This is a genomic window from Streptomyces sp. 71268 (genome assembly GCF_029392895.1).
GTDB lineage: Bacteria > Actinomycetota > Actinomycetes > Streptomycetales > Streptomycetaceae > Streptomyces.
In genome coordinates this window covers 5577040-5632509 of record NZ_CP114200.1, presented here as the reverse complement: position 1 = coordinate 5632509, position 55470 = coordinate 5577040, and the positions used below count along the sequence as shown (strand labels likewise).

Below are 55470 nucleotides of genomic sequence, written 5' to 3'. Positions count from 1 at the left end.
AGAGTGGGCGGGGAGATCGTGACCCCGTGGCTACCCAACGATCAGGCACTCGGGTTGCTCTGGCTCCGTAAGGGCGCGGCGGGGGGCGCGCGCGGGTGGTTCCACGGCGGGGAGACATTCATGGCGCTGCGGGGCCAGCGCCGGCCCCGTCCCGACGTCGCCGCGCTGTGGTCGGCCACGCGCGACCGGGCCGAGGAGACCGCCGGAGAGCAGCCGGACCTGTCGGCCCTGGCGTCGGTGCACGCGAGATTCGCCCTGGCCGTGGCGCTGCCGGGGGTCTCCTGCATTCGACAGGGCGCGGCCGGAGAGTGGTTCTTCCTCTCCGCGGACCACACTTCGTGGGCGTGGGCTCGACAAGGTGCCGCCCAACGTTTCGGGGCGCGTGACCTGCTGCGTGAGGTTGGGGACGCCCTTCGCTGGTGGTCGAGTGTCGGCCGACCGCCGCTCACCGACTTCGGCATGACGGTGGCGCCCGACGGTGGCCATACTCTCTGGCTCGGCTCCCCATCGGGCCCGTCCTGGGCTCTGCCCCACGGTTAATCGCCGTGTCGCCCCACCCGCATCCGCTCCGCCCCCGCGTTGGCCCGTTCGCGTGGGCGAACGGACCGACGCGGGGATCACGGCGCGGCCCTGCCCTGGGGGGTGTCAGACCCGGTCGACCAGGTCCGCGATGGAGTCCACGACCCATGAGGGGCGGAAGGGGTGGCGGTCGACCTCCTCGGGGCGGGTGAGGCCGGTCAGCACCAGAAACGTTTCCATGCCCGCTTCCAGGCCCGCGAGGACGTCCGTGTCCATCCGGTCCCCGATCATGGCGGAGGTCTCGGAGTGGGCACCGATCGCGTTCAGGCCGGCCCGCATCATCAGGGGGTTGGGCTTACCGACGAAGTACGGCTCCTGACCGGTGGCCTTGGTGATGAGGGCGGCGACCGAACCGGTCGCGGGCAGCGCGCCCTCGGCCGAGGGGCCGGTCTCGTCCGGGTTGGTGGCGATGAACCGGGAGCCCGCGTTGATGAGGCGGATCGCCTTGGTCAGGGCCTCGAAGCTATAAGTGCGCGTTTCGCCCAGAACCACATAATCGGGCTCCGCGTCGCTCAGCACGTAACCGATGTCGTGCAGCGCGGTGGTCAGGCCGGCCTCGCCGATGACGTACGCGCTGCCGCCCGGGCGCTGGTCGTCCAGGAACTGCGCGGTGGCCAGGGCCGAGGTCCAGATGTTCTCCACCGGCACCTCAAGCCCCATCCGCGACAGGCGGGCGTGCAGGTCGCGCGGGGTGTAGATGGAGTTGTTGGTCAGTACGAGGAAGGGCTTGCCGGAGTCGCGCAGGCGCTTGAGGAAGGCGTCCGCCCCCCGGATCGGGGTGCCCTCGTGGATCAGCACCCCGTCCATGTCGGTCAGCCATGACTCGATCGGCTTGCGCTCTGCCATTACCGGACTCCTGCCGTACGACGTGTGCGGGACGCCGGCCGAACCGCGCTGTCCGGCGGGCGTCCTCACAGCCTAATCAGCTTCAAGTGATCTTGACCCGCGCGGGAGCGGGCCACTCACCCCCAGGTCAGCGCAGCGGTGCCCCGTCAAGGTGCCACCTGGGGTCGACGGGGATGCCGAGGTGGGTCAGCAGGGTGGGGGCGACGTCGAAGCCCGATGAGCAGGGCCTTGGGGGTGCGGGCGGCCGGCCGCGCGGCGGCGTGGGCGGTACCGGCCACGGTGGCGATGCCGGTCACGGCCGCGGCGGCGGTCGCGGCGGCGCCGGCGAGCAGGGTGCGCCGGGTGGGGCGGGCGGGCGTGTGCGACATGGGGTCCTCCGCTGGGGGTGGGGCGTGGTGGACGGTGTCGAACGAGCGGTGCGCCGGGCGGCACACCGGGCCCGGGCCAGGCGTCGGCGCGGTGCGGCGGCGCTTGGCCCAGACCCGTTACCTTCGCAGGGCACGTGCGGCCGGGACGGGAACGGCCGGGCGTGGCGCGTCAGTTGCCGGTGGCGGACTTCCAGGCGTCGATGTACTCGGTGTAGTGCTCGTCGATGTCCTTCCAGTCCGGCTTGAAGACCTCGACGCCCTTCATGAGTTCGGCGAGCGCGGTGGCGTTGGGGTCGGTGGCGTCGATGTCGGTACGGGCGGCGAAGCCGCCACCGACCGCGCTGACCTGGCGCTGGGCTTCCTCGCTGAGCAGGTAGTCGAGGAACTTCTGGGCGTTGGCGCTGTGCGGGGCCTTGTTGACCAGGCCGGCCGCGTACGGCAGCGCGAAGGTGGTGCGCGGGCCGCCGTCCTTGGCCGGGAACCAGATGCCGAGGTTGGGCATGGACTTGGACTGGGCGTAGTTCATCTGCACGTCGCCGTTGGACACGAGCAGTTCGCCCTTGTCGACCTTGGGGGCGAGCTTGCTGGTCGAGGAGGACGGGCCGACGTTGTTGGACTGGAGGTCGCCGAGGTACTTCATGGCGGCGTCCTTGCCGCCGAAGTCGTGCATCGCCTTGATGACGACGGCCGTGCCGTCGCCGGCGACACCCGGCGTGGAGTACTGGATCTTGTTCTTGTACTTGCCCTCCAGCAGCTCCTCCCAGGTCTTCGGCGGCTGCTTGAGTTCCTTCTTGTTGTAGGCGAAGGAGAAGTAGTTGTTGACGACCGAGGTCCACTTGCCGTCGGCGTCCTTGTCGCTGGGCGCCACGGCCTCGGATCCCTTGGGCGTGTACGCCTTCAGCAGGCCCTTCTTGTCGGCCTGCTGGATGAAGGGCGGCAGCGTGATCAGCACGTCGGCCTGGGTGTTGGACTTCTCCCGGACGGCGCGCTGGACCATCTCGCCGGAGCCGCCCTCGACGTACTTGACCTCGATGCCGGTCTTCTTCTCGAACTCCTTGAAGACGGTGTCGTACCAGCCCTTGCCGTCCTCGCCCTTCAGGCCGTCGGCGCTGTAGACCGTGACGACCTTGGCGTTCTTGTCGGCGGTCTCGCTACAGGCGGACAGCGTCCCGGCGAGGAGGAGGGCACCGCCGAGGGCGGCGGTGGGCTTGAGGTACCTGCGGTAGCGGGCGGGGGTGCGCATGGCTGAGGTGTCTCCGTTACGGGTGAGGGTGGCGGGTGCGCGTGGGGGGACGTCGGTCGCGGGAAGGGGAGGTCTGTGGGGCGGCTGTGTGGGGGTGGGGCCGCGGCGGGCCGGCGGGGGGCCGGCCCGGGGCGGGTGGGTCAGCGGTAGCTGGCGCGGGTGCGGACGCGGGAGACGGCCAGCAGGACCAGGAGGGTGGTGCCCATCAGCACCACGGCGACGGCGGAGCCGGTGAACAGGGCGCCCCGGTCGGTCGCGGTGAAGACGCGTACCGGCAGCGGCATCCAGTCCGGCGGGTAGAGCATCATCGTGGCGCTCAGCTCGCCCATGGACAGCGCGAAGCACAGCCCGGCCGCGGCGTTGAGCGAGGGCAGCAGCAGGGGCAGCTTGACCCGCCACAGCACCAGCCAGGGTCGGGCCCCGAGGCTGGCGGCGGCCTGTTCGTACACCGGGTCGAGGCGGGCGAGCGCGGCCGAGACCGACTGGTAGGCGAAGGCGGTGACCAGCACGCCGTGCGCCAGGATGACGATCCAGCGGGTGCCGTTGAGCAGCATCGGCGGCTGGCTGAAGGCCACCAGCACGGCGAGCCCGACGACCACCGACGGCACCGCCACCGGCAGCATGAACAGCGCGTCGAGCACCCGCTTGGCGCGCCGGCCGAGTGCCGAGGCGGCGAGCGCCGCCCAGGTGCCGACGGCCAGGGCGAGGACGCTGGCGGTCAGCGCGGTGACCAGGCTGGTGGTGAGGGCCTCCAGGGACTCGCCGCGCATGGCGGCGCCGTAGTGCTCGGTGGTCGGCCCGGAGGGGAAGGCGCCGCTCCAGTGGGTGGCGAAGGAGGCGGCCACGATGACCAGGAGCGGCAGCGCGAACAGGGGCAGGAAGAGCGCGAAGAAGACGATCCAGGCCGTCCAGCGGCCGCCTCGGCTATGCACCAGCACGGCGGGCCCCCTTGAGCAGCGCGCCCTTGCCGCCGCGCCCGGTGCGCGCGACCAGGGTCCGGTAGAGCCCGAACAGGCCCACCGAGATGGCGATGTTGACGACGGCGACGACGCAGGCGGCCGGGTAGTCGGACTCCAGGATCGCCTCGCTGTAGACCAGCATCGGCAGTGTGGTGACGCCCTTGGCGCCGGTGAACAGCACGATGCCGAACTCGTTGAGGCACATCACCAGGACCAGGCTGCCACCGGCGGCCAGCGCCGGCAGCGCCTCCGGCACGACCACCTGGCGCACGATGCGCGCGGGGCGCGCGCCGAGCGATGAGGCCACTTCGAGCTGGGCCGTCTCGATGCCGGAGAAGGCGGCGAGCAGTGGGCGCATGACGAACGGCGTGAAGTAGGTGATCTCCGCGAGGAGGACGCCCCAGGGGGTGTTGAGGAAGTCGAAGGGGCCGCTGGCCGCGCCCGTGACGTCCGTGTACACGCCGTTGGCCATGCCGACCGTGCCGTAGATGAACAGCAGCGCCAGCGTGATCAGGAAGGACGGGAAGGAGAGGAAGACGTCGATGAACTTGGCGACGGCCTTGCCGCCGGGGAACGGCACGAACGCGATGATCAGCGCGAGGACGAAGCCGAGTACCAGGCAGCCGATGGTGGCGCAGACCGCGATCCACACCGTCGTCCAGAGCGCCTCGCGGAACGCTTCGGAGGCGAACACCTCGCGGTAGGGGGCGAGCGAGGTGCCGCCCTCGTCGGGGCTGAAGGACTGCTCGACGACCAGGTAGAGCGGGTAGAGGAAGACCAGGCCGAGGACGGCGACGGGCGGCAGCGCCCACAGCCACCGGGTCAGCCCGGCCGCCCGCCCGCCGCGCCCCGGGCCGCGCGGGGCGGAGGGGGCTGCGGGGGCGGTGGCGCTGGGCTCGGTGCGGGCCGGTTCGGCGGGGGCGGCCGGGCGGGCCGAGGCGCTGGCGCTAGCCATCGGTGGCACCTCCCGCGCCGCGCGCCGCGTCCTTGGCCACGCCGGCGGCGGCGAGGCCCGGGGCCGGGGTCTGGGGCTGGGTCTGGGTCTGGGTAGCGGTGGGGCTGGTGGTCTGGGGCGCGGTGCCGGCCGGGAGCAGTACGGCGTCGTGCGCGGCGAAGTGCAGCGTCACCGGCTGTCCGAGCGGCGGCGTCTCGCGCAGCTCGCGCACGTCGGCCTTGACGCGGTGGCCCGCGACGTCGACGAACAGCCGGTGCGTGGAGCCGCGCCACTGCACCTCGGCGACGGTGCCCCGCAGGGTGTTCTCACCCTCGCCGAGGCCGACCAGGTGGGGTCGGACGCACAGCGTGGCGTCGGCGCCGGGCGCCGGGCCGTGCCCGGGCTCGTCCGCGCCGGCCACGTTCGCGCCGGCCACGGTGAGTTCGGTGTCGGCGAAGCGTACGGAGCCGGGCGTTGTGCCGCCGACGGTGACCGGCAGCAGGTTGGCGTTGCCGACGAAGGAGGCGGTGAACTCGGTGCGCGGGCGCCGGTAGAGGTCCTGCGGGGTGCCGCAGTCCTGGAGCCGGGCCCGGTCCATGACCGCGATCCGGTCGGCCAGCGTGAGCGCCTCGACCTGGTCGTGGGTGACGTACAGGATGGACACGTCGGGCAGCTCGCGATGCAGGCGGGCGAGTTCGGCGAGCATGCCGGAGCGCAACTGCGCGTCGAGCGCGGACAGCGGCTCGTCCAGGAGCAGTACGCCGGGCCGGATGGCCAGCGCGCGGGCGATGGCCACGCGCTGTTGTTGCCCGCCGGACAGCTCGCGCGGGTAGCGCCTGGCGTAGTCGGCCATGCCGACCATCTCCAGCGCCTCGGTGACCCGCGCGGCGATCTCGCCGCGCGGTACCCGCTGCGCCTTGAGGCCGAAGGCCACGTTCTGCTCGACCCGCAGGTGCGGGAAGAGCGCGTACTGCTGGACGACCATGCCGATGCCGCGCCGGTGCGGCGGCAGGGCGGTGACGTCGCGGTCCCCGATGAACACCCGGCCCGAGGCGGGCCGCACGAAGCCGGCGACCGCCCGCAGCGCGGTGGTCTTGCCGGACCCGGAGGGGCCGAGCAGCGCCATCACCTCGCCCGGTTCGACGGTCAGGTCGAGCCCGTCCAGGGCGACGGACTCGCCGCGCTTGCCGTACGCGACGGTGACGCGCTCGAAGCGGATGCCGCTGGCGGGCGTCGCGGGTGCGGAGTGCGCGCTCACGGTGCCGCTCCCGAGGTCCCGGCGTCGGTGCCGGCACCGGGGTCGGCCTCGTACGCGGTGATGAGCGCGGGCAGCGCGGCCACCGAGTCGAGGACGTGGGTGGCGCCGGCCGCGCGCAGTTGCCGCGTCTCGTGCGCCCCGGTGAGCACGCCGGCGACCAGGCTCGCGCCGGAGCGGCGGCCCGAGCGCATGTCGTACGCGGTGTCGCCGGCGACCGCGATCTGCTGGACGCCGTCGGCGGCGTGGGTGCGCAGCAGCGCGCCGAGCACCATGTCCGGGTACGGGCGGCCCCGGCCGCCGACGTCGGAGGGGCACAGGGCGAGCGCGACCAGGTCGCGCCAGCCGAGCGCGGCGATGATGGCGTCCTGGGTGGCGCGGGCGAAGCCGGTGCTGAGCACGACGGTGCGGCCCTGCGCGGTCAGCTCCTCGATGGCCTCCCGGGCGCCGGGCAGCGGCGCGCAGTGGCCGGCGTCCACGAGCGCGCCGTAGGCGGCCTCGAACGCCTGGTTGGCGCGCTGGGCCCGGTCCTCGGTGCCGTACAGGTGGCGGAAGACGGAGATCTTCGACTCGCCCATGGTGGCGCGTACGTAGCCGAGTTGCTCCGCGTGCTCGGGGCTGCCGGGTTCGACGCCGAGTTCGCGGGCGGCGGCCGAGAACGCCTGCTCGACCAGGCCGTCGTCGGCGACGGTGGTGCCCGCCATGTCGAGGACGACGAGCTTGATGGCCCGCTCGTCGGCGGCGGTCTGCTGCGGGGTGTGCTGCTGTGTCACGTCGTTCACCAGCCCAGTTCGTTCGCGGTGGTCTCGGCGATCGCCGGCGAGCAGGTCATGCCGCGGCCACCGGGCCCGGTCACCAGCCACACGCCGTCGGCGACGCGCTCGCGGTGCACGACCCGGCCGGGGTCGAGGCACTGCGCGTACACGCCGGCCCAGCGGTGGCGGATCGGCGGCAGCGGGCGGCCGAGGAGGCCCTCGACCACGCGGCCGAGGTGTTCGTAGGGGTCCTCGACGACGTCGAAGTTGAAGGGTTCGGCGTACTCGTGGGTGTCGCCGACGGTCAGCCCGCCGTCCGCGCGCTGCACCATGAGCAACTGCATCTTGTGCTCGGCGGCGACCGGGGTCTGCTGTTGGGCGGCGGCCAGGGCGGTGAGCGCCTCGCCGCGGTAGGCCGGGTAGTAGCGGAAGCTGTCGGCGTCGGCGACGGAGGTGGTCAGGGCCTCGCCGAGCGGCGCGGTCTGCATCATCTGGAGCCGCACCCGGCGCACCGGCAGCTCCGGGGCCAGTTCGCGGACCAGGCCGCCGAGCCAGGCGCCGGTGCACAGCACCACGGCGTCGCCGGTGTGGGTGGTGCCGTGGTCGTCGCGGACCGCGCCGGGCCCGGTGACCTCGCGGACCTCGCGTCCGCCGACGAAGGTGTAGCGGCCGGAGGCCAGCAGCGCGTCCTTCAGCGCGCGCTGGGCGACCCGCGGCTCGACCGCGCCGTCGCGCTCGCACCACAGGGCGCCGACGAACTCGCCGCGCAGCGCCGGGTTCAGGGCGCGCGTCTCGGCGGCGTCGAGCAGCTTGTAGCCGCGCTCGGCGGCGTCCGGCAGCTCGGTGGCGGCCCGGGCCACGGCCAGCTCGGCCTCGTTGGTGACCAGGGTGAGCGAGCCGTTCGGCCGGAAGCCGAGCCCGGGCACCCGGGCGCCGATGCCCTCCCACAGTTCGCGGGCGCGCAGCGCGGTCTCCAACTCCGCGCCCCCGGCCCGTCCGCCGACCCAGACCAGGCCGAAGTTGCGCACCGAGGCGCCGCGGGCCTCGGCCTCGCGCTCGATGTGTACGACCTCGTGGCCGCGTTCCACTGCCTGCCAAGCGTGCATGGTGCCCACCACGCCGGCTCCGACGACTATCACTCGCATGCCCCGAACGGTCGCGGCGCGGAGTGACCCAAACGGGTCCGGGCGGCGACGGCAAGGTGAACACGGGCGCAAACCTGGCCTAGACCCGTTATCTTTCCGTGATCTCATGAGGCGTCAATCCGTCCCGCTTGGTCCACTGGTGGGCGATCTGTCGAGCGGTGGTGAGGCCGCTGCCGGCGCGTTCGGCCACCCACGCGGCGGCGGGCCGGGGCCGGGGCGCGGACGGGTGTGGCGGGCTCGGGTCAGGTGCGGACGGGCACGTTCGGGCGCGCTCGGCTCAGGTCGGCGACGGGCCCAGGCGGGTGGTGAAGCTGAACCGGTCCCCCCGGTACAGCGAGCGCACCCGCTCCAGCGGGCGCCCCCGCTGGTCCCGCGAGATCCGGTGGATGAGCAGCATCGGCAGCGCGGGCGGGGTGCCGATCAGCAGCGCCTCGCGCGGGGTGGCCAACACCGTCTCCAGGCGCTCGTCCGCGTCGCCGAACCCGATGCCGAGCCGCTCGTGCAGGTAGCCGTAGAAGGACGAGTCGGGCTCGAAGTCGGTGGCCAACTCCGGGACCCGGGCCACCTCCACGTACGTGCTCTCCAGGCCCATCCGCTCGTCGTCCGCGAGCAGCACCCGCTCCAGGTGCCAGACCGGCACGCCCCGCTCCAACTCCAACTCGGCGGCCAGACCGGGCGGGCAGGGGAACTGGTCGAGGGTGATGAGCGTACGACCCGGCCGGCGGCCCTGCCGCCGCACGCCCTCGGTGTAACTCGCCAGCGACAGCGGCTGCTCCAGCTTGGGCCCGGCCACCACGGTGCCGCGTCCCATCCGCCGCAGCCGTCCCTCAAGGAGCAGTTCGCGCAGCGCCTGCCGCAGCGTCTCGCGCGAGACCTCGAACCGCACCGCCAGGTCACGCTCGGTCGGCAGCAGCTCGCCCTCCCCCAACTCCTCTATCAGCGCCGCGACTCGCGTCTTGACGGCGTAGTACTTGGGGACGCGCCCGTGCTCGGGGACGCCCGCCCTGATCGGTGCGCCAGGTGCCTGGTCGTTCGGGTATTCCACGCGGTGATCCTCGCACCACCCGGCGAGAGGACGCCCCGCGCCCGGCCACCATCCGGCCGCCACCCGAACCGGGGTCCGCCTCGGTTCGGGTCAGCGGCGGACCCTCCGGGCGCGGGCCACCAGCGGCACGCCGGCGCCCACCAGCCCGAGCGCCAGGGCCAGCAGGCCCCACCACGGCGGGCCCGAACCCGTCGCGGCGAGCTGCGGCGGCGCGTCGGCCGGCGGCTCGCCCGGCTCGACGCCCGCCCCGCCCCCGGCCGGACCGCCGCCGGGGGACGCCTCACCGGCCCCGGAGCCCGCGCCGGTTCCCGTTCCCGGTCCCGTCGCACGGTGGCCGCCGGACCCGTTCCCGGTGCCGGGGCCCGTGCCGGTCTCGGCGCCGTGCGTCGCGGTGCCCGCGCCGGTACCCGGTCCGGTGTCGGGCCTTTCCGTGTCGTTGGGCTGACGCGCGTGCGCCTCGCCGTCCGTCCCGTCCGTCCCGCCCGTGGTCCCGTCCACGTCGCCGTACTTGCCCGTCCGGGCGGCGGCGCCGGGTGCCTCGATGGTGAACCGGTAGGTGCCCGACTGGCCGACCCAGTCCCCGTCCTGGTGTTGGCGCTGCATGGCGGTCACGGCGGCGGAGGCGGGCCCGGTCGGCGCGTCGGCGGCGAACCTGACCCGCACGCGTACGGTCAGCGTCTTCCGCGCCGGCACCGTGAACCCCTTGAAGCGGGGCACCTCCCGGCTGCTTCCCCCGGCGGCGACACGGCGGCTGCCGCCGTCGAAGACGCCGACGTTCTCGTCCTGGTCGGTCACCTCGAAGCGCACCGGCCGCCAGCGCCGCTCGTACGGGTCGTGGAACTCGACCCGCAGGTGGCCGGGGCGCAGCGCGCGTCCCTGGTCGGCGAAGAGGGCGACGGGGTGGATGGCGGCGCAGGCCACCCGCGTGGTGTTGCGCAGGTCGAGCCGCCAGGGCCGCCAGTGGTCGCCGGCGCGGTAGGTGCCGGGGCCGGCGTGCAGCGTGGTCCCGATCGGGAAGTCGGCGTCGGAGGCGTCCCCGCACTCGGGGGCGAGCGCGGCCACCCGGGCCGCCGGGGCCGCGGCGGCGGGAGCGGCGACGGGGGCCGCGCCCAGCAGGGCCGCCGCCAGGGCGACGACGACCGCCGGGGCGGCGACCGGTGGAGCGGCGACCGGTGGGGCGGTGGCGGACGGGGCGGCGGCCAGCGGGGCGGTGACGGGCGGGGCAGTCGGGGTGGCGGTGACGGTCGGGGCGGCGGGCTCCGGTGACAGGGCGCTGGGCGGACGCATGGGTGACCTCTGCTCGGGGGCTAGGGAATGCTCCCTCGTCTCAGCAACATCCCCCGCGCCACCGCGCGCCCCACACCCCGTCGTCGGTCCGGCCCACCGCCCGGCCGCGATCCCGCCCGATTGGCCTATGCGGGCCCCGCCGTTCGAGGGGGCCACCCGCCCGCCGCGCCCCACCACCCGGGACGCCCCACCGCTCGGGGCGATCCGACCACGCCGTGCCGGCCGGAACGCGCTGGCCACGGCACGCCGGCCGGCGATCAGTCGTCCAGCGAGATCGCGTTCTTGGCGTGCGTCATGGACGACTCGGCGGCGGGCTGGCCGGGGTTCTCCGTGGCCAGGGCCTGGTTGAGGCTGACGTAGGAGCGCAGCCGCCGCTCGTAGTGCGCGTACGCCGCCGCGTGGTCGCCCCCCGCCCGGGCCAGGCAGTCGGCCAGCACGTAACCACCCACCAGGGCCAGGCTGGTGCCCTGCCCGGAGAGCGGCGACGGGCAGTAGCCGGCGTCCCCGACCAGGGCCACCCGGCCCCGCGTCCACTGGTCCATCCGGACCTGCGACATGGCGTCGCAGTAGAAGTCGGGCGCGTCCGTGGCGGCCTTGGCCAGCCGGTCGCCCTCCCAGCGCAGGGCGGCCAGCTTGTCGATGACCAGCCGCCGCAGCGAGGCCGGGTCGCTCAGCTCCGGCGCGAGCGGGGCGGACTCGAAGCCGAAGGCGATCCGGAGTTCGGTGTTCTCGCGCGCGGACATGATGGCGTAGCCCACCTCGCCGTCCCGCGACCAGAGCTGCCAGTCGTCGAGGCCGAGGAAGTTGTCCGCGCTGAAGACGGACAGATAGCTGCCCAGGTGGTGGGTGTAGCGCTCGGCGGGCCCGAAGGCCAGCCGCCGCACGGTCGAGCGCAGCCCGTCCGCCCCGAAGACCAGGTCGAAGGTGCCGGGCTGCCGGTGCGCGAACTCGACCCGCACGGCGGCCGGGCCGTCGGTCAGGGCCGTGACGCTGTCGCCGAAGAGGTACGTGACGTCCGCCCGCGTGTGCTCGTACGCCATCCGCACCAGGTCCTCGCGCAGCAGCTCGATGTCGGGGCTGTCGAGCCGGCCGCTGCTGAGCGCCACCTCGGTTGAGCGCTCGATCTCCCGGCCCTCGGGGTCGAGCACCGACATGCCGCGCATCCGGGTGCGCGCGAAGCGCGCCCGCTCCAGCAGGCCCATCCTCTCGACCACGTCGAGCGCGACGCCGCGGATGTCCACGGCCTGCCCACCGAGGCGCGGAGCGGCGGCGCGCTCCACGACGGTGACCTCGTAGCCGTGGCGGTGCATCCAGTAGGCGAGGGCGGTTCCGGCGATGCCGCCACCGGAGATGAGAACGGTCTGCATAACGGGCCTCCAGTTCGCTGCGTACGCACTGAACGTACGGCGTACGCACACCGCCCTCAACTGCCCGAACGCCCGCGCTGCACTAGGACAGTTACGTGGTGCACGGCGTACGCGCTGCTAGCCTCTGTGCTAGTACAGACCAGAAAGGCGGCCCGCTGTGACCAAGCCCACAGGCGCCTCCGACCAGCCGCCCTACCTGCGCATCGCCGGCGCGTTGCGGCAGCGCATCGCCGAGGGCGAACTCGCCCCCGGCGACCGGGTCCCCTCGACCCGACAGCTCGCCAGGGAGTGGGGCGTCGCGCTGGCCACCGCCACCAGGGCCCTGACCACACTGCGCCTCGAAGGACTCGTGGTGGCCCGCCCCCGGGCCGGCACCGTCGTCGCCGCCCCCGCCACCCCCCGCCGCGTCCGCCACGCCCAGCCGCCGCCGCGCCGCCCCCGGCCCGGCCGCCGACCAGGAGCTGAGCCTGGAGCGGATCGTGCGCACCGCGATCGAGATCGCCGACGCCGAGGGGCTGGCGGCCCTGTCGATGCGCGGCGTCGCGGCCCGGCTCGGGGTCGCCGTCATGTCGCCGTACCGATACGTGCCCAGCAAGGACGACCTGATCCAGCTCATGGCGGACGCCGCGTACGGGGAGCAGGACTACCCGGCCGACCCGCCCGCCGGCTGGCGCCCGCGCGTCGAGCTGGGCGCCCACGCCCTGTGGGGCCTGTACCGCAGGCATCCGTGGCTGGCCCAACTCGGCTCCCTGACCCGCCCGTTGCTCGTACCCAACCTGCTGGGTTACGGCGAGTGGATGCTGCGCGCCCTCGACGGCCACGGCCTCGACTCCATCACCCTGTTCGACATCCACCTGCTGATCTACAGCCACGTCCAGGGCCTGGCCGTGCACCTGGAGTGGGAGGCACACGCGGAGGCGGCCACGGGTCAGACGGAGGACCAGTGGATGGACAGCCTGTCGCCGGCCCTGGAGGAGTTGGTCAGCTCCGGCCGCTTCCCGACCTTCACCAAGGTGGTCCGTGGCTTCGACGACGGCTACGACCTGCGACTCGACACCCTCTTCACGGCCGGCCTCAACGCGCTCCTGGACGGCCTGACGCCCCTCATCGAGGGCCGGGCGGCGGGCTCCACCGCCCCGTAGCCCCGGGCCCGCCCAGGCCGCGCGGGAGTCACGGCACGCCCCGGCCGCCGAGCGCGCGGCTTGCGCTCGGCGGGCGGCGTTGCGAGAGTCCTGGGCATGGATGGCACCCACGGCACGGCCGGCAAGGCCCAGGTCAGCAGCGGAAACGGCCCGGACGGCGGGGCCGGCGACGGCACCGGCCCAGGCAACGGGCGGGTGACCGAGGGCGTCGCCCCGCGGCCGCCGCTGACCCGCGACGGGCCGCTGCGCGTCGGGCTCGTCGGCTACGGGCTCGCCGGCTCGGTCTTCCACGCCCCACTGGTCGCGGCCACCGAGGGGCTGCGCCTGCACACGGTGGTCACCTCGCGTCCCGAGCGGCGGCGCGAGGCCCAGGACGCCTACCCGGACCTGCGGGCCGTGGCCGGCACGGACGAGCTGTTCGCCGCCGCGGACGAGCTGGACCTCGTCGTCATCGCCTCGCCCAACCGCACCCACGTGCCGCTGGCCCGCGCCGCCCTGGAGGCCGGCCTCTCGGTCGTGGTCGACAAGCCGCTGGCCGCGACGGCCGCCGAAGCGCGCGAGGTCAGCGCGCTCGCCGACGAGCGTGGGCTGCTGCTGAGCGCCTTCCAGAACCGCCGCTGGGACAACGACTTCCGCACCGTCGCCCGGCTCGTCCGCGAGGGCGCGCTCGGCGAGGTGCAGCGCTTCGAGTCCCGGTTCGAGCGCTGGCGGCCCCGGCCCAAGGGTGGCTGGCGGGAGTCCGGCGACCCGGCCGAGATCGGCGGCCTCCTCTACGACCTGGGCAGCCACCTGGTCGACCAGGCCCTGACCCTGTTCGGCCCGGTGACCTCGGTGTACGCCGAGTGCGACGTACGCCGCCCGGGCGCCGAGGCCGACGACGACACCTTCCTGGCGCTCACCCACGCGAGCGGCGTCCGCTCCCATCTGTGGGCCAGCGCCACCACGGCCCAACTCGGCCCGCGCTTCAGGGTGTTGGGCAGCACGGCGGGCTACGTCAAGTACGGGCTCGACCCGCAGGAGGCCGCGCTGCGCGCGGGGCGGCGCCCCGGGGACGGGCCCGGTTGGGGCGTGGAGCCGGAGTCCGCCTGGGGCCGGATCGGCGCCGGCGCCTCGCCGCTGGACGACCCCGGCGAGGTGGTGCCGACGGAGCCCGGCGACTACCCCGCGTACTACGCCGCCATCGAACGCGCCCTGCGCTCCGGCGGCCCGCCGCCGGTCACCGGCGCGCAGGCCGCAGCGGCCCTCGCCGTCCTGGAGGCGGCCCGCCGCTCAGCCACCGAGTCCCGCGCGGTGGCCCCCGAGCACCCCTGACCGCGCGCATCCGGCCGAGCGCATCCCGCCGGGGCGCGGCGCCGCCTGCCCCCGGTCGGCGTGCCGCCTACCCGCCCTCGGCGGCCGCAGCCTGGCCCGCCGGGGGCGGCCCGGCCGGCCCGACTGGCCCGGCCGGCGCGCCGGCGGGTGGTTCCCAGTCGGCCAGCACCTCGCCGTCAGGCCGCTCGTCGGTGTCGCGCGGGCCGAGCAGGCTGACGGCGAGGGCGACGGCCAGGTTGACGGCGAGCGCGAGCAGCCCCGCGTTGACGCCCCACAGCGGATCGCGGTCGGTGAAGACCAGCACCGAGACCAGCGTGGCGCCCACCACGAGCCCGCTCAGCGCCCCGTACAGCGTCATCCGCCGCCACGCGAGGCCGACCAGCAGCATCGGCACGAGCTGCGCCATTCCCTCGTACGAGATCAGTGACAGCCGCACCAGCGTGTTCGGCGCGGTGTACGTCAGGAGCAGCGCCAGCGCGCCCGCCACCACGACCACCACCTGCGAACCGAGCTTCTGCCGGCTCGCCAGGCGCGGTACGAGACCCAGCACGCTGCGGCCCCACATGGTGCCGATGACCAGCATGAACACGGCCATCGGCACGATCGAGGACAGCGCGGCGGCCACCCCGATCACCCCGACCGCCCAGGCGGGCAGCGAGTCCACGACCAGCTTGAACAGCGCCAGGTTCGACTCGGCGCCCACCAGGCCCGGCACCACGAACAGCGCCGCCATGCCGAGCAGCATCGGCACCAGGAGCAGCACGTTGTAGATCGGCAGCGCCACCGCGTTGCGCCGCAGCGTGTCGGCGCTGCGCGCGCCGAGGTAACCGGCGACGGTGGTCGGGAAGATCACCACGGTCAGCGAGTTGAGGAAGCTGGTCGAGACGAACCACCCCTGGTCCAACCCGCCCGACGCGTGCCCGGGGAAGGTCAGCCACTGCGCCTTCTCGTCCACCAACCGGCCGAGGAAGTCCCCGTACCCGCCGAAGTAGTGCACCGGCACGTAGCACGCCAGGAAGCCGAGGGTGCCGATGACCAGCACGTCCTTGAGCACCGACACCCACGCGCTGCCGCGCAGCCCGCTGACCACGACGAAGCCGGTGGTGATCGCGAAGGCCAGGAAGTAGGCCCAGTTCAGGCTGATCGCCCCGTACGAGATGGTGGAGACCACCACGCCCATGCCGGTGATCTGCAACTGGATGTAGGGCAACAGGCACACCGTCGCGCCGACCGCCACCAGGGCGCCGAGCCAGGGCCGCCCGTACCGGTGCGCGACCATGTCGGTGATGCCCACCAGGCCGTGCCGCCGCGCGTACCCCCACAGCATCGGCCCGACCAGGTAGCCGACGGCGTAGCCGCACGACATGTACGCGATGACGTACAGCACCGGCGCGCCGACGTTGTAGCCCCAGCCGGCCGCGCCCAGGTAGCTGAAGCTGGTGTAGCCCTCGCCGGCCATCAGCACCCAGATGAACACGCTCCCGAGGCTGCGCCCGCCCACCGACCAGTCCGCGAGCCCGCCGCCCCGCTCGCCGCCGCCCTTCCGCGTCCCCCGGCCGACGCGTACCGACAGCAGCCCGAGCACGACGGTGAACACCATGAACGCGGCGAAGATCGAGGTGGCCACGGCGGCGTCGGCGCTCATGCCCGCCCCCGCCGACGGTCGCCCCGCCAGGCCAGCCACACCGCCACCGGCGTCAGCACGGTGGCCACCACCATCCAGAACAGCAGGAAGGGCAGCCCGAACACGGTCGGGTGGACCCGGTTGACCAGCGGCAGCGCGCCCAGGTACAGCACGTAGGGCGCGAGCAGCCACAGCAGGGAAGATCGTCGCAGCACGGCGCCCGACCCTAGCCGCCGCACCCCGTCGGGGGCGCGGCGCCCCGCCTGTGGGGTGCGTGGTCGGGGTGGGGCGGAGCGGGGCCGCGTGCGCACGCCGGCGGGTTCCGGTCCCGGCGCGCCGCGCGCCGACCGGGAACCACATCGGGCGTCGCGCCCTTCGCATGACCGGTGGCCGGCCGTTACCGCATGCGATAGGCGCCACGAGGGGTGCCACGAGCAACGAGTTCGAAAAGCCAAACGAAAAGCGGCGACGAAATCGTATTTTGTGCCTTTCCTGCCGAAGGGTTGTTATTGCGGGGGGGCGGGGATATTCGGCACGAGAAACGGGAGCGAGTAACGAGCGCCTTCTTCACGACGCTCGACTCACCATCCGGTACGGCGAATTCACCGTCCCACTCCTGTCGCCGCCGCCCTTCACGACGCACCCGGAAGTCGTTCTCGCGCCCGATGGCGCGGCTTCCGGGAGAAGAGGGCCGGCTGGCGCCGATCATCCCCTTGCATCCGGCAAGAATTCCCAGGAGGCGCGCTATGGCCACACCGTCCGAGACACCGACCATAACCGTCACCACCCAGGAGGACGCCCCCTCTCGCGACGGTCGCGTTCCTCCCACCGACCCGCCCTGCGGTCCGCCGGCCGACCCGCCCTGCGCGTGCCAGCCGAGGCAGTGCTGCTGTTGCTGCTGCTCGCCGCAACCGCCCGAGGGCTGCCCGCCACGCCCGCCGGGCGGTCCCCCAGGGCCGCCCGGCCCCCCGGGACCGCCGGGGAAACAGGGCCCGCCGGGGAAGCAGGGCCCGCCCGGCCTCCCGGGGTGCCCGGGCCCCACGGGTCCGGCCGGACCGGAGGGGCCAGCGGGGCCGCCAGGACCGCCGGGCCCGCGCGGACTGGAGGGACCGACGGGACCCGAGGGCCCACCCGGGCTGCCCGGGCCCGAGGGCTGCCCGGGCCCGATGGGGCCGCCGGGGCCACCGGGCAGGGACGGCAAGGACGGTAAGCCCGGTCCTGCCGGGCTGGACGGCGTCGACGGCCGCGACGGCCCCGTCGGGCCGCGCGGGCCCGAGGGAGTTCCGGGCCCGTGCGGCCCCACCGGACCCGCCGGCCCCCGAGGCTGCCGGGGCCCCAAGGGCGACCCGGGCGACCCTCCCAGCCGGGACTGCCTGCGCCAACTCATCAGGGAGTGCCTCACCGAGTTCGGCTTCTGCCCGCCCTGCTGACCGCCCGTACGCCAGGTGGGAATGCCGCGACCCGGCGCCCGCCGAGGCGCGCACAGCGCCGGCACCCCGTCCGCGACGACCGCCCCGGCCCGCCACAGGGTCGGGGCGGTCGTGCGTGCGCCACCCGCCCGCGTCCGGCTACTACCGGCGACAGCACTCCGAGGGCGAAGCCATGAGCCAGATCTTGTCCCCGAGACCGCCAGAAACCAGACCACCCTCCCCCTATTGGCCTTGGTACGGCCGCGATTGGCATGGCTACGGTCCGGGGCATGCGCATTCACGTGGTGACCGCCTTCACCGACCGACCGTTCACCGGAAACCCTGCGGGCGTGTGCCTGCTGCCCGCCGGGCCGTGGCCCCAGGACGCCTGGATGCAGCGGGTGGCCGCCGAGATGAACCACTCGGAGACCGCGTTCGCCCTGCCGCTGCCCGCGACGGACGAGGCCGACTGGGCCATTCGCTGGTTCGCCCCGCTCGTCGAGACCAACCTGTGCGGCCATGCCACATTGGCCACGGCGCACGTGCTGCGGACCGAACACGGCGTCCTCGGCGCCGTACGGTTCGCCAGCCGCCACAGCGGCACCCTCGTCACGCACGCCGACGCGAGCGGCGACATCACCCTGGACTTCCCGGCCGCGCCCGGCACCGAGGTGCCCGTACCGGACGGGCTGGTCAGCGTGCTCGGGACCGAACCCGAGGCGACGTACCGCACGGGCGCGCTCGGGGACCTGCTGACCGTCCTGCCCGACGAGACCACCGTCCGGGCCGTCACCCCCGACCTGGCCGCCATGGCCGAACTGACCCGCCGGGAGCGACTGCGGGGCGTCATCATCACGTCCCCACCGACCGTCGCCGACGTGCAACAGGGCCACGGTTCTCCGTACGACTTCGTCTCCCGCTTCTTCTCGCCGGCCGAGGGCATCCTTGAGGACCCCGCCACCGGCAGCGCCCACACGGCCCTCGCCCCGTACTGGTCGGCGCGGCTCGGCCGGGATCGGCTCACCGGGTTCCAGGTCTCCGCGCGCACCGGCGTGATCCACACCGCGCTGCACGGCGACCGCGTTCACCTCACGGGGAACGCCGTCACCGTCCTGGACGGCACCCTGCACGTCTGAACCCGCCGCCGCGCGGTGTCACGGGACCGGGCCCGCCCGGACCTGGCCCCGCGCGGGTTGACGGGCGTACGTACCGACGGGCGTGCGGGCTGAGGGGAGTGTGTGCCGGCGGGCATACGGGCTGGTGGGCGTGCGGACCCGCTCCTCCCGGTACGCGCGGGAAGAACGCCGGGGAAATGCTGGCCGATCGCGCTCAACTGCCTTATGCCTCCGCGCATATGACGCCATACGCATTTGGACTTAGACGCGGTGGTCCGGGGGTCATAGCGTCAAGAGCGTTCGCACCGGGAGACCAAGCGAGGAGAGCTCATCATGGTCGCCAGTCATGTGGAATCCACTGTCGCGTCCCCGAAGAAGCGGGGAAATCCGTTGAAGGGGGGAATCAAGCGGGCGACGCTCGCGAAGTGCGTCGCTGTTTCCCTGGCCGCCGCCACGGTCGGCTTCTGCACACTGGGCACCGCGGGCGCCCAGACCCCGGAGCAGGCCCCGGACAGGAAACAGGCCGAGATCATCAATTTCACGTTCCACAACGAGCAGTACGCGGAGAACGACCTCGCCCCGTCGGGAGCCAGCCTGGGAGACATGAACTCCTATTCCGGCTCGCTCGTCAAGGACGGCCGCACTATCGGCCGGGGCGGCGGTACGTGCCAGGGCGTGCACCTCGACGGCGCCAAGTTGACGATGCAGTGCCTGGTCACCCTGGACCTTGAGGGCGGCTCGCTGACCATGCAGTCGCTCGCGGTGAAGGATTCCAAGACGGTCGAGATGGCCATCACCGGCGGCACGGGCGCCTACAACACCGCGCGGGGCACGGTGCAGTGGTGGGACATCGGCGCGCCGATCGAGACGGTACGGGCCACCATCCTGCGCTGACGGGTACCTCACGCTTGCATTGACGCGTCACTGCGCCCAACGCCAGCAGCCTTTCCCCACGCACGAGGTGCGCTTGGCTGCTGGCGTGGGGCGGCGGCGTCGTTATCGCCGAGCGCGCTGCGGGACGGGACGAATGCCAAACCGACGCGCCCCGCACCACCTACGCGCCGAAGTCGCCCGCCTTCACACCCGCCACGAACGCCGACCAGGCCGACGCGTCGAAGGCCAACGCCGGACCACCGGGGTCCTTGGAGTCACGCACGGGAACGACTCCGGGAAATCCGGGGGCCACCTCGACGCAGTTGCCGCCGTTGTCGCCGCTGTAGCTGGACTTGCGCCACATCGCCGCGCTGAGATCGGGGGAGTTCATGTTGGCCATACCCTTCCATCACGTCTCTGATGAGAGCGGCGGACTCGTCGGCGGACAGGGCATCCGCCTACGCGCCGAAGTCCCCCGCCTTCACACCCGCCACAAACGCCGCCCACGTCGACGAACTGAAGGCAAGCGCCGGGCCGTTGGGGTCCTTGGAGTCACGCACGGGAACGACTCCGGGAAATCCGGGGGCCACCTCGACGCAGTTGCCGCCGTTGTTGCCGCTGTAGCTGGACTTGCGCCACATCGCCGCGCTGAGATCGGGGGTGTTCATGCTGGCCATACCCTTCCATCACGTCTCTGATGAGAGCGGCGGACTCGACGGCGGACAGGGCATCCGCCCGCAGCACATCGTAGTCCTGGGCATGCCTCGCGATAACTGCCGGATGAGAAGTGAAGTGGCCGCTGTCGAGTGACTCCGAGTACAGCCAGTCGCGCCCGTCGGGGAGCGTGATCAGCGACATCGGTGTGTTGGGGCGCAGGAGATCCGCATGTCCTGCTGGAGCGATCTGCACCCGGATGTTCGGCTGCCGCCCTACGGCCAACAGATGTGCGCACTGATCGCGCATCACACGCGGGCCGCCCACGACGGTGCGGAGTGCGCTTTCGTCGATGACACAGATCAACAGCGGTCCGTTCGAGTCGAGAAAGCGTTCTTGCCGACTGAGTCGTGCCCGTACAAGCTGCTCCACCTCGTCTTCGCTCAAGCTCTTCTGCTGGAACAGCGCCCGCGCGTAAGCCTCTGTCTGAAGTAGGCCGGGCATCACCTGGTTCTGGTACTCACGCAGCGCCGTCAACTTGGCGTCCATCTCCGCCCGGCGCTTGAACCAGTCAGGATGCTTGGGCTGCGCGGCGGCCCAGTCGATCGTCTCCCACATCTCCAACAGCAGCCCGTCGGCGCCCAGTAGGGCGTCGAAGACCTCGACATGTTTGCGGTCCGGCGTGCGGACGCCTGCTTCGAAGTGCCCAACGAGGGAACGGTCCACCGGCAGGACGCCGGCTAGCTGATCCTGCGTCATCCCTGCTCTGATCCGGAAGTGGCGCAACAGGGCGCCGAACAGTTCAGATGAGGTCGTACGGCCCGCCTGGGTCTTGGGTTTCACGTTCGATCACTCTCCGCATGTGACAGAGAAAGCCTTGTCACGCCCGCTTCAGTGGCGCGCCGACGCCACGTGAGCGACGATCGGGTCACAGACAGTAGCAACCTCGTTCAGCGTCTTATACCGGACTCGACAAACCCCAACTCCTCGATGTACGGGCCGAGTTGACGCCACACACGGCAAGCGTCCGGGCGCGGAGCCAACCCTTCCACCGGCCCGCCGGCCGCCGCGTCACCGCCCCGGGTTGGCGTCCCCGGGTCAAGCCCGGGGAGCAGCGCCGGCCCGCCACGTGGAACCTCTGCCGCCGCCCGTGACACCGCGAGGCCCGCGCAGGCCCCCGAGGGCCCGCACACACCCCGCCGGGCGGGCCGCCCCCGCCGGTCCGTACGGCCACCGCCCCGTCAGCCCGTGCGCAACGCCCCGAGCAGTCGCGCCAACGCGGCCTTGGTGTGGTCCAGGTCCGCGGGGTCGGAGGAGGAGGCGAGCCACAGGGCGGCCTCGTTCATCGCCCCCGACAGGAGGTGGACCAGCGGTGCGACCGGCTGCGGGGCGATGGTCCCCCGGTCGATGAGCAGGGACAGCGCGTCGGCGAGATGGCGGGCCGAGGCGGCCTCGTCCATCGCCCGCCACTGGCTCCAGCCCAGCACGGCGGGCCCGTCGACAAGCATGATCCGCTGGATGTCCGGATCGGTGGTCGCGGTGAGGAACTCCTCGCAACCGGCGGTCAGCCGGGTCCAGGGGTCGTCGTGAACGTCGGCGGCCACGGCCACGCGGCGGGCCACCTCCTGCTGCACCTCCTCCAGGACGGCGCGGAAGAGGTCCGCCTTGCCCGTGAAGTGGTGGTAGAGCGCGCCCTTGGTCACCCCGGCGGCCTGGACGATCTCCGCCAGGCCCACAGCGGCGTAGCCGCTGCCCGCGAACAGGCGCCTCCCCTCCCGCAGCAGCGCCTGCCTGGTCTGCTCCCGCCGCTGCGCCCGGATGCCGTCCTGTCGCATCGCACTCCTCATTGACATACCAGGGGTATGTGAATAGCTTCGTTGACATACCGATGGTATGCGAAAGGGTTCAGGCATGAGACTGACCGGCTTCTATCCCGTGATCTGCACAGCCAAGCCGCAGGAGTCCCGCGACTTCTACACCCGGCTGCTGGGCTTCGAGACGACGTTCGCGGCCGACTGGTACGTCAGCCTGCGCCGGCCGGGAGAGCCCGGATACGAACTCGCCCTCCTCGACCACACCCACCCGACGCTTCCCGAGGGCCACCGGGTCCCCGCACAGGGCCTGCTGCTCAACTTCGAGGTGGAGGACGTGGACGCGGAATGGGAACGGCTCGTCACCGGCGAGGGACTACGCCCCGTACTCGCCCTGCGCAGTGAGGACTTCGGGCAGCGGCACTTCATCGTGGCCGACCCCAACGGCGTCCTCATCGACGTGATCACGCCCATCACCCCCACCGCGGAGTACTCCGAGCAGTACGTCACCGGCTGACCGCGACAGGCCGGCCCTCCTACGCCCTGTTGCGGCCTACGCCTGCTCCGGCTAACAGCTGTTCCGGCCTACACCTGTCGGGCACGCCCTGGCCCCCCCCCGCAACGTGTGGGCGGTGCGGCTGGGGCGAGGCCGGCGCCGCCCTTCCCGTTCGCCGCCCCGAGAGGGGGGTCGCCGCCCCGTCCGTGCCCGTGTCCCCCACCGTCCCGCTCCGGCCCACCCACCTCCGTGCGCTCCACCCACCGACCGGGACGGGCCCCGCCTCACGGGTCTCAGCCGGTCTCAGCCCACCACCGTGTGCGTCAGCGTGTAGATCAGCAGCCCGGCCAACGCCCCCACCACCGTGCCGTTGATGCGGATGAACTGGAGGTCGCGGCCGATGTGGGCCTCGATCTTGCGGGAGGTGTGCTCCGCGTCCCAGCCCGCCACCGTCTCGGTGATCAGCGAGGTGATCTCGCCACGGTACGTCGTCACGACGTACACCGCCGCGTCCTCAAGCCAGCCGTCCACCTTGCGTTGCAGGCGCTCGTCGGTGGCCAGGCGGGTGCCCAGGGAGAGGATGGCCGCGCGGGCCCGCAGCCGCAGTTCGCTGCGCTCGTCCTCGGCCGCGGCGACGATCATCGCCCGGACCGAGCCCCAGGCCGACGCGATCAGGTCCTGTACCTCGCCGCGCCCGAGCACCTCGCTCTTGAGCCGCTCGACGCGGGCCCGGGTGTCCGTGTCGGACTGGAGGTCGCGCGCGAAGTCGGCCAGGAACCGGTCCACCGCGCCGCGCGCGGGATGGTCGGGCATGTGGCGCATCTCGGTCACGAAGCGCAGCAGCTCGCGATAGACCCGGTCGCCCACCTTGCGGTCCACGAACTTCGGCGTCCACCCCGGCGCACCGCCGGTCACCGCCTCCATGACGGAGTCGCTGTGCAGGGTCAGCCAGTCGTGGGCCCGCACGCACACCAGGTCCACCACCCGGCGGTGCCCGCCGTCGGCGACGACCTTCTCCAGCATGGTGCCCAGGCCCGGTGCGATCTCCTGGGCGTCGGCCCGGCGGGTTATCGCCTCGCCCACCACGGCCTGCACGTCCGCGTCGCGCAGCACGGTCAGCGCGCCGCGCACGGCGGTGGCCAGCTCCGCGGTAACCCGGTCCACGTGCGCCGGCTCGGCCAGCCAGGTGCCGAGCCTGCCGCCGATGCCGACGGCCCGCAGCCGCTGCCGTACGACGTCGCCGGCGAGAAAGTTCTCGCCGACGAACTCGCCCAGGCTGTGGCCGAGCTGGTCCTTCTTGGTCGGGATGATCGCCGTGTGCGGGATCGGCAGCCCCAGCGGGCGGCGGAACAGCGCCGTGACCGCGAACCAGTCCGCGAGCGCGCCCACCATCCCGGCCTCGGCCGCCGCCGCCACGTACCCGCTCCAGCCGCCGAGGCCGGCCGACTGGGCCCACTTGGCCAGCACGTACACCAGCGCGACGGCCAGCAGCAGGCCGGTGGCCAGCGTCTTCATCCGGCGCACGGCACGCTGCTTCTCCTGGTCGGCGGCGCTGAAGGCCAGCGGTCCGCCCGGCCCGCCGCCACCGGGGGCGGGCCTCGTCCCGCCCCCGGCCGGCCCCGGGCCGCCGCCGGTGTCCGCGTCCGCCACACCGCCCGTGCCCGCACCGCCCGTGCCCGCGCCGTCGATGTCCCCGTACGTCCGTTCCATCCACTCCACCCGATCGCGCCGATCCCCCCGGACATTGTCCTTCTGCCCTGCTCCGGCAACGAACGAGCCGCTCCCATCGATGCCGGGTCGGACCCTGACCGGACCCTGATCGATCCCCGAGCGGCCCCGAGAGGCGGGTCCAGGGGCGTGCCCGGGGCGCGCGGGCCGGCGACGAACGCCGCGGCGCGTCACGTCCCGCGAGCGCCGCGCCCCACTCCAGCGCGGCGGCCCGACCACGCCGCCCGTACCCGGCCGCGCCCCGCCCGTCCCCCGCCCGGGCCGCACGGGCCCGCGAGGCCCTCGCCGGCGCTCCGGGGCCGCCGCGCGGCCGCCCGCGCCGGTGCCGGGCCCGTGGCCCGACGGGCGGTCCGGGGCCTCCTCATGGGATCATGAGTGGCCGATCGGAGGCGCGACGGCGCTGCTGATCACCCGCAGTTCCCGACCCGCGGAGTCACTGGCTCCGCCTGCCCGAGGAGATCCCCGCACATGACCGTGAGCCCCCTGCCCAGGCGTACGGCCTATGCCGTGCTCGCTGCGCTGGCGGCCGTGGTGATCCTCGTCTCCACCGCGATATTCGTCGGTGTCGGCAAGAGCGACGGCACCGCCGAGCCGGCCACCGGCCACGGCAACGAGGCCGCGCCGGCCTCGGCCGGTAACTGGGTCGGCACCTGGGCCACCTCGCCCACCGCCGCCGAACCAGAGCGCGCCAACGGCCTGCCCCGCGTGTCCATACGCAACGTCGTCCGCATCAGCGTGGGCGGCCAGCAGATACGCATCCGGCTCTCCAACCTCTACGGCTCGCGGCCGCTGACCATCAGCCACGCCTCCGTGGCCCTGGCCGCCGCGCCCAGCGACCCGGCCGCCGCCAGCGACAGCATGCGGCGGCTGCGCTTCGACAACAGGGCCTCGGTGACTATCCCGGCCGGTGCCCACGTCATCAGCGACCCGGCCAGGCTCAGCGTCCCGGACGCCAGCGACCTCCTGGTCACCACGTATTCCCCGAGCCCGTCCGGCGCCGTCACCTATCACCCGCACGCCCGACAGATCTCGTACGCGGCGCGCGGCGACCACACCGAGGACACCTCGGGGGTCGCCTACACCGAGCAGAGCCCGTACTGGCGGTACCTGACCGGCGTGGACGTGTGGACGAACAAGGCGCGCGGCTCCGTCGCGGTGCTCGGCGACTCGATCACCGACGGCATCACCTCCACCATGGGCGCCAACCGCCGCTGGCCCGACTTCCTCGCCGAGCGGCTGCGCACCGAGCGCGGCGCGCCCCGCCTGGGCGTGCTCAACCAGGGCATCAGCGGCAACCGGGTGCTCACCGGCGGCAGCCAGACCCCGCCGCACAACCCCAGCGGCCTCTCCCGCTTCGACCGGGACGTACTCGGCCAGACGGGGGTGCGGGCGGTGGTCATCCACCTCGGCGTCAACGACATCCTGCGCCTCCCGCACGAGACCAACCCCGACCGCATCGTGGGCGGTCTGCGGCAGATGGTCGAGCAGGCGCACGCGCGCGGCCTGCGCGTGGTCGGCGGCACGCTGATGCCCTTCTACGGCCATCGGGGCTTCACGCCGGAGCTCAACGGGGTGCGCCAGGCCGTCAACGACCAGATCCGCGCCGGCGAGGTCTTCGACGAGGTCGTCGACTTCGACGCGGCCCTGCGCGACCCGGCTCAGCCGCTGCGGCTACTCCCCCAGTACGACTCGGGCGACCACCTCCACCCCAGTGACGAGGGCTACCGGGCCATGGCGCGCGCCCTGAACCTCCAGCACCTGCGCGGCGTGGCCGCGGCCACGCTCTGAGCGGCGGGGGTGCGGACGGTCCCGCCCTGAGCGGAGGGAGCGCGGACGGCCACACTCTGAGCGGCGGAGGCGCGGGCGGCCACGCTCCGCGCCGACTCCGCGCGGGGTGAGCGGACGTGTAGGCCGCCCGGGTGAACGGCGACCCGGCCCGCCCGCCTCGTCACCGCGCCGCGCCGCTCGCGTCCGGCCCGGGGCCGTCGAGTTCCCGCTTCGATCCGTCGAGTTCGCGCTCCTTGCGGAGCCGCTTCAGCTCCGCCTTCTCTTGGCGGCGGGCCTGCTTCTCGCGCTGGATGTCGGCCTTGCGCCGCTTGCGCTCGACGCCCACGGCCCCCCAGATCGCGAGGCCGGTCACGGTCACGCGCGGCGCCTCCGGGGCCCCGTCGCCGGTCGCCGCCTGGTCGAAGCCGCCCATGATGCCCACGCCGTTGACGTGCACCTCGACGTCCGGCGGCACGATCACCGAGATCCCGCCCATCAGCGCGAAGCAGCGGACCACCACGTCGCGCTCCTCGAACCGGGCGTCCCGCAGGTCGATCTCGCCGCCGCCCATCACCACGACCGAGGTGAACGCGCGGGGCATGACCCAGCGGCCGGCGCGCTGGAAGCCGCCCATCACGGCGAGGCCCCAGCGCGAGGTGGCCGGCCCGCCGATCCGCTCCGGCCAGGACGCGTCGGCGCCGGCCGGTTCGTGGGCCGGTCGCGGGGCCGGGCTCGCCATGGAGGCCGGCACCGGCAGGTCCCGTACCAGCGGTTCCAGGTCGGCATGGGTGCGCGCCGTGTACGCCAGCTCCAGCCGCTCCTCGAACTCCTCCATGGTCAGCCGCCCCTCGGCGACCGCTTCGCGCAACGCCTCGGCAACCCGTTCGCGCTCGGCGTCGGAAGCCCGCATCGGAGGGAGTTCACCGGTCATACGAACAGCCTACGCGGGCACGCGCGTGCGAGGCCCGCCCACTTCCGGGCGACCCCGAGGCGGGTGGACGCCCTAGCCGGCGCGCTCGGCGTACATCTTGGCGATCACGTCCTCGATGTCCGGTTCCCGCACCGAGAGGTCGACCAGCGGGTACGCCGCCGCGACGGCGGAGACGACGGGGGCGGCGCTGGCGGTGGCCGGGAACGCCAGCCACTGGCGCGGCCCCTCGACCCGGACCGTGCGCGCCCCCGGAATGCCCGTGATGGGCGGGAGTTCGCGCTCCAGGTCCACCACGAGGGTGCGTTCGCTCTCCCCCACGGCGTGCAGCCCCTCCAACCCGCCGTCGTACATGACCCGCCCGTGGTCGATCACCATCACGCGCCGGCACAACTGCTCGATGTCGGTCAGGTCGTGCGTGGTCAGCAGCACGGTCGTCCCCTGCTCGGCGTTCACCTCGCGCAGGAACTCGCGCACCTTGGCCTTGCTGATCACGTCGAGCCCGATGGTGGGCTCGTCCAGGTAGAGCACCTCCGGGTCATGCAGCAGCGCCGCCGCGATGTCGCCGCGCATCCGCTGCCCGAGCGAGAGCTGACGCACCGGCGCCTCCAACAGCTCGGCGAGGTCGAGCAGTTCCACGCACCGCTCCAGGTTGACCCGGTAGCGGTCGTCCGGAATCCGGTACATCCGCCGCACCAGCGCGTACGAGTCGCGCAGCGGCAGGTCCCACCACAGCGTGGTGCGCTGCCCGAAGACCACGCCCATCCGGCGGGCCAACCGGGTGCGGTCCGCGGCCGGGTCGATGCCCGCGACCCGCAGCTTCCCGCCGCTGGGCACCAGGATGCCGGTGAGCATCTTGATGGTGGTGGACTTGCCCGCGCCGTTGGGCCCGATGTAGCCCACCATCTCCCCGCGTGGCACCCGGAAGCTGATCCCGTCCACGGCCCGCACCTCGCGCCGCTCGCGCCGCACCCAGCCGGCCCGCCGCCGCACCGTGAAGACCTTCTCCACCTCGTCGACCTCGATGAACGCGGCGTCGTCCGCCGTCATCGCCTCGTACCCCTCTCCTGCTCGCCCCGGCACACTGCCGCCCCGAGGTCATGTGTCCCCTACACCCACCGCAACCGCTCGCGCACCCGCTCGCCCGCGCCCCGGCGCACGCCCACCCGCCGAGGCCCGCCGTCCGCCTCACACCCCCGCTCCGTACGCCCGCACGCCCGCGCCCGCCGGCCGCGTGCTCCCGCCGAACCGCCCGCGCCCGTCGCGGGGCGCTCAACTGCCCGTGCTGCGGTAGGCCCGCAGCCCCGCGCCCCAGGCCAGCCCGGCGAGCGCGCAGCAGGCCACCGCGACCAGCGGCGCGCCGAAGCCCACCCAGCCCGGCAGGCCGACCGGCTGTGGGCGGTCCAGGATGTGCAGCGCGGGGAGCCAGTTGACGAAGGCGAGCGGGATGACGAAGACGACCGCCCGCAGCACCTCCGTGGTGAAGACCGTGGGCGGGTACTGGAGCAGCGTCGTACCGCCGTACGTGAACGAACTCTGCACCTCGGCGGCGTCGCTGGCCCAGAACTGAAAGGCCGCGCCCGCCACGAACAGGGACGCGAAGATGGCCGCGCCGCTCACCAGCATCACCGGCAGCAGCAGCACCCGGTCCCAGGTCCAGTCCACGTCCAGGTGCGCGAGCGACCAGCCGAGCAGGACGACGCCCTGCACGATCCGCCCCATCCGGCGCAGCGCGAACCGGTCCGCCGCCACCTGCGCGAGCACCGGCACCGGGCGCACCAGAAGGGTGTCCATCGTCCCGTCCCGCACCCGCCGCCCGATCCGCTCGGTGCTGCCGAACAGCAGGTCGGTGATGCCGAAGGCGGTACTGCTGGTGCCGTAGAGGAACGTCACCTCGGCCAGGCCGAACCCGCCGAGCACGTCCACGTGGCTGAACATCAGCGCGATCACGGCGAAGTCGAGCGCGGTCACGACGAGGTTGCCCAGCGTCATGATGACGAACGAGGTGCGGTACGCCATCGTCGAGCGCACCCACATCCCCACGATCAGGAAGTACCCCCGTACGCCCTGGTACGCGCGCAGCCCCCGGTAGGCCCGCAACCCCCGCCCGGCCACCGCCTCCTCGTACCCCCACGCCTCCCGGCGCTCCCGCGCCGTCGCCCGCGCCGGCGTCTGCTCCGACGTCTGCTTCGGCGGACGCGCCCGTACGTCGTCGTCGGCCCGTGCCTCAGCCACCCTGGACCACCACCTTCCGGGTCGCCACGGACTGCAGGGCGCGCCCCGCGGCCAGCAGCACCACGGCCCAACCGGCCTGGAAGGCGAAGGCCGTGACGAGGCCGGTGCCCTGGTGCTCGCCGAGCAGCACGTCCGCGGGGACCTGGAGGATCGCCGACCAGGGCAGCACGGCGGCCAGGTCGCCCAGCGCCCCGGGGAAGACGTTGAGCGGCAGGATCATGCCGGAGAAGAACAGCGACAGCACGAGGCTGATCATGTTGAGCCCGGACCCGTCGAGCAGCCAGAACGCGGACAGGGCGACCAGGTAGCGGATGGCGAAGCTGACCAGGACCCCGAGGGCCACCGCGGCCAGGAAGTACAGCCAGGTCAACGGCGAGGTGGGGAGCGCCAGCTCGAAGACCAGCGATCCGACGAGCAGCGGCACGATGCCGCGGCCCAGCAGGTGGAACGAGGCCCGGCCCAGATCGCCGGCCAGCCACCACAGTTGCAGGTCCACCGGCCGGTACAGGTCGATGGCCACGTCCCCGGACCGGATGCGCTCCTGCAACTCCTCGTGAAAACCGCCCCCCAGCAGCGCCGACGCGGCCAGCAGCGCCTGCCCGAGCCAGACGAAGGTGACGGCCTGCTCCAGGTCGTAGCCGCCCAACTGCGGGCGCTGGTTCCACAGCGCGATGTACGTGTACGCGACGATGAAGCCGAAGACGGTGTTGGTGAACACCCCGGCGGCCGTGGCCGCCCAGTAGGTCGCGTAGCGTCGGAAACCACTCGCGATGACGGCCATGTGCAGCCGCACCTTCCATCCCTCCCCGGCCCTCGGCACCAAAGTCCACGAGCCTAGAGCGACAGTTGGGCGGCGAGCCAGGCATTATTCACCCTGTGGGGTGAGTTGCCCAGGCCAGTTGGCCGATCACAGAGCTGTCACAGGTGCGCGCCGCCTCCGCCGCGCGGAACGCATGATGCGACAGTGACTAGTGGGGCGTACGACGCTATTCGCCCGACATGTCAGCATTTATGCCGTGGCAGAACCATGGCAGAACCGTGGGCGGCGGCCGAGGAGTCCCTACACACATGACCGACGAGCCTCAGCAGCACAGCGCCGAAGGCGACGGCACCGCCGCCGCGGGGAGCGACCCCGGCGCTCAGCGCGGTGGTGGCGGCACCCAGCCCGCCGGCGGCCCGACCGCCGATCGGCCATCAGCACGACCAGGAGGTGCCGGCGCTCCCCCACAGGGCACCGGCCCCCGACGCACCGACCAGGACACCGGTCGCCAGCGGCCCGGCCACGCACCGGCCGGCCCCGGCGGCGCCACCCCCAGGGGCGCCCGTACCGGAACCCCCGACTCCCCCCACCCGGCCCACCCCCCGCGCGGCACCACCCGCCCGGCCGGCGACACCAAGCCCACCCCCGCACCCCGTGGCAACCGCCCCACCACCCTCGGCGAGGGTCTCGGCGCGGACCGCCCGGCATCCGCGTCCACCCCCGGCCGCGCCCGCCCCGCCGACCGCGCGACCTCCGCCCCCGGCGGCGGCACCACGGAACGCGCCGGCGCAGGCCGGGCCGACCGCGAGCGCCCGGCCGGTGAACGTAAGGCCGGCGAACGCCCTGGCGGTGAGCGCGCCGACGGCAAACGCCCGGCCGGCGAGCGTACGGCGGGTGAACGTACGGCTGGCGAGCGCGGCGAGCGCATGACCGGTGAGCGTACGAGCCGCCCCCGCGAGAGCACTGACGCCGACGTCCCGCGCGGCAAGCGCCCCACCGGCACGCCCTCCACGGCGCGCCCGGACCGGGACGCACAGGACACACGGGGCACACAGGGCGCACGGGACACACCGGACGCACGGGACGCGGAAGGCCCACGGAAGGCGGGAGGCCCACGTGACGCGCGGGCAGCGCGGAACGTACGGGACGTCCCCCCGGCCCGCGCCGCCGAGGAGACCGCCGTGCTGCGGCCCACGCCGAGCGAGGACACCGGTCGGCTGCCCGGGCCGCGCCAGGGATCCGGCCCCCGCACCCCGGCCGCCGGCACCCCGGCCGCCGGCAACCGGGCCGTCGGGGCGCGCGGCGCCACGGCGCGTCGCGACGTCACCGGGCCCGGCGACGACCAGACGGCCGTACTGCGCCCCACCCCGGGACGCCCCGACGCGGGCTGGGCCGGCGCGGGCCGCCCCGACACCGCCGCTCGCGGCGAGGAGACCGCCGTCCTGCGCCCGACCCCGGGCACGCCCGGCGCACGGCGCGGCCCGGGTCGCGGCGCGGCGGCAGCGGGTGGCGCCGCGGCGGCCGGCGGCGCGGGCGCGGCGATGGCCGCCGGGGGCGCCAGCGGCGGCCCGGGCGCGACCGGCGCCACGGGAAGCGCCGGCGCGGGCACCATCGGCAAGGGCCCCGGCGCGGGCGGCAAGGGCGGCGCGGGCGCCGGCGGTACCGGCGGCGGCAAGCCGCCCACCCCGCCCGCCGGCGCGAGCCCCGCGGACGGCTGGCCCGAGCGCCCCGACGGGGGCGACGCGACCGGCAAGGCAGGCAAGAAGGGCAAGAAGCAGCGCCCCAAGCGCACCGGCCTGCGCCGCCTGGTGCCCACCTGGCGCGTGGTGCTCGGCGCGTTCCTGTTCCTGCTCGTCCTCATCGGCGGCACGCTCGTCACCGGCTACCTGCTGGTCGACATCCCGGCCGCCAACAAGGCCGCGCTCGCGCAGAGCAACGTCTACCTCTACTCCGACGGCTCGCAACTCGCCCGCGAGGGCACCGTCAACCGCGAGAACGTGCCGCTGAGCAGCGTGCCCAAGCACACCCAGAACGCCGTACTCGCCGCCGAGGACCGCGACTTCCACTCGGAGTCGGCGGTCAACCCTGCGGCCATGGTCCGCGCCGCCTGGAACACCATGACCGGCAAGGGCAAGCAGTCCGGTTCCACCATCACCCAGCAGTACGTGAAGAACTACTACCTGGACCAGGAACAGACGGTCACCCGTAAGGCCAAGGAGTTCTTCATCGCGATCAAGCTCGATCGCGAGGTGAGCAAGGACGACATCCTGGAGGGCTACCTCAACACCAGTTACTTCGGGCGCAACGCGTATGGCATCCAGTCCGCCGCCCAGGCGTACTACGGCAAGGACTCCGACGAGCTGAACACCGCCGAGAGCGCCTACCTGGCCACCCTGCTCAACGCGCCCAGCGCGTACGACGTCGTCGTGCACCCCGAGAACAAGGGGCGCGCGCTGGCCCGTTGGAACTACGTGCTCGACGGCATGGTGGAGAAGGACTGGCTCGACAAGTCCGAGCGCGAGGCCATGAAGTTCCCCACGCCCGACCCCGCCAAGCCCACCTCCAGCATGTCCGGGCAGCGCGGCTACCTCGTCGAGGCGGTCAAGAACTACATCACCGCCAACGACATCATCGACGAGCAGGACCTGGCGGCCGGCGGCTACCGCATCACCACCACCATCGACAGGAAGAAGCAAGACGCCTTCGTCGAGACGATGGACGAACGCCTGATGAGCAAGCTCAGCAAGGCGAACAAGGTCGACAAGTACGTGCGCGCCGGCGGCGCCTCCATCGACCCGGCCAACGGCAAGGTGGTCGCCCTCTACGGCGGCATCGACTACACCAAGCAGTACGTCAACAACGCCACCCGGCGCGACTACCAGGTCGGCTCGATCTTCAAGCCGTTCGTCTTCACCTCGGCCGTCGAGAACGACTCGGTCACCCAGGGCGGCCAGCGGATCACCCCCAACACCGTGTACGACGGCAGCAACAAGCGCGAGGTCATCGGCCCGAACGGCGGCACCAACTACGCGCCGGCCAACGAGGACGACGTCAACTACGGGCAGATCAACGTCACCGGCGCCACCGACAATTCGGTCAACTCGGTCTACGCGCAGATGGCCCAGGACGTCGGCCCGGACAAGGTCAAGGACACCGCCATCAAGCTCGGCGTCCCCGAGAAGACCCCGGAGATGTTCGCCGGCCCGTCCATCGCGCTCGGCACCGCCCACGCCAGCGTCCTCGACATGACCGGGGCGTACGCCACGCTCGCCAACCACGGCAAGCGCGTCCCGCACACCCTGGTGGTCGAGATCACCAAGGACGGCGGCAAGGTCACCCTGCCGGACCGCACCCCCGAGCAGGCCGTCGCGCGCGACTCCGCCGACACCACGACCTCGATCCTGCGGAGCGTGGTCGCGGGCGGCACCGGCACCAAGGCACAGGCCGCGGGTCGCCCGGCGGCCGGCAAGACCGGCACCGCCGAGGAGGACAAGGCCGCCTGGTTCGCCGGCTACACGCCCGACCTCGCCACCGTCGTCGCGGTGATGGGCCAGGACTCCAACACCGGGGAGCAGAAGCCGCTCTACGGCGCGACGGGGTTGCGGCGCATCAACGGCGGCGGCTACCCCGCCGAGATCTGGGCCGACTACACGCGCAAGGCGCTGGAGGGCAAGAAGGCCACCGAGTTCGACCTCGAACTGGAGGACGGCGCCGACAACCCGTCGCTGCCCTCGACGGGCGACCCCACCGACGCGCCGACCGAGGGCGACACGCCGTCCGACGAGGGCACCACGCCCCCGGACTCGCAGGAGCCCACCGAGCCCGGCGACCCGCCATCCGACGACTCGTCGCCGCCCGCCACCGGCCTGCCCACCGAGCCCACCTTCACCCCGCCGACGGACTCGCCGTCCGGCGGCGCCACCGGTGACCCGGGTGGCGCCATAGGCGGCCCGGGCGGAGCCGGCGGCCCCGGCGGCGGCGACCCGGGCGGCGCGACCGGTGACCCGGGCGGGACCGGCGACCCCGGTGGCGCGACCGGCGACCCCGGCGGAGCCGGCGGCCCCGGTGGCGGCGACCCGGGCGGCACCCTGCCCGACCTCGGCACGGACCCGGAAGACGGCTTCTAGGTCAGCGCCCCACGACAGATCGGCCCCGACGACAGAACAGCCGCTCCCGAATCGGGAGCGGCTGTTCTGCTGGTACGTACGGGCGAGGCGGCCACGGGAGGCCACGGGCCGGGGCGCGGGAGGCCACGGGGCCGGGGGCGCGGGGCCGCGCGGGCGTCAGTGGCCCGACGTCGCCTTGAGGCCGACGACCGCCACGAGGAGCAGCACCACGAAGAAGATCCGGGCGGCGGTGGCGGGCTCGTTCAGCACCACCATGCCCAGCACGGCGGCCCCGGCCGCGCCGATGCCGACCCACACCCCGTAGGCGGTGCCGATCGGCAGCGTCTTGGCGGCCTGCGCCAGCAGCACCATGCTCGTGACGATCCCCGCGCCGGTGAACACGCTCGGCCACAGCCGGGTGAACCCCTCGGTGTACTTCATCCCGATCGACCAGCCCACCTCCAGCAGGCCGGCGACGATCAACAGAACCCAAGCCATGACGGCACCTCCGTGAACCACGTGCTTCAACAGGGGTGCGTCGTCTTTGCCTGACCCGGTACGGCGCGTCTCGTCGGGATGCCTCGACCCTAGCAAGGCACCGCGCGCGAGGTGGTGACGCGGACCACCACCCGGCCCCGGCGGCCGTCCCAGGCAACGATCCGGGCCCTACGACCCGGGCCGCAGGGCCCACGACACGGACCGGGGGCACAGGCTGGGGCGGCATAGGCTCGGCGGCACGAGCTTCGCCGCACAGGCTTGTCGGCACGGGCTCGCGGCTACAGGCCGGGCGGTGCGGGCTCGCGGCTACAGGTACAGACCTGTGGAGTCCTCCGACCCCTCCAGCCGCTCGGCGGCCACCGCGTGCAGGTCCCGCTCGCGCATCAGGACGTACGCGACGCCGCGCACCTCCACCTCGGCCCGGTCCTCTGGGTCGTACAGCACCCGGTCACCCGGCTCCACGGTCCGTACGTTCTGGCCCACCGCGACCACCTCGGCCCAGCCGAGGCGGCGGCCGACAGCGGCGGTGGCCGGAATGACGATGCCGCCGCTGGAACGGCGCTCACCCTCCGGGATGTCGGTACGGACCAGCACCCGGTCATGCAGCATCCGGATGGGCAGCTTGTCGTGGGACGTCTTGGCACTCACGCCATGAAGGTACCTGGCCCGGGCACGGCGGAACGCCGACGGGTCGGCCGTATGTCGCCGTCGCGCCAACCGGCGTCAGCCGTCCGCCCCGCGACCTCGGGGGCCCGCGCCGAGCCGAAGTCACGGCCGCACGGCGAGGGCCACGGCCCGGGGCGGGTCGCGCCCGGGCGGTTAGCGCTTGTCGCGCCGCGAGGCCGTCAGCAGGCCGACCACCGCGACCGCCACCAGCGCGACCGGCACGATGCGCTCCATCCGGGGCGCCCCGTCCTCGGTGACGAACTGGGCCCGCAGGTCGGTGACCGCGCGGTTGGCGGCCACGTACGCCTGCCCGGCCGTGCGGTCCACCGCCCCGGCCACCTTCGCCTTGGCGTCGCCGATGATCGTCTTCGGGTGCACCCGGATGCCGATCTCATCGAGCGTCACAGCGAGCGCTTGCCGCCTGCGAGCAATATCAGCCTCGATCTGCGCAGGGGTCCTGGCTTCCGACACCTCGCTGCCTCCGTCAATTCTCGATGGTCGTGGTGGACAGTCTGTCAGGTCGGCCGGATTCATGCCCCACGGAATCCCCCATCGTGGATCTGGCTAGGGTCGGAGTCAGCGCAACCATCCCCTAAGGAGAGTCATGAGCGAGCGACTGCGGCCCGGCGACACCGCCCCGGCCTTCACCCTCCCCGACGCGGACGGCGAGCAGGTGTCGCTCGCCGACCACGCCGGCCGCAAGGTCATCGTCTACTTCTACCCCGCCGCCCTTACCCCGGGCTGCACCAAGCAGGCGTGCGACTTCACCGACAACCTCGACTTCCTGGCCGGCCACGGCTACGACGTCATCGGCATCTCCCCCGACAAGCCGGAGAAGCTGGCCAAGTTCCGCGACAAGGAGGAGCTGAAGGTCACGCTCCTCGGCGACCCGGACAAGTCCGTCCTTGAGGCGTACGGCGCGTACGGCGAGAAGAAGCTGTACGGCAAGACCGTCACCGGCGTCATCCGCTCCACGGTCATCGTGGACGAGCAGGGCAAGGTCGAGCGCGCGCTGTACAACGTGAAGGCCACCGGGCATGTCGCGAAGATCATCAAGGACCTGGGCCTCTGACCCACCCTCGGCCACCTGACGGCCGACCGCTCCCCAGCGCCCGGCGCCCCGGCCCACCCACTCCGACCGGGCCGCCGGGCGCCGGCGCACCCGCCCGCGGCGCCCACCACCTCTCCCGACGGCTCGCCCCCCTTCGGCGTAACCCCGCCCCTCCCGACTCGTTAACCAGTTCGAAGCTGCGACACGTGGCCGCACGCGGAGGCGGCGGGAGAGCGAGGGGGCGTGGCATGGGGGCGCGGTACGTGGGGGAGGGGCGGGGCGAGCCGGTCGGCGGAGTGGAGCCTGCGGCCCTCGCCGCGGCGGTGGCGGGCAGTGTGTCGTGGGCCGGCGCGATGCGGCAGCTCGGCGTGCGGCCCAGCGGTGGGCGGCGGCGCTCCCTCCAGCGGCAGGTCGCCGAGCACGGCATCGACGCTGGCCACCTCACCGCGCGACGCGCCAGACACACCTACTCCGACGAGGCGATCGCCCGCGCCGTCGCCGCGTCCACGGCCCTGCACGAGGTGGCACGCGCACTGGGCATCCCTCCGGCGCCGGGCACGCTCAGCCACCTTCGCCGACGCATCGCCGCGGCAGGCATCGACGTCGGACACTTTCCGGCCATGCGCCGTCGCGGGACACCCGGACCGGACGAGGGCGGACCGGGCGGGCCGGACCTGCCGTGCGACCTGGCCGAGCTCGAACGGAAGGCGGCGGGCGTCGACAGCGTGCGCGCCCTGGCACGGGCCATCGGCTGGCCCGACGACGGACGCTCGCGCGCGGCCCTGCGCCGCCTGCTGACGCGGTACGACGTCGATGTGACGCACTTTCGCCCGGCCCGGAAGCCCCGCCCCGACCAGCGGCTCACCGAGGCGGTGGCCCGTTCCACGAGCTACGCGGCGGTCGTACGGGCCCTCGGCCTGCCGCCGCACGACGCCAGCACCCGCCGCGTGCAGCGCTGGTCGGCCCAACTCGGCCTGGACACCTCACACTTCGTCCGCCCGTCCCGGCGGGCCCGCGGGAGCGCTCGCTCCACCGCCGGGACCACCGACGTGCTCCGGGTGTGGCCGGTCGACGCGCCCCGCGTCAACCGGGAGCGGCTGCACCGCGCGCTGACCGAGCTGGGCGTACCGGCCCGCTGCGCGTTCTGTGGCAACGAGGGCGAGTGGCGTGGCACCCCGATCACCCTCCAGATCGATCACATCAGCGGCGACTGGCACGACAACCGTCCGGAGAACCTGCGCTACCTCTGCCCGAACTGTCACGCGACCACGGACACCTGGTGTCGCAACCGCCGGCGCGCCCCGGGCACCACGGACGTGAGCTGACCACCCGCCGTGCACCCGCCTGCCGATACAGCCACGCGCCCGCTACCATGGCTGGCGGCTAGCGGCCGTGGCGCAATTGGCTGACGCGCAGCACTTAGGATGCTGTGGGAGAAATCCCTTGAGGGTTCGAGTCCCTCCGGCCGCACAGCTTCGATTCGAAGGGCCGACCCGTTTCCATCCGGGTCGGCCCTTCGGCGCTTTCCGTGACGGTCCGACCGCCGCGCGGACCCTCCACGAGTGAGCCGGACACGGCAGGTCGGGCGGCCGTAGGGGAGGGAGTTCGGGCCCATTCGCCCCCGGTCCGACCGCCCGCGACCGGCCGGCTCACGTCACCCCACCAACTCCCGTACCACCGGCACCAGCCCCCGGAACGCCTTCCCCCGGTGGCTGATGGCGTTCTTCTCGTCGGCGGTCAGCTCCGCGCAGGTGCGGGTCTCGCCGTGGGGCTGGAGGATCGGGTCGTAGCCGAAGCCGCCGGTGCCGGCGGGCTCGTGGCGCAGGGTGCCCTCCAGGCGGCCCTCCACCACGCGCTCGGTGCCGTCGGGCAGGGCCAGGGCCGCGGCGCAGGTGAAGTGGGCGGCCCGGTGGGGGGTGTCGATGTCGCCGAGTTGGGCCAGCAGCAGGTCCAGGTTGGCCTGGTCGTCGCCGTGCCGGCCGGCCCAGCGCGCGGAGAAGATGCCCGGCGCGCCGCCGAGGACGTCCACGCACAGCCCCGAGTCGTCGGCCACCGCGGGCAGCCCCGTGGCCTTCGCCAGGGTGTGCGCCTTGAGCAGCGCGTTCTCGGCGAAGGTGACGCCGGTCTCCTTGACGTCGGGGATCTCGGGGTAGGCGTCGGCGCCGACGAGTTCGACGTCGAGGCCGGCGGCGGTCAGGATCGCGTGGAGTTCGGCGACCTTGTGGGTGTTGCGGGTGGCGAGAATGAGGCGGTTCATGCCCCGATTATCCGGCCCGCCACCCGGACCACGTCCCGCCCCCTCGCCGCACCCACGCTGCCGGCCGACCGCTACTGCCAGCCGGCCACACCGCCGGCCCGCCACCACCGCCGGTCGACCACCGGCCCTCCACCATCACCGGCCGACCGCCGCCCGCGCCGCCGGCCCACCGCCGCTAGTCGATCGCTAGCCCGGCTTGCAGGCGCTCGTCAGCTCCCTGCCGGCGTCGGCGACGGGTGTCAGGTCGGGCTTCTCGTCGTTCCTGATGGCCGTGGTGACGTTGTCCACGGCCTTGTCCAGGTGGTCGAGGGCCTTCTCGATGTCGGCGTTGTCGGTCTTCTTGTCGAGTTCGTCGATGTTCTTGTTGATCTCGTCCAGGGCCTCGTCGGATTTCTTCTCGTTCCCCGAGCCCTCCATGACGGCGCGTTTGAGCACGGCCTGCTGGAGGTCGTCGATGGATTCCGAGACGTCGACCGCTAGCTCCGCGCAGTCCATCGCCTTGTCGACATCGTCCTTGTCGCAGCTCGTCATCAGCGGCACGACCAGCGCGACGGCCGCTACGGCGGTCACGGCGTGGGTGATGCGGCGGCGGTGCATGGCCATGGAACGGGTCCCTCCGAGCGCGTACGCACGAGCCCGGCGACTCCGGGTCCCGTACCTGACACCTGACTAAACGCCGCCAGGGTGGGCGAGGGTTGCTCAACGGGGCGATGTCCGGCCACAGCGGCCGAAGCGGGCCGGGCACGTCGGCGGCCACGGCACACGGACCGGCCCGGCGCGCGCCGGGGTACGCGCCGGGCCACACCGTCGCCGGGCCGCCCCGTCGCCGGGTCCGCCGTCGCTCAGCCCGCTGCCGCTACTCCGCTTCCGCGAGCGCCGCGCGCTGGATGGTGGCCAGTTCGGCGCAGCCGCCGGAGGCGAGGTCGAGGAGGCCGTTGAGTTCGGCGCGGGCGAAGGGCTCGCCCTCGGCGGTGCCCTGGACCTCGACGAAGCGGCCGTCGCCGGTGCAGACCACGTTCATGTCGGTCTCGGCCCGTACGTCCTCCTCGTACGCGAGGTCGAGGAGCGGGACGCCGTCCACGATGCCGACGCTGACGGCGGCGACGGTGCCGGTCAGGGGCTGGCGGCTGGGCTTGAGGAGCTTCTTGGCGTGGGCCCAGGCGATGGCGTCGGCGAGGGCGACGTAGGCGCCGGTGATGGCGGCGGTGCGGGTGCCACCGTCGGCCTGGAGCACGTCGCAGTCGAGGACGATGGTGTTCTCGCCGAGCGCCTTGTAGTCGATGACGGCGCGCAGCGAGCGGCCGATGAGGCGGGAGATCTCGTGCGTGCGGCCGCCGATCTTGCCGCGGACGGACTCGCGGTCGCCGCGGGTGTTGGTGGCGCGCGGCAGCATCGCGTACTCGGCGGTGACCCAGCCTTCGCCGCTGCCCTTGCGCCAGCGCGGTACGCCTTCGCTGAAGCTCGCGGTGCACAGCACTCGGGTGTCGCCGAAGGAGACGAGGACCGAGCCCTCGGCGTGCTTGCTCCAGGAGCGTTCGATGGTTACGGGGCGGAGCTGTTCGGGGGTGCGACCGTCGATACGAGACATGGTTCGACCCTATCGGCAATGCGGCGGGCCTCGTTCCGCGCGGAGCACCCCGCCTGGGGTGCCGCCCGGTACGAGGCCCGCCGCGGGGGCCGTCGCGTTGGGGGCCCAAGTCGCCTGGCCGGTCGGCGGGTTGGCGCTACGGGCGGGCGGCGGCAGGCGGGTGCTGCCGTGGGCGCCGGGTGCCCGGTGCGCCGGGGCCGCCGGGGGCCGGGGCGCCGGGTCAGTGGTCGCGGGGCCGGGTGTGGGGTGCGCCGGTGGGGGCGTACCTCACATCATGTCTTCGATCTCGGCGGCGATGGGGTCGGCGTCGGTGCCGATGACGACCTGGATGGCGGTGCCCATCTTGACGACGCCGTGCGCTCCGGCGGCCTTGAGGGCGGCCTCGTCGACCAGGGAAGCGTCGCTGACCTCGGTGCGGAGGCGGGTGATGCAGCCCTCCACCTCTTCGATGTTGTCGAGGCCACCGAGCCCGGCGACGATCTTCTCAGCCTTGCTGGCCATGTCCACTCCTGTTTTCTCGGCCCTTCGGCGGTCCCGCCGAGCGTTTTTCATACCGTAACGCACGTTTAGACCAACTTCGCGGGCGTATGTCCGTTACTTGGCGAAGGATGGCGATCATCGCCGCGGTGCGAGCTGGCCGTGCCGCGACGACATGTGGTCTACACCAGTATGCGGCAAAGGCGGGCGCCAACTGCCGCCGGGAGGACGGTCATGAGCGTGAGCAGCGCGGCGGCGCCGCGGAAGGCATGGACCTCGTCCTTCTTCCAGGGTTTGCAGAAGCTCGGCCGCAGCCTCCAGCTGCCCATCGCCGTACTTCCCGCGGCGGGCATCCTGAACCGGCTCGGGCAGAAGGACGTGTTCGGCTCCGACGGCCTGGGCTGGGAGAACGTGGCCAAGGTGTTCGCCGGGGCGGGCGGCGCGCTGCTCGATCCGGTGCTGGGGCTGCCCCTGCTGTTCTGCGTGGGCGTGGCGATCGGCATGGCGAAGAAGGCGGACGGCTCGACGGCGCTCGCCGCGGTGGCCGGCTTCCTCGTCTACCACAACGTGCTGGCGCAGTTCCCGGACGACGGCGAGCCGCAGAACCCCGGGGTCTTCGGCGGCATCGTGCTCGGCCTGGTCAGCGCGCGCGTGTGGCAGCGCTTCCACCGTACGAAGCTGGTCGACTGGCTCGGCTTCTTCAACGGTCGACGGCTGGTGCCGATCATGATGTCGTTCGGCGGCCTGCTCTTCGCGGTGCTGTGCCTGTGGATCTGGCCGCCGGTCGGCGACGCGCTGGTGGACTTCAGCGACTGGCTGACCGGGCTCGGCTCGTGGGGCTCGGGCCTGTTCGGGGTGGCCAACCGGGCGCTGCTGACGGTGGGGCTGCACCAGTTCCTGAACACCTTCGTCTGGTTCCAGTACGGGGACTACACGGCCTCCGACGGGAAGACGTACCAGGGCGACATCAACCGCTTCCTCAACGGCGACCCCAGCGCGGGCATCTTCACCTCGGGCTTCTTCCCGATCATGATGTTCGCGCTGCCCGCCGCCGCGCTGGCCATCGCGCACTGCGCCAGGCCCGACCGGCGCAAGGAGGTCGGCGGCATGATGCTGTCGGTCGGCCTGACGTCGCTGGTGACCGGCATCACGGAGCCGATCGAGTACTCGTTCCTGTTCGTGGCGCCGGCGCTGTACGCGGTGCACGCGGTGCTCACGGGCGTGTCGATGGCGGTGACCTGGGCGCTCGGTATCCACGACGGGTTCAGCTTCTCGGCCGGCCTGATCGACTACCTCATCAACTGGGGCCTGGCCACCAAGCCGTGGCTGATCATCCCGATCGGGCTGTGCTTCGCGGTGGTCTACTACTTCCTCTTCCGCTTCCTGATCATCCGCTTCGACCTGCCGACGCCGGGTCGTGAGCCGGACGCGGAGGAGATGGAGAAGGAGAACGTGAAGTAGCGGCGGGTTCCCGCCTCCGCCGGGCCCGACAGCGACGGGTTCCGGCCCCACCCGGCCCGGCGGCGGCGACTTCCGGCCCCGTCCGGGCGCGGACCCCGGTCCGTCTGAGCCCATTCCCGAGCCACCGTCCGGGCCCCGAGCCGGGGGCATACCGCCGGCGCCCCCGTCAGGTGACCGGTCACCATCGCTCCCCCGTCGACCGGAGCCCCACGCGTCCCGTACGCTCACCCGCGTTGGTCGCGCACCGCGCGTCCCGCATGCCCCGTACCCCGTACGCTCCCCGCGGCGGTTGAGCGCCCCACGGCCCATCCGCGCCGCGTCGGGAATCCCCGTGTTTTCGCACGTCAGCACCGCGATGCGGGCCGTCGACGACGGACGGTCGGGTGCCGCCGTGGACGGGTGCCAGCCAAGTTGGCCAAAGCCCCTCCCCGGCCGACGGGGACCTGTCACTCTGGGTGGTCCAGTCCACTGAAAACTGGTGATTCCGTTCCAGGTAAGCCCGTGCTAAAAATGGTCTAAACCACTGAGGTGGATAAGCCAGGAAGCGGGCATTCCCCCTGAGAGCCCGCCTCACCAGGAGGAATCCCATGAGTACGGCCACCGCCAAGGCGGCCCCGGCGAAAAAGCGGGGCGCAGGCGCCATCCAGGGCATGCAGAAGATCGGCCGCAGCCTTCAGCTTCCGGTGGCCGCTCTGCCCGCCGCCGGCATTCTCAACCGGCTCGGCCAGGACGACGTCTTCGGCAAGGACGGGCTCGGCTGGAACAAGCTCGCCGAGATCTTCGCCCACGCGGGCAACTCGCTCTTCGACAACCTCGCGCTGCTGTTCTGCGTGGGTGTGGCGATCGGCTTCGCCAAGAAGGCCGACGGCACCACGGCGTTCGCCGCCCTCGTCGGCTTCCTCGTCTACAAGAACGTGCTGACCGGCTTCGTCAGCGACGTCACCGGCAAGCCGCAGGACCCGGGCGTGCTCGGCGGCATCGTGGTCGGCATCACCGCCGCCGTGCTGTGGGAGAAGTACCACCGCACCCGGCTCCCCGACTGGCTGGGCTTCTTCAGCGGTCGCCGCTTCATCCCGATCCTGATGTCCTTCGCGGGCCTGGGCTACGGCGTGATATTCGGCTACGCGTGGGCCCCGATCGGCGACGGCCTGAACAACTTCGCCGAGTGGCTCTCGGGCAACGGCTCGATCGGCTCCGGCATCTTCGGCCTGGTCAACCGACTGCTCATCCCGGTCGGCATGCACATGCTGCTGAACTCGTTCGCCTGGTTCCAGTTCGGTGACTACACCGCCGCCGACGGCAAGACGTACAACGGCGACATCGCGCGCTACTTCCACGACGACCCGTCGGCCGGAATGTTCATGACCGGCTTCTTCCCGATCATGATGTTCGCGCTGCCGGCCGCCGGTCTGGCCATCGCGCACTGCGCCCGCCCCGAGCGCCGCAAGGCCGTGATGGGCATGATGATCTCGATCTCGCTGACCGCGTTCGTCACCGGTGTCACCGAGCCGCTCGAGTTCTCCTTCATGTTCCTGGCCCCGGTCCTGTACGGCATCCACGCCGTCCTCACCGGTGTCTCCATGGCGCTGACCTGGGCGCTCGGCATCCGCAGCGGCTTCACCTTCTCCGGTGGCCTCTTCGACTACCTGCTCGGCTACTCGCACAGCGAGAAGGCGTGGTTGATCATCCCGATCGGCCTGGTCTTCGCGGCCATCTACTACACGGTCTTCCGCTTCGCGATCCTGAAGTTCAACATCCCGACCCCGGGTCGCGAGCCGGAGGACTCCCTCGACGACGCCGCCGCCGAGGCTGCCGCCGAGGCCGCGGCCGAGGAGCGCAAGCAGGCGCGGAAGGCGGCCAAGGCCGCCGAGCGCTCGGCGGAGGTGCCGGCGCAGGCCACCGGCGAACCAGCACCCGACGGCGACAAGAAGCCGTAACGGCCGCGGCGCCCGCGCCGCACGAGCACCACACGAAGGTCCCCGCACCGCCGTCCGCGGTACGGGGACCTTCGTCGTCCTGCTGGGCTGGCTTGTGTGGCTCGGCCGGCTCGTTGTGGCGCGCGCCCGGCCGCCGGGGCCCGGGCGCGGCTCACACCTCGTACGTCGCGCCCGCCTTGGCCAGCTCCGCCGGGCCCTTGAAGACCGCCTGCGCGTCGCGCAGGTTGACCTGCGGGTCGGTCCACGGCGGGATGTGCGTGAGCAGCAGCCGGCCGACCCCGGCCCGTTCGGCGTGCTCGCCGGCCTGGCGGCCGTTGAGGTGCAGCTCGGGGATGTCCTCCTTGCCGTGCGTGAACGCGGCCTCGCACAGGAAGAGGTCACAGCCGTCGGCCAGCTCGTGCAGCGCCTGGCACGGGCCGGTGTCCCCGGAGTAGACGAGCGAGCGGCCGCCGTACTCGACGCGGAACCCGAACGCCTCGACCGGGTGGCAGACCCGTGCCGTACGCACCGTGAAGGGGCCGACCGTGAAGGTGCCCGGCGTCAGCGTCCGGAAGTCGAAGACCTCCCCCATGCACTTCTCGTGCGGCACGTCGCCGTACGCGGTGACCAGCCGCCGCTCGGTGCCCTCCGGCCCGTAGACGGGGATGGCGCCCGCCCGCCCGCCGTCGAACCGGTAGTAGCGCGCCACGAAGTAGCCGCACATGTCGACGCAGTGGTCGGCGTGCAGGTGCGAGAGGAGCACGGCGTCGAGGTCGTAAAGACCGCAGTGGCGCTGCAGCTCGCCGAGGGCGCCGTTGCCCATGTCGAGCAGCAGCCGGTAGCCGTCGGCCTCGACGAGGTAGCTCGAACAGGCCGATTCCGCGGACGGGAACGACCCCGAGCATCCGACGACGGTGAGCTTCATGAAGCAGGAACCTCCTTGGGGGTACGCCGTGCCGGAGTTCCCAGCCCTCGGCATGGGGAACCTCAGGGGGCGGAGACCGGGGGGTCATGCGGTGCCCACGAGCGTAAGGCGCGAAAGGGCTGGTCGCTCCCCGGCCAGCGCGCGTTGTGGGCGATGTCACCGGTACGAGGGCGCGGGTGTTCGATGGCCGGCGTCGGCCGCTTCCGAACGCGGCCGGCGGGGTACCCGAACCGGCCGCGCGCCCCCGTGGCCCGGGCCTCGCGCGCCCGTTCGGAACCGGCGCGCACGGCTGGCGTCCCGTCCCCCGGCCGTGCGGGTACGCGCCGCGGCGCGTCGTACGGGCTCGCTTGCGGCCGTCCGGTTCGGGTGGTGCGATCGACGTCCCGGGCGGGCCGCGGCCGTCGCGCGGACGGGTTCGCTGGCGCGGGGTGGGACGGCGGAGGCGAAGGGAGGCGGCATGGGGTTCTCGTGGTGGCCCGCGGTGGCCGTGGTGCTGGCACTGGCGCTGGTCGCCGCCGTCAGCGACGGCCTCGGCCGGGTGTGGGTACGGCGCCGGCCGCGCCGCTTCGGGCGGCCGGAACGCGAGCGGCCCGGCCGACGGGGGTCGACCGGGCGCGGGGAGGACGGCGGGGCCGGGTCCGAGGAGGAGTAGGCCGCCGGGCGGGGGCGGGCGGTCGCCGCGCGCGGGCCCGGCGGCGGCCGGGGTCAGGTCCGGGGGCCGGCGGGTCAGGCCTGGGGGTCGGCGGCCCGGCGGCGGCCGGGGCTCTCCCCTGGCCGTCGCCGGTGTGCCGTCAGGCCCAGAGCTGGCCCTGGAGGGTGGCGATGGCCTCCTCCGTGGTGACCGCCGTGTAGACGCCGGTGGACAGGTACTTCCAGCCGCCGTCGGCGACGACGAACGCGATGTCGGCGCTGACGCCGGCGCGCTCGGCCTTGCGGGCGACGCCGAGCGCGGCGTGCAGGGCCGCGCCGGTGGAGATCCCGGCGAAGATGCCCTCCTCGGCGAGGAGTTCGCGGGTACGGCGCACCGCGTCCTCGCTGCCCACCGAGAACCGGGTGGTGAGCACGGACTCGTCGTACAGCTCGGGGACGAAGCCCTCCTCCAGGTTGCGCAGCCCGTAGACGAGGTCGTCGTAGCGCGGCTCGGCCGCCACGATCTGCACGTCGGGGACCTGCTCGCGCAGGTAGCGGCCGACGCCCATCAGGGTGCCGGTGGTGCCGAGCCCCGCGACGAAGTGCGTGATCGAGGGGAGGTCGGCGAGGATCTCGGGGCCGGTGGTGGCGTAGTGGGCGCCCGCGTTGTCCGGGTTGCCGTACTGGTAGAGCATGACCCAGTCGGGGTGCTCGGCGGCCAGTTCCTTGGCGACCCGTACGGCCGTGTTCGAGCCGCCGGCGGCCGGCGAGGAGATGATCTCCGCGCCCCACATGGCCAGCAGTTGGCGGCGCTCCTCGCTGGTGTTCTCCGGCATGACGCACACGATGCGGTAGCCCTTGAGCTTGGCCGCCATGGCGAGCGCGATGCCGGTGTTGCCCGAGGTGGGCTCCAGGATGGTGCAGCCCGGGGTCAACCGGCCGCTCTTCTCGGCCTGTTCGACCATGTGGAGCGCGGGGCGGTCCTTGATCGAACCCGTCGGGTTGCGGTCCTCCAGCTTGGCCCAGACCCGCACGTCGGCGGAGGGCGAGAGGCGGGCGAGCCGCACCAGCGGGGTGTTGCCGATGGCGGCCAGCGGGCTGTCGTACCGCATCAGGCCGCGTCGTTCCGGCCGGGGGCGCCGCCGGCGACGGCGGGCAGGATGGTGATGCTGTCGCCGTCCTTGAGGGAGGTCTTGATGCCGCCGAGGAACCGCACGTCCTCGTCGTTCAGGTAGACGTTGACGAAGCGGCGCAGCTCGCCGCTGTCCTCCACCAGGCGCGCGCGGATGCCCGGGTGCCGCGTTTCGAGGTCGGTGAAGAGCGCTTCGATGGTGTCCCCGCTGCCTTCGACCTTCTTCTGGTCGTCGGTGTAGGTGCGGAGGATGGTCGGGATGCGGACCTCGATGGCCATGGCTGAGCTCCTGTCGGAGTGCGGAGGTGCGGAATGTCGACTGAACGGCACGCGGCTGCGCGTGGACTTCGGCGCGGTGTGCGCTCGGGCGTGGCCGCGAGGGTCAGGCGGCGGCGCGCGGCGGACAGATGGCGCTGGCGAGGCGGCACAGATCGACGTGCAGCCGCGCGACGAGCAGGGAGCCCGGCGGCGTGGCGGGGTGCGCGCGGGTCACCCCCCGGCGGGTTGCGGCGTTCACGTCATGGACAACCATGCGCTCATCGTATCGATTCCCGCTCGCGCTCCGGATAGCCCGTCTTGGCTGGTGGACTCCGGCGTTGCGGCATGTGAGACGGGAGGGCGCCGCGCGGCCCGCCGCCGGCGCCGGGCACGGCGGTCGCGGGGCGCGCGGCGGCCCGCCCGCGTGGGCCTCAGTAGGCCTCGACGACGCGTACCTCCTCCTCGGTGACCACGCCGTCCACGATGCGGAACGAGCGGAACTGGAAGGGGCCGGCGTCGTCGGTGTCGGCGGTGGAGACGAGCACGTAGTGGGCGCCCGGCTCGTTCGCGTACGAGATGTCCGTACGGGACGGGTACGCCTCGGTCGCGGTGTGCGAGTGGTAGATGATCACGGGGACCTCGTCGCGGTCGTCGAGGTCGCGGTAGAGCTTGAGCAGGTCGCCGGAGTCGAACTCGTAGAACGTGGGCGAGCGGGCCGCGTTGAGCATCGGGATGAACCGCTCGGGCCGGTCGCTGCCCTCCGGGCCCGCGACCACGCCGCACGCCTCGTCGGGGTGGTCGGCGCGCGCGTGGGCGACGATCTGGTCGTGGAGGGCCTGGGTGATGGTCAGCATGGCGACAGCATAAGGAGGCCCGCGCGCCGGCCCCGGGCGGGGCGTGGGGCCCCGTGGGCGGCCCGCGCGGGGCGCTGAACGAGGACGGGGCCCGGCCCGTACCCGCCTGCGCGGGTACGGGCCGGGCCCGGGTGCGGCGCGGGGCCGCGGGTGCGCCCGGTGGGCGCGTCGAGCGGGTGCTGCCTCAGTCCTTGCCGGGGGTGGTGTCCCCGTCGCCCGGTGCGGGCTCGTCGGACGCCTTGGCCGCGCCACCGTCGGCGGACCCGGCGGTCCCGGCGGCCGGGGCGGACTTCTGCGTGACCACGGACGGCTCGCTGTCGCCCCAGTCCGCGTTGGCCGCGGCCATCGAGTAGTCCTTGCGGGCGAACGCCTGCGGGTTGCGGGACTTTATGACGAAGTAGCCGATGGTCAGCAGCACGGCCCAGATCGGCGCCGCGTAGAGCGAGACCCTGGCGTCCTCGTCGAAGCCCATCAGGACGATGACCATCCCGATGAAGCACAGCGCGAAGATGCTGGTGTACGGGGCGCCGGGGGCCCGGAACGTGGACCTCGGCAGTTCGCCCCGGTTGGCCTTGGCCCGGTAGCGGAGCTGCGAGAACAGGATCATGATCCAGGCCCACATGCCGGAGATGGTCGCGAAGGAGACGACGTAGTCGAACGCCTTCGACGGCCACTCGTAGTTGATCCAGACGCCGACCATCATGAGCGCGGCCGAGACGCTGGTGCCGAACAGCGGCAGGCCGTTCTTGGTGAGCCGGGTGAAGATCTGCGGGCCCTGACCGTTGAGCGCCAGGTCACGCAGCATGCGGCCGGTGGAGTACATGCCGGAGTTACACGAGGACAGCGCCGCGGTGAGCACCACGAAGTTCACGATGCCCGCGCCCGCCGGGAGGCCGATCTTCTGGAAGGCGGCCACGAAGGGGCTGGTGTCCGGCGCGAACTCGGTCCAGCTCACCACCGAGAGGATGATGATCAGGGCGCCGAGGTAGAAGACGGCGATGCGCCACGGCACGGTGTTGATGGCCTTGGGCAGGGTCTTCTTGGGGTTGACCGACTCGCCCGCCGTGACGCCGACGAGTTCGACGGCGAGGAAGGCGAACATCACGATCTGCAGGGTCATCAGCGTGCCGTCGATGCCCTTGGGGAAGAAGCCGCCGTCCGACCACAGGTGGCTGAAGGAGGCCGTGTCGCCGGCGTCGGAGAAGCCGATGGTGATCACGCCGAGGCCGATCAGGATCATGCCGAGAATGGCGGTGACCTTGATCATGGAGAACCAGAACTCAAGCTCGCCGAAGAGTTTCACCGAGATGAGGTTGGCACCGAAGAGAATGACCGTGAAGACCAGCGCGGACACCCATTGCGGAATGTCACTCCACCAGTACTGCATGTATTTCGCCGCGGCGGTGACTTCCGTGATGCCGGTGACGACCCAGAAGAGCCAGTAGGTCCAGCCGGTCACAAAGCCGAAAAAGGGGCCCAGGAACTCCCGGGCGTACTCAGAGAAGCTGCCGGAAACGGGGCGGTACATGAGCAACTCGCCCAGCGCCCGCATGATGAAGAAGATGACAAGACCAGCGACGGCATAGGCGAGGATGAGGCTGGGGCCAGCCTTGGTGATCGCCTTTCCGGCACCGAGGAAGAGCCCCGTGCCAATGGCGCCACCGATGGCGATCATCTGAATCTGTCGGGCTCCCAGTCCTCGCTGGTAGCCCTCGTCGGTCGCGACCCCTGTGGCCTCGCTGCCGTCGTCGTTCCGCGTGTCGACCTGCGCTGAGGTCATAAGTGGTGCGCCTTTCTCCATACCGATCCGGATTGTCCGGATCGGGTCCCGATCCCCCCGGATGGAGTCCTGCACGCCGACGATCGGTCGGCACAGCGCTCCCGCCGCGACAGGGGTGGCGTCGCGGACGGCAGGTCGTGAAGATTTACCACGAGCCGACCTGAGATCAGTAGAGACGAGCGCGACGCAGGTCACGAAAAAAATAGGACAAACTACGGATCAGTGTTCGATACCCACCGGCGCGGTGATGGGATCGTTATGCGGATTTGAGCCTCCGTTGAGCGAACCACAAGTCACGATCTATCCGGATATGGTGACCGCTCCGTCGTCCCCGTCGCGGGGCTGTTCGAGGAACCAAGATCACCCGGACAGCGGGCCCACACGCCACCCGGCGGCCGGAAGCTCTGCTTCCAGCGGCCGGAGCCACCCCTTCCGACGGCCGGAAGCCCCGCTTCCAGCGACCGACCGGCCGCCTCACCCGGACCGCTCCGCCCGCCGGAGTGTTCGCCTCCGGTGCGCTCCGGCAGCCACCCGGGCCGCGCTCCGGCCGACCGTGGCGGGCCTCGTCGCGGGCGGCGTCCCAGCTCAGACCGTACGCCACCGCGAGCGCCGGCGGCGCGGGCCGCCGGGCCGGGACCCCGGCGAGCGCCTTGGCAAGCGCCCGCGACGCCCTTGTCGCGCACATGCCGCCGCACCATCATCACCGGTACGCCACCCCGCGACCACGGGCGGGTCGTACTTCACGCCACCGCCACACCGCCTCCACACCCCGCCCCGGGGGCCGGGGGCACCCGGGCTACGCGCCGCACGGCTCCCGGCCGCGCGCCCGGGGACCGGACGGCGCGCGGCGGTCCGTGGACCTCGGCGTAGGCGGCGGGGGCGATGGCCCCCGGTGTCGCCGTCGACTACGGCATCAGCGTTTCGATGAGGGACTCCTGCATTCCGCCCAGCCACAGGTAGGCCATCACCATCGGCTTACGCGGGTCGGAGTCGGGCAGCGTGTACAGCTCGCTGGCCTCCTCGTCGTCGTCGGAGACCTCAAGCCGGGCCCCGATCGCCAGCCGCAGGTCGTTGAGCGCGCCGAGCCACTGCCGGGAGGAGTCCGGGCCCAGTTCGAGCACCGCGCCGCCGGAGCCCAGCGCGTCCAGGCCGCGCACCATCGCCAGCGCGTCGTCCCGCTTGCGCGCCCGCAGGTCGTTCTCCGTGAAGCGGCGGAACTCGGCCGCCGCGGCCCGCGTCCGCTCGTCGTCGGCCGCCCCGGGGCCGCCGTACGCGTCGGGGAAGAGCCGGGCGAGCGCCGGGTCGGAGGGCGGGCTGCTCGGGCCCTCGGCGAAGAGCGCGGCCAGCGGGTCGTCCTCCTCCGCCGCCTCGCCGGGCCCGATCAGTTCGAGGAGCTGGACGGCGAGGCTGCGCAGGATGGAGATCTCCACCTCGTCCAGCGCCACGGCGGCGCCGCCGCCGGGCAGCGCCTCGAAGTGCCCCGCCATCAGCGGTCCTGCTGGAGGGTCGCCCACAGGCCGTAGCCGTGCATGGCCTGTACGTCGCGTTCCATCTCCTCGCGGCTCCCGCTGGAGACGATCGCGCGACCCTTGTGGTGGACGTCCATCATCAACCGGTGTGCCTTGTCCTTGGGATAGCCGAAGTAACTCTGGAAGACGTACGTCACGTAACTCATGAGGTTCACGGGGTCGTTGTGGACCACGGTCACCCAGGGCACGTCCGGCTCGGGCACCTCGACGGGCGCCTCGCTCGCGTCGGGCCGCTCGATCTCGGTGGGGGCCACGCTGAGCAGCGGATGCGGCACGGCACGTGCGACAGCGGGTGGACAGGGATGGGCGCTCACCCTGCCCATGCTGCCACCCGACGTGGCCTGGCGCACAAACGGCCCTAGAAATCGTCACTCTGACGAATAATGGGGGTAGCATCCCCCCAACCGCTCCACCCGAGACGCGGGGTCCACCCCGCCGTGACCGCTGGGAACGCCATGAACGCCAAGAACGCCCCGACCACCGCGCACGCCGCGGCCGGCGGGAACGCGATGAACACCGCGGACCTTGGGCTGCCGGTCGACGTGCCCTCCACCGCGCTCTTCACCGACCGGTACGAGTTCACCATGTTGCAGGCGGCGCTGCGGGGCGGCACCGCGGGGCGCCGCTCGGTCTTCGAGGTCTTCACCCGACGGCTGCCCGAGGGCCGACGCTACGGCGTGCTCGCGGGCACCGGGCGCGTCCTGGACGCCGTGGAGAACTTCCGCTTCGACAGCGGCATCCTCGGCTTCCTCTCCGACCAGCGGATCGTGGACGAGACCACGCTGAACTGGCTGGCCGACTACCGCTTCTCCGGCGACATCCACGGCTACCCCGAGGGCGAGGTCTACTTCCCCGGCTCGCCGCTGATGCGCGTCGAGGGCACCTTCGGCGAGGCCGTGCTCCTTGAGACGGTGATCCTGTCCATCCTCAACCACGACTCGGCCGTCGCCGCCGCCGCGTCCCGGATGGCCGTCGCGGCCGGTGGCCGCCCGCTGATCGAGATGGGCGCCCGCCGCACCCACGAGCTGGGCGCCGTCGCCGCGGCCCGGGCCGCCTACGTCGGCGGCTTTTCGACCACCTCCGACCTGGCCGCCGGCTTCCGCTACAACATCCCGACCGTGGGCACCAGCGCGCACGCCTTCACGCTGCTGCACGACAGCGAGCGGGACGCGTTCACCGCGCAGGTCGCCGCGCTCGGCAGCGGCACCACGCTGCTGGTGGACACCTACGACGTGGCCGAGGCGGTGCGCACCGCCGTCGAGATCGCCGGCCCCGAGCTGGGCGCCGTACGCATCGACTCCGGGGACCTGCTGCTGCTGGCGCACCGGGTGCGCCAGCAGCTCGACGACCTCGGCGCCCACCAGACCAAGATCGTGGTGACCAGCGACCTGGACGAGTACGCCATCGCCTCGCTGGCCGCCGCCCCGGTGGACGCGTACGGGGTCGGCACCCAGTTGGTCACCGGCAGTGGCCACCCGACCTGCTCCATGGTCTACAAGCTGGTCGCCCGGGCCGCCTCCGACGACCCCGCGGCGCCGCTGGTCCCGGTCGCCAAGAAGTCCATGGGCGGCAAGACCTCCGTCGGCGGGCGCAAGTGGGCCGCCCGCCGCCTGGACGCGCAGGGCGTGGCCGAGGCCGAGGTCGTGGGCTCGGGCCCGGTGCCGCCGGAGCTGGCGGACCGGCAACTCCAGGTGGAGCTGGTACGCGGCGGCCGGGTCGTCGCCCGCGAGCCGCTCGACGCGGCCCGCGACCGGCACACCGCCGCCCGCGCCGGGCTGCCCCTGTCGGCGACCCAGCTCTCCCGTGGCGAGCCGGTGCTGCCGACCGAGTACGCCACCGAGCCGGCCACGTACGCCTGAGCGGCCACGGGCCACCAGCCGACGCCGGGCCCGAACCGGGTCCGGCGTCGGCTGGCTGGCCGGCCCGCCGGCGCGGCGGCCGAGCAGCCAGCCAGCGGGCCGTCGCTCGTTGCGGGGGTGGTCGGCGGCCACACGTGTGACGGGCGGTGCGTCCGGGAAGACCAGGGGCGCGCCCGCCGCCCGCGGCACACGTACTCCCGTGCGACCCGTTCGGTGTCTACCCTCGGTGACACCGGATCGGGGTGCACACCGATCCCTACCTCGTCCCCATCCGGAAGGCACGCGCCATGTACCGGGCACTGATCGTCATCGACGTGCAGAACGACTTCTGCGAGGGCGGCAGCCTCGCCGTCCAGGGCGGTTCCGACGTCGCCGCCGCCATCACGGACCTGATCGGTCAGGCCGCCCCCGGCTACCGGCACATCGTGGCGACCCGCGACTACCACATAGACCCGGGCGACCACTTCTCCGACCACCCCGACTACGAGCACTCCTGGCCCGTGCACTGCCTGGCGGGCACCGAGGGCAGCGGCTTCCACCCCAACTTCGCGCCGGCCGTCGCCGCCGGCTCGCTGGACACGGTCTTCGACAAGGGCGCCCACTCGGCGGCGTACAGCGGCTTCGAGGGCGCCGACGAGAACGGCACGCCGCTGGAGCGCTGGCTGCGGGAGCGCGAGGTGAGCGAGGTGGACGTGGTCGGCATCGCCACCGACCACTGCGTACGGGCCACGGCCCTGGACGCCCGCCGCGCCGGCTTCGACACGCACGTGCTGCTCGACCTGACGGCGGGCGTGGCCGAGCACACCACCGAGCGGGCGCTGAAGGAGATGCGCGCGGCCTCGGTGCGGCTGACCGGCACGCCGGTACTCCGCTCGGCCTGACCGGGCCGGCCCGGCGTCAGCCCAACCATCCGCCGCGGGCACCCGCCCACGGGCGCCCCGCGGGTCAGGCGGGTGCGGTGGGTGAGCGCAGCGTGCTGCGCAGCAGCGCCCGGATCGGGTGCCAGGACTCGGTGTCGTCGTCGGGGGCGGCCCGCCAGACCAGCCCGTCGGGGTGGTGCAGCACGGCCGTGATCTCGTCCGGGGTCGGGGGTTCCGCGTTGCCCCGCAGGTAGACCGCGCGCAACCCCAGGTTGCGCAGTCGGGTCAGGGCGCGCTGCCGGTTCGCGGCGTGCACCAGGATGCGGATGCGCGGGCCCATGGCGGCGGCCCCGCTGAGCGCCCCGGTGCGAATGAACGCGCTTTCTGTCTCAGCCGTCGCAGCGGCCTCAGTGGGCCCACCGACCACTCCGGAACCGCCACCGCCCGCCGCGTAAGTCCCGTGACCCAGCGTGCCGCCGGGGCCACGAACCGTCGGCCGACCGAACGGGCTGGGCAGCGAAACCGCCACCACCACATCGCCGCCCGGAAGCTTGGTGAATCCACCGCCTGCCATGCTCTCGATCGCCCCCTGAGACGTCGCGTCAACAAGAATCTCGTAGGGGCATCTAAACGCGAATCGGCCGCCGCCCGCTAGGGGCGACGGCCGATACCGCTGTGACCTGCGACTATGTCACTTCCGGCTGGAAGGGCCGACGCGGAGGGTCATCGTGGACCCGTCCCACGCCTCGTGCAGGATCCTGATCTGGGTGTTGGTGTCAGGAACCTTAACGCCACCGGTCGGGTTGGTGTCGTACCAGTAGGTGCCCTTGCGGTCGTCGAAGACGGACACGCCGCGCTTCGACGGCACCCGCGTGGCCTTGCCGTCCTTGTGAACGGTGTAGCCGTCGGTGCGGAAGTGGCTGAAGGTGGAGTCGTACGCCTGGAAGCGGTTGCGCATCAGGGTGCCGTCCGACCACTTCTCGGGCTTGGCGTGCGCGTCGACCGGCAGGATCTGACCCGAGCCCGGGTGCGCGCTCACGTTGTTGTCGGGCGTGGCGGTGTCCCACAGCCAGATCAACAGGCCGTTCTGGTACGGGTAGTGCTCGACCCAGTCCGGCCGGGTGGAGGTCCAACCGTAGTTGTACGGGCCGACCTTGAGGGTCTTGTCGTAGCTGACGTACTGCCGGTTCTCCGCGATGTAGTACTGCGGGTAGTCCTTGGTGAAGGACTCGCCGATGCGCGAGAAGCCCTTGCTGGTCCAGCCGTTGTCGTCACCCTCGGCGCCGTCCTGGAAGAGCGGCTTGCCGTCGGCCGTCACGCTGATCTCGTCGGCCGCGAAGCCGTTCTGCGCGGCGCCACCGTCGGTCTGGTAGCGGAAGCGCACGTCGATCTTCTGACCCGCGTAGGCGTCCAGCGGGTACGAGAGCTTCTTGTACGCGCCCGAAACCCCGTGCAGCGCCGGCTTGTTGCCGCCGTCGCGCGGGATCTGCTTGCCGTCGGCCGTGCCGTCGACGGGCGTCCAGTTGGCGCCGCCGTCGGTGGAGACCTCCGCGTAGAGGTAGTCGTAGTTCTCCTCGATGTCCCACCAGCCCTGGAGGTCGAGGGACGCCTTGGCCTTGCCGGTCAGGTCCACCGGGCGGGCCAGGGTGTTCTTGAGGTCGTTGCCCATGCCGCTCCACCACTGCTTGCCGCCGGCGGCCGGCCGCACGATCTTGGTGGTGCTGGACTTGGACGGCAGCTCGACCAGGAGCGCCTGCTTGTCCTTGGTGTTGTACTCGGCCACGCCCAGCTTGTGGGTGGAGCGCGTGGCGGCCTTGGCCTGGTCGTAGTTGAGCCAGCCGAGCTGGAGCTTGTCCCAGGCGTTCATGTCGCCGGGCAGGTCACCGATGGTGTCCTTGCCCTCGCCGAGCCATGAGCCGGTGGACATCAACGACCAGAAGGCGACCGAGGACTCGGCGCGGTTCGTGGTGTCGTACTCGTCCGGCAG

General features: G+C 72.8%; 54 protein-coding genes, 1 tRNA gene, 1 pseudogene and 1 riboswitch (2 of these 57 cut by a window edge). Of the genes and pseudogenes, 17 read left to right on the top strand and 39 right to left on the bottom strand.

Features of this window, described 5'->3' with window-relative positions:
• On the top strand, positions 1-540 hold the end of the coding sequence (locus OYE22_RS22310; RefSeq protein WP_277322052.1) for a methyltransferase domain-containing protein. Its footprint begins 609 nt before the window's first position; the window shows 540 of its 1149 coding nt (coding positions 610-1149); its start codon lies off the left edge, out of view; its stop codon occupies positions 538-540.
• 105 nt (positions 541-645) lie between these two features.
• Here OYE22_RS22310 and OYE22_RS22305 read toward each other — a convergent pair whose 3' ends face one another.
• From OYE22_RS22305 to OYE22_RS22255, 11 genes are all read right to left on the bottom strand, one after another.
• Positions 646-1425 carry an HAD-IIA family hydrolase gene (locus OYE22_RS22305; protein ID WP_176161815.1) on the bottom strand — a complete coding sequence of 260 codons (780 nt, stop codon included), beginning with the start codon at positions 1423-1425 and terminating at the stop codon, positions 646-648.
• A gap of 146 nt (positions 1426-1571) precedes the next feature.
• The gene (locus OYE22_RS22300) at positions 1572-1793 is read right to left on the bottom strand and encodes a twin-arginine translocation signal domain-containing protein (protein WP_277322051.1); all 222 of its coding nucleotides are present in this window, start codon (positions 1791-1793) and stop codon (positions 1572-1574) included.
• 169 nt (positions 1794-1962) lie between these two features.
• Positions 1963-3036: a 2-aminoethylphosphonate ABC transporter substrate-binding protein gene (locus OYE22_RS22295; protein WP_277322050.1), complete on the bottom strand. Its 1074-nt coding sequence runs from the start codon at positions 3034-3036 to the stop codon at positions 1963-1965.
• Positions 3037-3176: 140 nt separating this feature from the next.
• On the bottom strand, positions 3177-3974 hold the full coding sequence (locus tag OYE22_RS22290; protein ID WP_277322049.1) for an ABC transporter permease subunit: 798 nt from the start codon (positions 3972-3974) through the stop codon (positions 3177-3179).
• Positions 3961-4950 (bottom strand): 2-aminoethylphosphonate ABC transporter permease subunit, encoded by a 990-nt coding sequence (locus OYE22_RS22285; RefSeq protein ID WP_277322048.1) that lies wholly within the window; start codon positions 4948-4950, stop codon positions 3961-3963. Before OYE22_RS22285 ends, OYE22_RS22290 begins: the two co-directional genes overlap by 14 nt.
• The gene (locus tag OYE22_RS22280; RefSeq protein ID WP_277322047.1) at positions 4943-6187 is read right to left on the bottom strand and encodes an ABC transporter ATP-binding protein; all 1245 of its coding nucleotides are present in this window, start codon (positions 6185-6187) and stop codon (positions 4943-4945) included. The genes OYE22_RS22285 and OYE22_RS22280 overlap by 8 nt, the downstream gene beginning before the upstream one ends.
• Complete coding sequence (locus tag OYE22_RS22275) at positions 6184-6957, bottom strand: phosphonatase-like hydrolase (RefSeq protein WP_277324264.1); 774 nt, start codon at positions 6955-6957, stop codon at positions 6184-6186. Before OYE22_RS22275 ends, OYE22_RS22280 begins: the two co-directional genes overlap by 4 nt.
• A gap of 5 nt (positions 6958-6962) precedes the next feature.
• Positions 6963-8084, bottom strand: coding sequence for a TIGR03364 family FAD-dependent oxidoreductase (locus tag OYE22_RS22270; protein WP_277322046.1), 1122 nt, complete (start codon positions 8082-8084; stop codon positions 6963-6965).
• A gap of 277 nt (positions 8085-8361) precedes the next feature.
• Positions 8362-9129 carry a GntR family transcriptional regulator gene (locus OYE22_RS22265; RefSeq protein WP_277322045.1) on the bottom strand — a complete coding sequence of 256 codons (768 nt, stop codon included), beginning with the start codon at positions 9127-9129 and terminating at the stop codon, positions 8362-8364.
• A gap of 90 nt (positions 9130-9219) precedes the next feature.
• Positions 9220-10416 carry a hypothetical protein gene (locus tag OYE22_RS22260; protein ID WP_277322044.1) on the bottom strand — a complete coding sequence of 399 codons (1197 nt, stop codon included), beginning with the start codon at positions 10414-10416 and terminating at the stop codon, positions 9220-9222.
• 257 nt (positions 10417-10673) lie between these two features.
• Positions 10674-11783, bottom strand: a complete 1110-nt coding sequence (locus OYE22_RS22255; RefSeq protein WP_277322043.1) for an FAD-dependent monooxygenase — start codon at positions 11781-11783, stop codon at positions 10674-10676.
• Between the two features lie 157 nt (positions 11784-11940).
• Here OYE22_RS22255 and OYE22_RS22250 point away from each other — a divergent pair.
• The 3 genes and pseudogenes from OYE22_RS22250 to OYE22_RS22240 form a co-directional block, all read left to right on the top strand.
• Positions 11941-12105, top strand: a pseudogene (locus OYE22_RS22250) (GntR family transcriptional regulator); the annotation flags it as partial.
• Between the two features lie 157 nt (positions 12106-12262).
• Entirely contained in the window at positions 12263-12925 is a 663-nt protein-coding gene (locus OYE22_RS22245; RefSeq protein ID WP_277322042.1) for a TetR/AcrR family transcriptional regulator, read from the top strand.
• A 96-nt stretch (positions 12926-13021) separates the two neighbouring features.
• Positions 13022-14236 carry a Gfo/Idh/MocA family oxidoreductase gene (locus OYE22_RS22240; protein ID WP_277322041.1) on the top strand — a complete coding sequence of 405 codons (1215 nt, stop codon included), beginning with the start codon at positions 13022-13024 and terminating at the stop codon, positions 14234-14236.
• A gap of 67 nt (positions 14237-14303) precedes the next feature.
• Here OYE22_RS22240 and OYE22_RS22235 read toward each other — a convergent pair whose 3' ends face one another.
• Together OYE22_RS22235 and OYE22_RS22230 are read right to left on the bottom strand one after the other, a co-directional pair.
• On the bottom strand, positions 14304-15881 hold the full coding sequence (locus OYE22_RS22235) for a sodium:solute symporter family protein (RefSeq protein WP_277322040.1): 1578 nt from the start codon (positions 15879-15881) through the stop codon (positions 14304-14306).
• On the bottom strand, positions 15878-16075 hold the full coding sequence (locus tag OYE22_RS22230; protein WP_232110032.1) for a DUF3311 domain-containing protein: 198 nt from the start codon (positions 16073-16075) through the stop codon (positions 15878-15880). Before OYE22_RS22230 ends, OYE22_RS22235 begins: the two co-directional genes overlap by 4 nt.
• Before the next feature lie 1484 nt (positions 16076-17559).
• Here OYE22_RS22230 and OYE22_RS22225 point away from each other — a divergent pair.
• Entirely contained in the window at positions 17560-18405 is an 846-nt protein-coding gene (locus OYE22_RS22225) for a PhzF family phenazine biosynthesis protein (protein ID WP_277322039.1), read from the top strand.
• 312 nt (positions 18406-18717) lie between these two features.
• Positions 18718-19278 carry a dirigent protein gene (locus OYE22_RS22220; protein ID WP_277322038.1) on the top strand — a complete coding sequence of 187 codons (561 nt, stop codon included), beginning with the start codon at positions 18718-18720 and terminating at the stop codon, positions 19276-19278.
• Positions 19279-19438: 160 nt separating this feature from the next.
• Here OYE22_RS22220 and OYE22_RS22215 read toward each other — a convergent pair whose 3' ends face one another.
• The 4 genes from OYE22_RS22215 to OYE22_RS22200 all read right to left on the bottom strand — a co-directional run bounded on the left by OYE22_RS22215 (position 19439) and on the right by OYE22_RS22200 (position 21746).
• Complete coding sequence (locus OYE22_RS22215) at positions 19439-19657, bottom strand: DUF397 domain-containing protein (protein WP_277322037.1); 219 nt, start codon at positions 19655-19657, stop codon at positions 19439-19441.
• A 58-nt stretch (positions 19658-19715) separates the two neighbouring features.
• Positions 19716-19898, bottom strand: coding sequence for a DUF397 domain-containing protein (locus tag OYE22_RS22210; protein WP_277322036.1), 183 nt, complete (start codon positions 19896-19898; stop codon positions 19716-19718).
• Positions 19810-20754, bottom strand: coding sequence for a helix-turn-helix transcriptional regulator (locus OYE22_RS22205; RefSeq protein WP_277322035.1), 945 nt, complete (start codon positions 20752-20754; stop codon positions 19810-19812). Before OYE22_RS22205 ends, OYE22_RS22210 begins: the two co-directional genes overlap by 89 nt.
• Before the next feature lie 398 nt (positions 20755-21152).
• Positions 21153-21746: a TetR/AcrR family transcriptional regulator gene (locus tag OYE22_RS22200; RefSeq protein WP_277322034.1), complete on the bottom strand. Its 594-nt coding sequence runs from the start codon at positions 21744-21746 to the stop codon at positions 21153-21155.
• A 76-nt stretch (positions 21747-21822) separates the two neighbouring features.
• Between OYE22_RS22200 and OYE22_RS22195 the strand changes: the two genes are divergently transcribed.
• Entirely contained in the window at positions 21823-22239 is a 417-nt protein-coding gene (locus OYE22_RS22195) for a VOC family protein (protein ID WP_277322033.1), read from the top strand.
• A 282-nt stretch (positions 22240-22521) separates the two neighbouring features.
• Here OYE22_RS22195 and OYE22_RS22190 read toward each other — a convergent pair whose 3' ends face one another.
• Positions 22522-23928 carry a DUF445 domain-containing protein gene (locus tag OYE22_RS22190; protein ID WP_277322032.1) on the bottom strand — a complete coding sequence of 469 codons (1407 nt, stop codon included), beginning with the start codon at positions 23926-23928 and terminating at the stop codon, positions 22522-22524.
• A gap of 486 nt (positions 23929-24414) precedes the next feature.
• Here OYE22_RS22190 and OYE22_RS22185 point away from each other — a divergent pair, with 486 nt between their 5' ends.
• Positions 24415-25734 carry an SGNH/GDSL hydrolase family protein gene (locus tag OYE22_RS22185; protein WP_277322031.1) on the top strand — a complete coding sequence of 440 codons (1320 nt, stop codon included), beginning with the start codon at positions 24415-24417 and terminating at the stop codon, positions 25732-25734.
• Positions 25735-25894: 160 nt separating this feature from the next.
• On the opposite strand, the gene OYE22_RS22180 is transcribed toward OYE22_RS22185, so the two are convergent.
• From OYE22_RS22180 to OYE22_RS22165, 4 genes are all read right to left on the bottom strand, one after another.
• Positions 25895-26644 (bottom strand): DUF1707 domain-containing protein, encoded by a 750-nt coding sequence (locus OYE22_RS22180; RefSeq protein ID WP_277322030.1) that lies wholly within the window; start codon positions 26642-26644, stop codon positions 25895-25897.
• Between the two features lie 72 nt (positions 26645-26716).
• Positions 26717-27691: an ATP-binding cassette domain-containing protein gene (locus tag OYE22_RS22175; protein WP_277322029.1), complete on the bottom strand. Its 975-nt coding sequence runs from the start codon at positions 27689-27691 to the stop codon at positions 26717-26719.
• 222 nt (positions 27692-27913) lie between these two features.
• The gene (locus OYE22_RS22170; RefSeq protein ID WP_277324263.1) at positions 27914-28678 is read right to left on the bottom strand and encodes an ABC transporter permease; all 765 of its coding nucleotides are present in this window, start codon (positions 28676-28678) and stop codon (positions 27914-27916) included.
• 190 nt (positions 28679-28868) lie between these two features.
• Positions 28869-29669 (bottom strand): ABC-2 family transporter protein, encoded by an 801-nt coding sequence (locus OYE22_RS22165; RefSeq protein ID WP_277322028.1) that lies wholly within the window; start codon positions 29667-29669, stop codon positions 28869-28871.
• Between the two features lie 1508 nt (positions 29670-31177).
• On the opposite strand from OYE22_RS22165, the gene OYE22_RS22160 reads away from it, so the two are divergent.
• On the top strand, positions 31178-33763 hold the full coding sequence (locus OYE22_RS22160) for a transglycosylase domain-containing protein (protein WP_277324262.1): 2586 nt from the start codon (positions 31178-31180) through the stop codon (positions 33761-33763).
• 156 nt (positions 33764-33919) lie between these two features.
• On the opposite strand, the gene OYE22_RS22155 is transcribed toward OYE22_RS22160, so the two are convergent.
• The 3 genes from OYE22_RS22155 to OYE22_RS22145 form a co-directional block, all read right to left on the bottom strand.
• Complete coding sequence (locus tag OYE22_RS22155) at positions 33920-34240, bottom strand: multidrug efflux SMR transporter (RefSeq protein WP_277322027.1); 321 nt, start codon at positions 34238-34240, stop codon at positions 33920-33922.
• A 34-nt stretch (positions 34241-34274) separates the two neighbouring features.
• Positions 34275-34344, bottom strand: a riboswitch (guanidine-III (ykkC-III) riboswitch).
• 202 nt (positions 34345-34546) lie between these two features.
• Positions 34547-34849: a co-chaperone GroES gene (locus OYE22_RS22150; RefSeq protein WP_176166088.1), complete on the bottom strand. Its 303-nt coding sequence runs from the start codon at positions 34847-34849 to the stop codon at positions 34547-34549.
• A gap of 210 nt (positions 34850-35059) precedes the next feature.
• Positions 35060-35377, bottom strand: a complete 318-nt coding sequence (locus OYE22_RS22145) for a DUF3618 domain-containing protein (RefSeq protein ID WP_277322026.1) — start codon at positions 35375-35377, stop codon at positions 35060-35062.
• A 133-nt stretch (positions 35378-35510) separates the two neighbouring features.
• Here OYE22_RS22145 and bcp point away from each other — a divergent pair, with 133 nt between their 5' ends.
• The 3 genes from bcp (at position 35511) to OYE22_RS22130 (ending at position 37427) form a co-directional block, all read left to right on the top strand.
• Positions 35511-35978, top strand: coding sequence for a thioredoxin-dependent thiol peroxidase (gene bcp / locus OYE22_RS22140; protein WP_277322025.1), 468 nt, complete (start codon positions 35511-35513; stop codon positions 35976-35978).
• A 227-nt stretch (positions 35979-36205) separates the two neighbouring features.
• Entirely contained in the window at positions 36206-37282 is a 1077-nt protein-coding gene (locus tag OYE22_RS22135) for an HNH endonuclease (protein ID WP_277322024.1), read from the top strand.
• Between the two features lie 61 nt (positions 37283-37343).
• Positions 37344-37427: transfer RNA gene (locus tag OYE22_RS22130), tRNA-Leu, on the top strand.
• A 184-nt stretch (positions 37428-37611) separates the two neighbouring features.
• Here the strand turns inward: OYE22_RS22130 and rdgB are convergent.
• From rdgB to OYE22_RS22110, 4 genes are all read right to left on the bottom strand, one after another.
• Positions 37612-38214 carry an RdgB/HAM1 family non-canonical purine NTP pyrophosphatase gene (rdgB, locus tag OYE22_RS22125; protein ID WP_277322023.1) on the bottom strand — a complete coding sequence of 201 codons (603 nt, stop codon included), beginning with the start codon at positions 38212-38214 and terminating at the stop codon, positions 37612-37614.
• Between the two features lie 186 nt (positions 38215-38400).
• Positions 38401-38817 (bottom strand): hypothetical protein, encoded by a 417-nt coding sequence (locus tag OYE22_RS22120; RefSeq protein ID WP_277322022.1) that lies wholly within the window; start codon positions 38815-38817, stop codon positions 38401-38403.
• Between the two features lie 253 nt (positions 38818-39070).
• A complete protein-coding gene (rph, locus tag OYE22_RS22115; RefSeq protein WP_176161845.1) occupies positions 39071-39802 on the bottom strand; it encodes a ribonuclease PH in 732 nt (243 codons plus the stop codon).
• A 267-nt stretch (positions 39803-40069) separates the two neighbouring features.
• Positions 40070-40354, bottom strand: a complete 285-nt coding sequence (locus tag OYE22_RS22110) for a PTS glucose/sucrose transporter subunit IIB (protein WP_176161846.1) — start codon at positions 40352-40354, stop codon at positions 40070-40072.
• A gap of 159 nt (positions 40355-40513) precedes the next feature.
• Between OYE22_RS22110 and OYE22_RS22105 the strand changes: the two genes are divergently transcribed.
• Positions 40514-41740 carry a PTS transporter subunit EIIC gene (locus OYE22_RS22105; RefSeq protein ID WP_277322021.1) on the top strand — a complete coding sequence of 409 codons (1227 nt, stop codon included), beginning with the start codon at positions 40514-40516 and terminating at the stop codon, positions 41738-41740.
• 587 nt (positions 41741-42327) lie between these two features.
• Positions 42328-43677: a PTS transporter subunit EIIC gene (locus OYE22_RS22100; protein WP_277322020.1), complete on the top strand. Its 1350-nt coding sequence runs from the start codon at positions 42328-42330 to the stop codon at positions 43675-43677.
• A gap of 151 nt (positions 43678-43828) precedes the next feature.
• Here OYE22_RS22100 and OYE22_RS22095 read toward each other — a convergent pair whose 3' ends face one another.
• Positions 43829-44581: an MBL fold metallo-hydrolase gene (locus OYE22_RS22095; protein WP_277322019.1), complete on the bottom strand. Its 753-nt coding sequence runs from the start codon at positions 44579-44581 to the stop codon at positions 43829-43831.
• 457 nt (positions 44582-45038) lie between these two features.
• Here OYE22_RS22095 and OYE22_RS22090 point away from each other — a divergent pair, with 457 nt between their 5' ends.
• Complete coding sequence (locus OYE22_RS22090) at positions 45039-45233, top strand: hypothetical protein (RefSeq protein WP_277322018.1); 195 nt, start codon at positions 45039-45041, stop codon at positions 45231-45233.
• A gap of 139 nt (positions 45234-45372) precedes the next feature.
• Here OYE22_RS22090 and OYE22_RS22085 read toward each other — a convergent pair whose 3' ends face one another.
• The 7 genes from OYE22_RS22085 to clpS all read right to left on the bottom strand — a co-directional run bounded on the left by OYE22_RS22085 (position 45373) and on the right by clpS (position 51027).
• Entirely contained in the window at positions 45373-46323 is a 951-nt protein-coding gene (locus tag OYE22_RS22085; RefSeq protein ID WP_277322017.1) for a cysteine synthase, read from the bottom strand.
• The gene (locus tag OYE22_RS22080) at positions 46323-46622 is read right to left on the bottom strand and encodes a MoaD/ThiS family protein (protein WP_277322016.1); all 300 of its coding nucleotides are present in this window, start codon (positions 46620-46622) and stop codon (positions 46323-46325) included. The genes OYE22_RS22085 and OYE22_RS22080 overlap by 1 nt, the downstream gene beginning before the upstream one ends.
• A 103-nt stretch (positions 46623-46725) precedes the next feature.
• Positions 46726-46836, bottom strand: a complete 111-nt coding sequence (locus OYE22_RS22075; RefSeq protein ID WP_348652276.1) for a putative leader peptide — start codon at positions 46834-46836, stop codon at positions 46726-46728.
• A 196-nt stretch (positions 46837-47032) separates the two neighbouring features.
• Complete coding sequence (locus tag OYE22_RS22070) at positions 47033-47455, bottom strand: M67 family metallopeptidase (protein WP_277322014.1); 423 nt, start codon at positions 47453-47455, stop codon at positions 47033-47035.
• Between the two features lie 184 nt (positions 47456-47639).
• Complete coding sequence (locus OYE22_RS22065; RefSeq protein ID WP_277322013.1) at positions 47640-49235, bottom strand: amino acid permease; 1596 nt, start codon at positions 49233-49235, stop codon at positions 47640-47642.
• A 905-nt stretch (positions 49236-50140) separates the two neighbouring features.
• Entirely contained in the window at positions 50141-50722 is a 582-nt protein-coding gene (locus OYE22_RS22060) for a DUF2017 domain-containing protein (RefSeq protein WP_277322012.1), read from the bottom strand.
• Positions 50722-51027: an ATP-dependent Clp protease adapter ClpS gene (gene clpS / locus OYE22_RS22055; RefSeq protein ID WP_176166091.1), complete on the bottom strand. Its 306-nt coding sequence runs from the start codon at positions 51025-51027 to the stop codon at positions 50722-50724. The genes OYE22_RS22060 and clpS overlap by 1 nt, the downstream gene beginning before the upstream one ends.
• A gap of 246 nt (positions 51028-51273) precedes the next feature.
• Between clpS and OYE22_RS22050 the strand changes: the two genes are divergently transcribed.
• A complete protein-coding gene (locus OYE22_RS22050) occupies positions 51274-52623 on the top strand; it encodes a nicotinate phosphoribosyltransferase (RefSeq protein WP_277324261.1) in 1350 nt (449 codons plus the stop codon).
• A gap of 287 nt (positions 52624-52910) precedes the next feature.
• Positions 52911-53504, top strand: coding sequence for an isochorismatase family protein (locus OYE22_RS22045; RefSeq protein ID WP_277322011.1), 594 nt, complete (start codon positions 52911-52913; stop codon positions 53502-53504).
• Between the two features lie 64 nt (positions 53505-53568).
• Here OYE22_RS22045 and OYE22_RS22040 read toward each other — a convergent pair whose 3' ends face one another.
• Positions 53569-53823, bottom strand: coding sequence for a hypothetical protein (locus OYE22_RS22040; RefSeq protein WP_277322010.1), 255 nt, complete (start codon positions 53821-53823; stop codon positions 53569-53571).
• 351 nt (positions 53824-54174) lie between these two features.
• Positions 54175-55470, bottom strand: partial view of an immune inhibitor A domain-containing protein gene (locus OYE22_RS22035; protein WP_277322009.1) — the 3' portion only. It continues 1107 nt past the right edge of the window; only the last 1296 of its 2403 coding nucleotides appear in the window; its start codon lies beyond the right edge, outside the window; its stop codon occupies positions 54175-54177.

Bases quoted from the DNA above. Each gene is read 5' to 3' on its own strand.
- OYE22_RS22305 (WP_176161815.1), bottom strand. From the start codon at position 1,425: ATGGCAGAGCGCAAGCCGATCGAGTCATGGCTGACCGACATGGACGGG.
- OYE22_RS22300 (WP_277322051.1), bottom strand. From the start codon at position 1,793: ATGTCGCACACGCCCGCCCGCCCCACCCGGCGCACCCTGCTCGCCGGC.
- OYE22_RS22295 (WP_277322050.1), bottom strand. From the start codon at position 3,036: ATGCGCACCCCCGCCCGCTACCGCAGGTACCTCAAGCCCACCGCCGCC.
- OYE22_RS22285 (WP_277322048.1), bottom strand. From the start codon at position 4,950: ATGGCTAGCGCCAGCGCCTCGGCCCGCCCGGCCGCCCCCGCCGAACCG.
- OYE22_RS22270 (WP_277322046.1), bottom strand. From the start codon at position 8,084: ATGCGAGTGATAGTCGTCGGAGCCGGCGTGGTGGGCACCATGCACGCT.
- OYE22_RS22260 (WP_277322044.1), bottom strand. From the start codon at position 10,416: ATGCGTCCGCCCAGCGCCCTGTCACCGGAGCCCGCCGCCCCGACCGTC.
- OYE22_RS22255 (WP_277322043.1), bottom strand. From the start codon at position 11,783: ATGCAGACCGTTCTCATCTCCGGTGGCGGCATCGCCGGAACCGCCCTC.
- OYE22_RS22240 (WP_277322041.1), top strand. From the start codon at position 13,022: ATGGATGGCACCCACGGCACGGCCGGCAAGGCCCAGGTCAGCAGCGGA.
- OYE22_RS22235 (WP_277322040.1), bottom strand. From the start codon at position 15,881: ATGAGCGCCGACGCCGCCGTGGCCACCTCGATCTTCGCCGCGTTCATG.
- OYE22_RS22225 (WP_277322039.1), top strand. From the start codon at position 17,560: ATGCGCATTCACGTGGTGACCGCCTTCACCGACCGACCGTTCACCGGA.
- OYE22_RS22220 (WP_277322038.1), top strand. From the start codon at position 18,718: ATGGTCGCCAGTCATGTGGAATCCACTGTCGCGTCCCCGAAGAAGCGG.
- OYE22_RS22215 (WP_277322037.1), bottom strand. From the start codon at position 19,657: ATGGCCAACATGAACTCCCCCGATCTCAGCGCGGCGATGTGGCGCAAG.
- OYE22_RS22210 (WP_277322036.1), bottom strand. From the start codon at position 19,898: ATGTGGCGCAAGTCCAGCTACAGCGGCAACAACGGCGGCAACTGCGTC.
- OYE22_RS22200 (WP_277322034.1), bottom strand. From the start codon at position 21,746: ATGCGACAGGACGGCATCCGGGCGCAGCGGCGGGAGCAGACCAGGCAG.
- OYE22_RS22195 (WP_277322033.1), top strand. From the start codon at position 21,823: ATGAGACTGACCGGCTTCTATCCCGTGATCTGCACAGCCAAGCCGCAG.
- OYE22_RS22190 (WP_277322032.1), bottom strand. From the start codon at position 23,928: ATGGAACGGACGTACGGGGACATCGACGGCGCGGGCACGGGCGGTGCG.
- OYE22_RS22185 (WP_277322031.1), top strand. From the start codon at position 24,415: ATGACCGTGAGCCCCCTGCCCAGGCGTACGGCCTATGCCGTGCTCGCT.
- OYE22_RS22180 (WP_277322030.1), bottom strand. From the start codon at position 26,644: ATGACCGGTGAACTCCCTCCGATGCGGGCTTCCGACGCCGAGCGCGAA.
- OYE22_RS22175 (WP_277322029.1), bottom strand. From the start codon at position 27,691: ATGACGGCGGACGACGCCGCGTTCATCGAGGTCGACGAGGTGGAGAAG.
- OYE22_RS22170 (WP_277324263.1), bottom strand. From the start codon at position 28,678: ATGTGGGTGCGCTCGACGATGGCGTACCGCACCTCGTTCGTCATCATG.
- OYE22_RS22160 (WP_277324262.1), top strand. From the start codon at position 31,178: ATGGCCGCCGGGGGCGCCAGCGGCGGCCCGGGCGCGACCGGCGCCACG.
- OYE22_RS22155 (WP_277322027.1), bottom strand. From the start codon at position 34,240: ATGGCTTGGGTTCTGTTGATCGTCGCCGGCCTGCTGGAGGTGGGCTGG.
- OYE22_RS22150 (WP_176166088.1), bottom strand. From the start codon at position 34,849: ATGCTGCATGACCGGGTGCTGGTCCGTACCGACATCCCGGAGGGTGAG.
- bcp (WP_277322025.1), top strand. From the start codon at position 35,511: ATGAGCGAGCGACTGCGGCCCGGCGACACCGCCCCGGCCTTCACCCTC.
- OYE22_RS22135 (WP_277322024.1), top strand. From the start codon at position 36,206: ATGGGGGCGCGGTACGTGGGGGAGGGGCGGGGCGAGCCGGTCGGCGGA.
- rdgB (WP_277322023.1), bottom strand. From the start codon at position 38,214: ATGAACCGCCTCATTCTCGCCACCCGCAACACCCACAAGGTCGCCGAA.
- OYE22_RS22120 (WP_277322022.1), bottom strand. From the start codon at position 38,817: ATGGCCATGCACCGCCGCCGCATCACCCACGCCGTGACCGCCGTAGCG.
- rph (WP_176161845.1), bottom strand. From the start codon at position 39,802: ATGTCTCGTATCGACGGTCGCACCCCCGAACAGCTCCGCCCCGTAACC.
- OYE22_RS22110 (WP_176161846.1), bottom strand. From the start codon at position 40,354: ATGAAAAACGCTCGGCGGGACCGCCGAAGGGCCGAGAAAACAGGAGTG.
- OYE22_RS22105 (WP_277322021.1), top strand. From the start codon at position 40,514: ATGAGCGTGAGCAGCGCGGCGGCGCCGCGGAAGGCATGGACCTCGTCC.
- OYE22_RS22100 (WP_277322020.1), top strand. From the start codon at position 42,328: ATGAGTACGGCCACCGCCAAGGCGGCCCCGGCGAAAAAGCGGGGCGCA.
- OYE22_RS22095 (WP_277322019.1), bottom strand. From the start codon at position 44,581: ATGAAGCTCACCGTCGTCGGATGCTCGGGGTCGTTCCCGTCCGCGGAA.
- OYE22_RS22090 (WP_277322018.1), top strand. From the start codon at position 45,039: ATGGGGTTCTCGTGGTGGCCCGCGGTGGCCGTGGTGCTGGCACTGGCG.
- OYE22_RS22085 (WP_277322017.1), bottom strand. From the start codon at position 46,323: ATGCGGTACGACAGCCCGCTGGCCGCCATCGGCAACACCCCGCTGGTG.
- OYE22_RS22080 (WP_277322016.1), bottom strand. From the start codon at position 46,622: ATGGCCATCGAGGTCCGCATCCCGACCATCCTCCGCACCTACACCGAC.
- OYE22_RS22070 (WP_277322014.1), bottom strand. From the start codon at position 47,455: ATGCTGACCATCACCCAGGCCCTCCACGACCAGATCGTCGCCCACGCG.
- OYE22_RS22065 (WP_277322013.1), bottom strand. From the start codon at position 49,235: ATGACCTCAGCGCAGGTCGACACGCGGAACGACGACGGCAGCGAGGCC.
- OYE22_RS22060 (WP_277322012.1), bottom strand. From the start codon at position 50,722: ATGGCGGGGCACTTCGAGGCGCTGCCCGGCGGCGGCGCCGCCGTGGCG.
- OYE22_RS22050 (WP_277324261.1), top strand. From the start codon at position 51,274: ATGAACACCGCGGACCTTGGGCTGCCGGTCGACGTGCCCTCCACCGCG.
- OYE22_RS22045 (WP_277322011.1), top strand. From the start codon at position 52,911: ATGTACCGGGCACTGATCGTCATCGACGTGCAGAACGACTTCTGCGAG.
- OYE22_RS22040 (WP_277322010.1), bottom strand. From the start codon at position 53,823: ATGGGCCCGCGCATCCGCATCCTGGTGCACGCCGCGAACCGGCAGCGC.